The following is a 56,926-nucleotide window of genomic DNA, read 5'->3' as shown; positions in this document are numbered from 1 at the left end:
CACGAGCAGGCGGCCGTCGCGGCGATCGTCGACGCCTACCCGTTCGAGGAGCGCGACGGCCGGCACGCGTACGCGATGTTCGTCGCCGATCCCGCGGTTCTGGACGAACTGGCGGCGACGGCGGAGGGTCTCGACCCGGCGGTCGAGCGCGTCGCCCGGGGCAACGGGGTCCTCTACTGGGACGTCGAGCGCGGGCAGACGGTCAAGAGCGCCTTCGGCCGGAACACCGGCAAACCGCGCTACAAGGCGGTGACCACGACGCGGAACCTGCGCACGCTCCGAAGACTCCAGGTGTGAGCGGCCGGTCCGCTGCCGGCGGTGCGTCCTTCGGGCGGCGGGCGCGGCCCGAAGGGCACACCGGCGCCGACGGCGCCTACAGGTGCGACGTGTCGTTGACCAGCCGCACGGCCGCGCCGCCGTCGGGATAGAACTCGGCGATGCTCAGCGACGCGAGGTCCAGGTGCAGGCGGTACAGCAGCGCCGGCCCCGCGTCGAGCGCCATCTGCAGCAGCGTCTTGATCGGCGTGACGTGGGAGACGACGAGCACGTTCGCCCCGCCGTACTCCGCGACCAGGTCGTCGCGGACGGTGGCGAGACGGCCGCGGACCTCGTCGAAGCTCTCCCCACCCGGCGGCCGCACCGACGTGTCCCCCAGCCAGCGCCGGTGCAGGTCGGGATCGCGCTGCGCCGCCTCGAGAAAGGTCAGCCCCTCCCACTTGCCGAAGTCGGTCTCGATGAGGCCCTCGTGCACCGTCACGGGCAGACCGAGCGCCGACGCCGCGGCATCGGCGGTCTCCCGGGCCCGCCCGAGCGGCGACGACACCACCGCGGCGACGTTGCCGCGCTCGCCGAGGCGACGGGCGGCCGCGCGTGCCTGCGCACGGCCCAGTTCCGTCAGCGGCGGGTTGCCGCGGCCGGAGTAGCGGCGCTCCACCGAGAGCGGGGTCTGCCCGTGCCGCAGCAGCAGCATCCGGGTGGGCGTGCCGACGGCGCCGGTCCAGCCGGGCGATTTCGCCGGTGGGGCTGCCGATTCCGTTGCGGGAGAAGCGGATTCGGAACCCGAAGCGACCGACGCGGCGGCGTCCATCGCCTCGTTGGCGAGCCGGTCGGCGTAGGCGTTCTCCGCGCGTGGCACCCAGGTGAACTCGACCCGCGAGAATTCCCGGGCCAGCTCGCGGGCGCGGGCGGCGAGCGGAATCATGTCCGGGTGCTTGATCTTCCATCGGCCCGACATCTGCTCGACGACGAGCTTGGAATCCATCCGGACGTCGACCTCGTCGGCCCCGAGTTCGGCGGCGGCGGTCAATCCGGCGATCAGGCCCTGGTATTCGGCCACGTTGTTGGTGGCGCGGCCGATGCTCGCGCTGCGCTCGGCCAGCACCGTCTCGTGGTCGGCGCCGAAGACCACCGCACCGTAGCCGGCGGGGCCCGGATTGCCGCGCGAGCCGCCGTCGGCCTCGACAACTACCCGGCTCAAATCCCGGATTCCTTGGTACGCACCAGGATCGCGTTGCACTCGGGGCAGCGTACGAGGGTCTCGGGGGCGGCGGCGGCGATGCGAGAGATCTCGCCGCGGTCGAGCTCGAGGCGGCATGCGCCGCACTGGCGCGCCCGCAGCAGGGCCGCGCCGATGCCCGTCTTCGTCCGCTGCGCCTCGTACTGGTCGACCAGCTCGGCCGGGAACGCCTCCACGAGTGCCGCGCGGTCGCTCAGGCACCGCTGCTCGGCGACCTCGATGTCGGCGAGCGCCTCGTCGCGCAGGCGGGCGGCGTCGGCGAGTTCCTCGTCGACGCTCGACAGCCGCGCGCCGGCATGGTCGTGATCGGCCTTGGACGCCTCCCGGCGTTCCATGACCTCGAGCAGCTCGTCCTCGAGCAGGGCCTGCCGGCGTTCGAGGCTGGTCAGCTCGTGCTGGAGTTCGGACAGCTGCTTGGCGCCCACGCTGCCGGCGGCGAGGAGCGTGCGGTCGCGTTCCTCCCGCTGGCGGACCGCCTCGACCTCCCCCTCGAGCTTGCGGATGTCGCGGTCGAGGTCGTCGAGGATGATCTCGACGGCGACGGCGGCGTCCCGGCGCGCGGTGCGTTCCGCCTCGAGCCGCTCGACCTCCTGCTGTTCGGGCAGGGTGCGGCGCCGATGCGCCAGGCGGGTCACCTCGGCGTCCACAGCGGCGAGGGCCAGGAGCTTGGACTGCACGGCGGGTTCGACGTTCACTCGGCGGGTTCCTGCTTTCGGCGACGAGATCAAGGGGGGTGGTAGCTGCCTACCGTACCGCGCGGCCGGTCACGGGGAACCCGGACCTACCGGGCTGCGGTGGTCCAGGGATCGGTGCGCAGCGCGCTGACGCGGGTCGACCAGCCGTCGCGGTCGGCGAACACGTCGTCGAGCACACCCTTCGCCTGGGCGCACCACGGGTACTCGCTGGCCCAGTGCGCGACGTCGACAAGCGCGGGGCCGCCGGCGCGCAGGTGCTCGTCGGCGGGATGGTGCCGCAGGTCCGCGGTGACGTAGGCATCGACGCCGAGCCGGCCGACGGTGCCGAGGAAGGAGTCGCCGGACCCGCCGCACACCGCTACGGTGCGGATCATCCGGTCGGGGTCGCCGGCACCGCGCACCCCCCACTCGGTGGCCGGCAGCGCGGCCGCGACCCGCTCGGTGAACTCGCGCAGCGTCTGCGGCGCCGGGAGTTCACCGACCCGGCCGAGACCTCGGGAGCCGGGCAGATCGGCGAGTTCGAGCACGTCGAACGCGGGTTCCTCGTACGGGTGCGCCGCGCGCAGGGCAGCAAGCACCCGGCCGCGCACCGATCGCGGGGCCACGACCTCGATGCGGTCCTCGGCCACGCGTTCGAGTTCGCCGACGGTGCCGACCGCCGGATCCGCCCCGGCCTCGGGACGGAACTGTCCGGTCCCGGAGGTGGTCCAGGAGCACTCGCGGTAGTTCCCGAGCCGGCCCGCACCGGCGTCGAACAGGGCGGCGCGCACCGTCTCGGCCGAGTCGGCGGGCACGAGGACCACCCACTTGTCGACCGCCGGTTCGGGCTTGGGCTCGATCGGCCGCAGGCCGGTCAGGCCGAGCGCGTGTGCCAGCGCATCGGACACGCCCGGGTCGGCACGGTCGGCGTTGGTGTGGGCGGTGAACAGCGCACAGCCGCCTCGGATGAGCCGGTGGATCAGGGCGCCCTTCGGGGTGTGCGCGCCGACGGTGTCGACGCCGCGCAGCAGCAGCGGGTGGTGCACGAGGAGCAACTGCGCACCCCAGGCGAGGGCCTCGTCGACGACGGCAGCGGTCGCGTCGACCGCGAGCAGTACCCTGCTCACGGGCTCGGTGGGATCACCGGCGACCAGCCCGACGGAGTCCCACGACTCGGCCAGCGACGGCGGGTAGGCCGTCTCGAGTACGTCGATCACCTCGCGCAGGGTCACCGCCGTCACCGCTCCTCCTTCGTCGTCTCCCCGGGTGCTGCCCGAGACCCTACGCGGCGGGCGTCGCCGGGAGCCGGGACAATGGGGACGTGACGACTCTCGCCGACCTGCATCCACTGCTGCTGCCCGCGCCCGTCGTGCTGTTCGACCTGGACGGCACCCTCACGGACTCGGCGGCGGGCGTGCTCGACGGGTTCCGGCATGCGCTCGCCACCGTGGGCGTTCCCGCACCGGCGCACGACGAGCCCCAGCGGGTCCTCGGTCCGCCGATGATCGACACCCTGCGCGGGCTCGGTCTCGACGAACAGCAGGTGGATCGGGCGCTGACCGCGTACGTCGAGCGCTACGACGCGCGCGGCTGGGCGGAGAACTCCGTGTTCGACGGGGTGGCGGCGATGCTCGAGCGGGTGCGCGACGCCGGCAGCCGCCTCGCCGTCGCGACGTCGAAGAACCAGGGCTTCGCGGTACGCATCCTCGAGCACTTCGGGCTGGCCGGCCACTTCGAGTTCATCGGCGGCGCGAGCGACGACGGGAGTCGGCGGGCGAAGTCGGACGTGATCGCGCACAGTCTGGCCTCGCTCGGGGTGGACCCGGTCGCCGCCGAGGACGGCGGCACCGCGGGCGTGGTCATGGTCGGCGACCGCGAGCACGACGTGACGGGCGCGGCGCGGTGGGGTATTCCGACGGTGTTCGTCGAGTGGGGGTACGGCGCCGCCGACGAGGCGGCCGTCGCGCACCGGTCCACGGCGAGCGTCGACGAACTGACGAGGGTGCTGACCGGTGACCGCTGAGCGCCTGCACGTGACGTTCGTGTGCACCGGCAACATCTGCCGGTCGCCGATGGCCGAGAAGATCTTCGCCGAGCACCTCCGCCGGACCGGTCTCGCCGAGCGCGTACGGGTCACCAGCGCCGGCACCGGCGACTGGCACGCCGGCGAGGACGCGGATCCACGCACCACGGACCTGTTGCGGCGGCACGGCTACCCGACCGGGCACTGCGCCCGGCGCGTGACCGACGAGCAGCTCGCCGCCGATCTGGTGGTCGCACTGGACGCCGGCCACGACCGGGTGCTCGCGCAGCTCGGGGTGCCCGCCGAGCGCCGGGTGCTGCTGCGCAGCTTCGACCCGGACGCCGAGAGCGAGTCGGTACCGGATCCGTACTACGGCGACCGGCACGAGTTCGAACTGGTCCGGCGGCAGATCGAGGCGGCGATCCCGGGCCTGCTCGACTGGGTGCGACGGCAATGAGGCCCGCGCCACCGGCTACCGTGGATACGTGCGACGACTGACGTTCCTGCTCCGCCCGAGCTGGCTGGTGCTGGCCCTGGTGGTGGGCGGCTTCGCCTACGCGTGCTTCACCGTGCTCGCGCCGTGGCAGCTCGGCAAGAACACCACCACCGAGGAGCGCAACGACCGGATCACCGCCTCGCTGGCCACGGACCCCGTGCCGGTGGAGGAGCTGCTGACCGGCCCCGCGCCGGCACCGGAGGACGAGTGGCGGCGCGTCGTCGCGACCGGCTCCTACCTCCCGGACTCCGACCTGCTGGTGCGATTGCGCAGCGTCGAGTCCTCCCCCGCCTACGAGGTACTGACGCCGTTCCGGCTCGCCGACGGCCGCACCGTCCTGGTGAACCGTGGATACGTGCGCCCGGAGCGGGGCACCGAGATCCCCGCCTTCGCCCCGGCACCGGCCGGTACGGTGACCGTCGACGCCCGCCTGCGGATGTCCGAGGGGACCGCCGAGAGCAAGACCCCGTTCCGCGACGCCGGCCGCACCCAGGTCTACTCGATCGACCCTGCGCAGATCGCGGCGTTCACCGGCCTGGAGCTGACGGGCGGATACCTGCAGCTGTCCGAGAACCAGGCCGGGGGGCTGGGCACGATCCCGTTGCCGCAGCTCGACGCCGGCCCCTACCTGTCGTACGGGCTGCAGTGGGTGGCGTTCGGGATCATGGCGCCGCTGGGCCTGGGGTACTTCGTGTGGGCGGAGCTGCGCGAGCGCCGCAAGCGGAAGAACCCGGCGCCGGCCGCCGCACCCGAGGCCGAACCGGTGCCTGCTCCGGCGGAGCGCAGCACCGAAGACAAACTCGCCGACCGTTACGGCCGGTCCCGTTGAGCCACCCAGGCGAGGAGCCCGCGATGCACGCGACGATCGACGACTACCTGGCCGACAAGGACGCCGCCGCCGTCGACATGTTCTGCCGGCTCCGCACGCTCGTGCTGGGCCTCGGCGACGACGTCGAGGAGCAGGTCCGCCCCGCCGAGGTGCGGTGGGGGCGCGGTCGTGTGTTCGCGGCGGCGTTCGTCTATTCGTCGCGGCTCGAGATCGCGATCGACCTGCCGCGGCGGGTCCATCACCCACAGCTGCGGGAGGCCTTCCCGACCACCGGAAAGGTGACGACCCACCGGTTGAGCATCGCCACCCCGGACCAGCTCGACGACGGCGTCGTCGCGCTGCTGGCGGAGGCATACGAGACGGTCGGCGCAAGCACTCGGTAACGGGGTGAGGCCGGCGGTGATCCGCGACGGAGGTCAGACGTAGAGCTGCTCGATCCGGTCGGCGAAATTGTCGACCACCAGCTTGCGGCGCAGCTTCATGCTGGGCGTCAGATCCCCCGCCTCGATGGACAGCTCCCGGTCGAGGACGGTGAACTTCTTGATCTGCTCCCAGCGGTTGAGCCGGTCGTTGAGCCGGTCGATGCAGCCGGCGATCAGCTCGCGGGTCCGCTCGTCCCGGGCGATCTCGCCGAACTCCCTGCCGGCCATGCCGTTCTTGTCCGCCCACTCGGTGATCGCCTCGGCATCGAGACCGACGAGGGCGACGCAGTAGGGCCGGCTCTCTCCGTACACGACGATCTCGCTGGCATAGGGGCAGATGCCCTTGAAGGTGGCGGAGATCGCGGACGGCGCGACGTACTTGCCCTGACTGGTCTTGAACAGGTCCTTCTTGCGGTCCGTGATCCGCAGGAATCCGTCGGCGTCGAGTTCCCCGATGTCGCCGGTGTGGAACCAGCCGTCGGGTTCGAGGGCCTCTGCGGTGGCGTCGGGCCGCTCGTGGTAGCCGTCCATGACGCCCGGCCCGCGCAGCAGTACCTCCCCGTCGGCGGCGATCCGCACCTCCGTGCCCGGGAAGGGCCAGCCGACGGTGCCGAGCCGGTACGCGTACGGGCGGTTGATGAACGACGCGGCGGACGTCTCGGTCAGGCCGTACCCCTCGAGGATGATGATGCCGGCTGCGTCGAACCACTGCGCCACGGCACGGTCGAGCGGGGCCGCCGCCGAGACGAAGAACCGCAGGCGACCGCCGAAACGCTCCTTGATGGTGGAGAACACGAGACGGTCGGCGAGCCGGTACCGGAGCCTGTCGAGGCGAGACGGTGCGCGGTCCTCCTGCCGGGCCTGCGAGACACGCAGTCCGACGCCGAGGGCCCAGTCGAAGATCTTCTTCTTCGCCCCGCCCTCCTCGGCGATCATCGCCTCGATGCGGGCGTGTGCCTTCTCGAAAATGCGCGGCGCCGCGCCCATGAAGGTGGGGTGCACGACGGCGAGGTTCTCGACGATCTTCTCCACGCGGCCGTCGATCACGGTGGTGAAACCGATCTGCAGGGGCAGCGCCAGCATGACCTTGCCGAAGGCGTGCGACAGCGGCAGCCAGAGGAAGTTCAGATCCTCGGGACCGAGGATGTTCACCGCGTCGACGGCCGCAGCCGTATACGTCCACCCCGAGTGCGGCAGCAGCACGCCCTTCGGCTTCCCGGTGGTGCCGGAGGTGTACATGATGCTGGCGAGCTGTTCGGGCCGGATCGCGTCGACCCGGTCGGCGACGACGCGGGGCGACTCGGCGAGCAGTTTCCGGCCCCTGCCCTCCAGGTCGGCGAGGGTGATGACCCAGTCCCCGTCGCCCTCGCCGTCGATGACCACCACGGTCCGCACCTTCGGCAGGTCGGCGCGGTGGGCGGCGAGCTTGTCGACCTGGGTCCGGTCCTCCGCGACCACGACGCCGCTGCCCGAATTGGCGACGATGAAGGCGACGTCGGGGGCATTGGTCGTGGGGTAGATGGTGGTGGTCGCGGCGCCGGCGCACATCACTGCAAAGTCGGCGAGCACCCATTCGTACCGGGTCGACGACGCGACCGCGACCGGATCCTGGGGCTGGACCCCCAGGGCGATCAGGCCCGCGGCGAGCATGTCGACCCGGTCGCCGACCTGCCTCCAGGTCACGCTCTCCCAGCCGTCGCCCTCCGGATACCGGAAGGCCTCGGCCTCGGGAGTCGCCGCGACCCGGTCGACGAACAGCCGGGCCACCGACGGCGCCCGGTTGTCGAGCTTCGAATTGTCCACCGGTTCGTCCGCCACCCGCAGCGCAGCCATGCGCCGAGTGTAGGACCGTCCCGATCTCCGACGTGGGCAGTTGCGCAAACGAGGGCGCGGCCACCCGTCACCGACGCCGGGCAGGTACCCGCGGGAGTCGTAGCGCGACAACGTAGCCGACGGTCGACATGACCGCCATCGCGCCGACGGCGAAGGTCAGGGCCCGGTTCCTGGCGTCGGCGTTGATCCGCACGAGCTCGTGGGCAGCGGGACCCCCGACGCCCCGCGACACGAGGTTGGCACCGACCTGGTCGTCGCTCAGCGCGGTGACCTGGACCTGCTGGTCTACCGTCTGCTGGACGAGCTGTTTCTCCGCGGCGTTCAGCACGGCGCTGTCGGCCACCCCCGACTGGAACGAGGAGACCAGCGCCGTCGTCAGGAACGCACCGGCCAGTGCCACTCCGAGTGAGCTCCCGAGGTAGTTGATGCTCCGCGACAGCCCTGTCACGTCGCTCACCTCCTCCGCCGGCGGCGTCGACTGGATCAGGTCGGTCAGCGTCATCGTCATGCCCTGACCCACACCGAGGAGGAAGAGCCCCGGCGCGAGCGCCAGGCCCGTCGCGCCCTGCCCCGTCTCGCGCGGGTCGAACATGGCGGCCACCGCGATGCACCCCGCGATCATGAACAGGAACGACCACAGCTGGGCGGCCCGATGGGTCATTCGGCGGCCGGCGACGAGCCGGGCCGCCGCCGAGGCGGCGACGATCAGCCCCAGCGTCACGGGCAGCATGGCAAGGCCGCTCCACAGCGCGTCGAAACCCAGCGTCGTCTGCAGGAAGACCGGCACCAGGAACAGGACACCCGCGGTCACCAGCGCCTGCATCGCCAGAGTCTCCGAGCCGGCCCGCGTCGTCCGGTTTCGCAGCACCGCGATCCGCACCAGCGGATCTCGACCGTTCGTCACGAGGTGGTGCTCCCATGCGGCGAACGCGACCAGGACCATCAGCCCGGCACTGCCCAGTACGAGCACGGGCGACACCCCGCCCCGTTCGAGCACCGTGTACCCGAGCACCTCGAAGTCCTGCCGGGCCCGGACCAGGCCGTACCTGCCGGCCAGCAGGGTCCCGACGACGAGCAGTCCGAATCCGGTCGCGGACAGCACCGCTCCCAGGACGTCGAAGTGACGATCCCCCGCCGGAACGCCGCGCCGCCCCGGGTCGGCGACCCGGCGCATGAGGAGCAGCACGACAACCGTCACCACGGTTCCCATGAGGAACGACACCCGCCAGCTCAGGTAGCTGGTGATCACGCCACCGACGATGGGGCCTGCCGCCGCGGCGACCCCGCCGACCGTCCCGATCGTCGACAGCGCCCTCGTCCGCGTGGCGCCGGTCAGGGCGTCGGTGAGCAGGGCAAGCATGGCCGGGATCATGAGCGCCACACCGATCCCTTGGAGCAGGGACCAGCCGACCAACATGAAGACGATATTCGGGCCGACGGCAGTGATGAGCGTGCCGAGCCCGAAGATCTCCGCGCCCAGGACGAAGGTTCGTCGGTAGCCGAGGCGGCCTCCCAGCTTGCTGCTCGTGATCAGGAACGCGGCGATGACGAGGGAGTACAGCGAGATCGCCGACTGTACGGCGGTCAGAGTGGTCTGCAGATCCGCGACTATGGCCGACAGGGCCACGTTCATGGCGGTCGAGTTGTAGACCATCACGAAGTTCTGGACCGCGAGCGGGAGGAACAGGGCTCCGGCGACGCCCGGTCCCGGTGTGCCGGTCCTTCCGTCGCCGTTCACGTCGGCATGGGCGACGACCCGGATGCCGCCGCGCCCGCGCGGACACCGACTGCTGCCGCGGCCGCGGCGGACACAACGGAAAGGGCGACGCCCGGAAAAGCGGGTGCAACCCCGGCGGACGACGTTGCGGTACCACGAAGCAGCACGACGAGCCTCGATTCTGCCCGTGGCCGGTGGCATCACCACCGGCCCGTGAGTTCGACGGTACGACCTCCGGACGGCCCGACGGCGAGAACCGGCGACATGCCTGGTTCCGCCGTTCGACGACGATCTCGCGACTCCGTTCAGTCTGGGCCACAACAGGTCCGAAGGGTCGAACCGGGAGTGGCCGGTCAGGCGGTGTGCTGATCGGAGACACCCGGCCGGCGCTGCCGGCTCCCCGAGCGGCCATCGGCGGTACGAATCCGCGAAGGCGGAGGATAGAAGTCCTACAGACGCGTCACATCTCATCGATGCCCACTCCCGTCTGCGAAAGCGCAGACCTGTCTCAGGAAGATGGAACGTGATGGACGAGGTAAGCGGTGCGATCCGATTCCTGGCCGCGTTCACCGCGATCGAGAACCATTTCACATGGAAACTCCAGACCGGCGACAGCCGGGCCGGTTTCGTCCGGATGGCCGAGGAATACGCCCGGCGACACCACACCCGGGTCGATCTGCCGGCGTTGCGCGCGTTCGCCGATCTGCGTAACGCCCTGGTGCACCACGACTACCACGGCGGCAGACCCGTTGCCGACCCGGTGCCGGAGATCGTCGAGGCGATCGAGAGGCTGCGGGACAAGATCATCAGTCCGCCGACGGTGCTGCACGTGCTCCCGCAACGCCCACTCGCGTCTTTCGGACTCGACGATCCGCTCCGCTCGGTCCTCGAGGAGATCCGCCGGCACGACTACTCGCAGTTTCCCATCTACGACGACCGCACCTACCGCGGTCTGCTGACCACCAACTGCATCGCACGCTGGCTCGCACACCGCCTGGCCACCGACGAGATCGTCGAAGGCGAGACCGTGGGCGCGGCGCTGGAGTTCGTCGAGCCCCACGATCGAGCCGTCCATCTGTCCCGCAAGACGACCGTGCCGCAGGCCATCAAGAAACTCTCCCCACCCGCCGACGGCGGACTCCCGCCGACCGCCTTGATCATCACGCACAGCGGCAAGCCCCACGAGAGCCCACTGTCCCTCGTCGTCGCGGACGACCTGCCGGTCCTGGTCGCCGCGATGGGCGCGGGAACATAACTGGGCACATGGCCGATACTCCTGTCGACGGCGGCATCTCGATTCCGACCAGGAGGTCCCCGTGAGACCCGGCGAAGTGCGGCTCGGCCAAGGAGTCTGGTGGGCCGAGGAATATTGGCGGGTGATGGGCGTCTACGACGACGGCAGACTGCTGCGCCTGGCGAGACCGACCCACTTCGAGGACGGCAGCTTCTCGTTCACCGAAAACGTGGTCAACGACGTACCCGTCGAGTTCGTCTCGCCCCCCGACTCGCGTGGACCCGGCTCGACATAGCAGGCGACGACAGCGCCACTCCGGGTCACGAAGGCCTCGCGGAGGACGTTTGTCGATGCGATCGACCCCCTCACTCGCACGTCGAACAGTCGTCACACTCTGCAACCGGACCCGGCAGATCGGCCCCGTGCACCACCGGAGGAATCGTGAGAATCACTCTGCCCAACGGCATCGTCATCGAGGACGACGACCCATCCGCTGCCACGGCCGCGCCGCGGCCCTCGCGGGCCTCGCACCCGTCGTTGACGATGCCGGCCCCGCCCCGAATGACGTGCCGGACGAAGAATCCGCCGGTTGCTCGGAGGACGCGGCACTCGAAGCCCTGCACATCGTGCGTGCTCGACCGAAGCCGGTGACCGTCACGTACCTCGCCAGGAGATTGGGCATCACCCCGGAGGACGCCCTGGAACGACTCGCGATGCTTATCGTGATGGGCCGGGTCGAGCAACTGTCCGACGGCATCTACCGCCCGATCGACAACGTCAACGACGTCGACGAGGGCGGGCCTCAGGACACCGCGGCGATGAATGCCGGCACCCAGGCCGAGGAATCGGAGACGGTGCCCTCCGCGGAACCCGACCCCTTCGATGCGATCATGACTTTCAGGCGTGAGGTGCAAGCCCTGCTACCGACCCGCCGCGACCGCGAGACCTACGACCTGTTCGTCTCCCGACGCAAGCGTCTGTCGAGTGCACGTGCCGCTGCGCTGTTCGAGCTGTCCCCCGCCGCGACAGGGGTACGGCTGCGTCGACTCCTGACTCTCGGGGTGATCGAGCGAGCAGGCAGAGGCTCCTACCGGGCCGTGATCCCCGAAACGCGGGATGCGGAGGCGTTCCTGCACAGCGCGCTCCCGCCCGAGGCCGAAGCGGAAGCCGAAGAACCGGAAGAGTCCCAGCCCGCCGAGGCCCCACACCGCCTGTCCGTCGACCACCGTCGGGCGATACAGGCTCGGCTCGACGACGACTGCGACCGGCAAACCTTCGAGTTGTTCGTCGAGAACGACGCCTTCCAGTCGGAGGGCACGGTCGCCGGTTCGCTCTTCATCACCCGCCGTGAGGCCGAAGACCGGCTGCGAAGACTGGTCGAGCGCGGAGTCATCGGACGCAAACCAACTGGCTACGGGACCTACAACCGCTACTACGCCGTCGACTGACTTTCTCCGAGTAGGCGAACAGCGCTGGACTGCATCCTTCGGGCGCTCATAGACGGTCGGTAACAACGCCTCCAGCAGCTTCTGCGACATGCCCCGGTTGTTGAGGATCTGCGCCGACAGGTCCGCCGAGGAGTGGCTGAGAGGGCGGGGAAGACCACGCCGTAGACCGACGGAACGGCACCTCCGGGCGTCAGTCGCCGGTCCCTCCGAACTCGGGAGGGGTGTCGCGGTAGGTGAACGGTTCCAACGTCACCGTTGCGCCGGTGCCTTCGTCACCGTCGACGAGTTGGGCCGCCGTGGCTCGGAATTCCACGCCGACGGTCCTCACGTACCCGTCCGCCTCCCACTGCCCGACCCTCCACCGCAAGTAGTCCCGCAGATCGTCCAAGCTCGCGAAGAACGTCACCGACTTGGGTGCGAGAACCACGCCGTCCTGCCGCCACGACTCTTCCAGGCCGTAGTAGCCGCGGGTGTGGCCGGCCCAGACCTCGTCGAGGGGCACGAGCAATTCACTGGGATCGCGTATCGGAACAGGACGCCATCCGTCCTTCGCGGGCTTGCCCTCGAGCACACGATCGGGTGCGCCACTGAGCGTCACGAGGGCCTGCATCTCGGCATCCGGCAGTTCGCGGAACGCCGCGGGGCCGTTGACTGCATTCGAGCTCTCCAGGGGCGTCCCCGCTTTTCGCTCGTGCACCGGGAACGCCGGCGTCAGCCAGTGGATGGGCTGTAAGTAAATTCTGCGAACGCCGGGCTCCCCAGTCAGCTTGGTGACCGTGCAGAACCCGACCACGGACTTCGAATCGGTCTGATAGGCCGCCACCACGTCCCCGGCCGTCACTTCTTCGGCGAGATGCTTGGACACCTCACCCGACAACGTCGAATAGTCCCCGCCCCACTCGACAGGGGCACCTCGACTGAACACGCCCCGTAGCCAGTCACCGAAATATCCGGACGGCCCGCCTTCCGCGGCGTTGCACTTGTAGAGCCAGAACCCCATCTCTACCTCTCCCGGTGACCGCAACAGACCGAAGCTGGGCCTTCCAGTCCGGGGTAACCTCGCGAACTCCTCCTACCCGTTTCTGTGCATTTCAAAAGCGGCGGGCCCTCGATTGGGAGAATCGGCCGCCGGTGGCTGGTGCCGCCCGCACAATCGCAACCATGGAGCTGGACGGTAAGGACCTCGGAAGGCTGCGCCGAGTCGCGGACCCACTCAGTGCCCGGACATCAGAAGCAGGTGATTTCACGCCCTGGCTTGCCGAGAACATCGACCTTCCGGCTGAGTAGCTCGAGAGGCCGTTGACGGTCGTGTCCACACAGGTCGCTGTCGGCGAATTCTGCTTCGACATCCAGGCGGAGGACGACAACGGCCGCACCATCATCATCGAGAACCAACTCGAGCGAACCGATCACGGGCACCTGGGCAGAGCCTGATGTACGCAGCCGGCTTCGACGCCGCGGCCAACTGCGAAGAGCCCGTTTGGGTATCGACACGGTTCGGTGAAGATCACCGAAGCGCGCTCGACTGGCTCAACGAACGCACTGACAGCTCGGTCGGCTCTTCGACGACGACCTCGAGGCGGTCGCGAACGCCTCGAGTCCGTGACGGGGTGTACCACGCCGTCACGTGTTCCCTCGTCGATCCGGCAGACAGTGAGGGCAGAGACGGCGCATCCTGAGTGGGTGGCGCGAGCCGTCGGGTCGGCGGCGGAGAATCTCGGCAGGGGCTATCGACACAGGAGGACGCGATGACCTCACATGCGAACAGCACCCCGATTCCGCCCGGCATCGAGATGCCGGACGAGGTCCGCACCCGGTTGGGCACGCTGCGGTTCTTCGACGGAGTCCCGGACGACGAGACGTCCCGGACACTGTTCGACAACCTGGACTTCCAGCGGGCGGTGCAGGCGTACCTGCTGGCGCAGCATCCGGTGTCTTGGGCCGCGTGGCGCCGGGGGCTGCTGCGCTGGGGCCCGGCGAACACCACGATGGCGCTCTGGGAGGACCTGTGCCACCCGTGCACCGTCGGACCGGCGATGCACACGACCGTTGTGTACTTCTACATGTGGATCGACCTCCACGACGGACCCCTCGTCCTGCACGCCCCGCCCGACGTGTACGGCCTGATCGACGACTCGTGGGGGCGCTGGGTCGTCGACATCGGCGCGACCGGACCCGACAAGGGCCAGGGTGGCAAGTACCTGTTCCTGCCGCCTGCATACGACGGCGAGGTCCCGGACGGCTACTTCGTGTTGCGGTCCCGTAGCTACGGGATGGTCCTCGTCTCGCGCGGTTTCCGCGACGAGCATGGCGACCCGCATCCGGCCGCCGACATGATCAAGGCGAAGACCCGGGCTTACCCGCTGGCTCAGGCCGACGACCCGCCGCCGATGCGATTCGTGAACGTCTCCTTCGAGCCGTGGGTCACCATCCCGGCCGCCGACTACCAGTACTGGGAGCTGCTCAACGAGGTGGTGCAGTCCGAGCTGCCGGAGTCATCCGACCCGGTCACGCTGGGGATGTTCGCCGCCGTCGGCATCCAGCACGGCAAACCGTTCGACCCCGACGAGCGGATGCGCGCAATCCTGACCGAGGCAGCCGCGGTCGGCCACGCGACCGCCCGCGCGCTCCTCTACCGGGTCCGCCAGCCCGAGGCACGCTACTACCCGGACGGCGCCTGGCGGGTCTTCCTCTTCGCCGGTTACCAGTTCCAGGACAATGGCGCCGCGATGCTCGACACCGCCGCCGCGCTGGGCTTCATAGGGAGCGGATCAAGTCCGGCGTACCTGACGGAGATGGTCGGCGCCGGATCGCAGTATGTCACGGCGTTCGTCGACGCCACCGGCGCACCCTTCGACGGCGGCAGGACCTACCGGCTGCACGTCCCGCCGAACGTGCCGGTCAACAACTTCTGGTCGATCGTCGTCTACGACACCCAGACCCGGTCGATGCTGCAGACCGACCAGGAATGGCCCACCGTTGCCAGCGACCGCGACATGATCTCGAACGAGGACGGCTCAGTCGATGTCCACTTCGGTCCCGAACGGCCCGAGGGCAGCCGCAACTGGATCCAGACCCTGCCCGGCAAGAGCTGGTTCGCGATAGTCCGGCTCTACGGTCCGCTGGAACCGTGGTTCGACAAGACATGGAGACTGCCCGACATCGAACCGCTCGCGTAGCGACCGGGAATGGTCCGCCCTGACGGCCGGTGCCTTTCCACCGGCCGTCAGGGAGGTCACGCCGACTTCTGGTCGGTGTCCGGCGGGTGGTCGAGGTTGCGACGGGCCGCGGTGACGGCCGCGTCGACGGTCGGGTGTGCGTCTGTAATGACACTGGCGATGCCGGTCGCGCTGAGCAGGTCGCGCACCTGGCCGATCTCGCCGGCGAAGAGCAGCCGAATGTGGTGGTGCTCGAGGTCGGCATACAGCCGGTCCAGCATCTCGACGGCGGTGATGTCGATTCCCGGCACAGCTGCGGCGTCGAGGACGACGGCCCGCGTGTCGTCATGGACATGGCCGCGTACGGCCGCTGCCACGTTGTCGGCGTTGGCGTAGATCAGCCCGGACTCGGGCCGCAGCACCACGATCCCGGGCTCAGTGAGCGCGTCGGGATGGCGCTGCAGGTCGACCCAGCGGCTTCTGTCCGGTGTGCGGCCCAGCTCGGCGACGTGGGGCCGCGAGGCCCGGAACAGCAGGAGCAGGACCGACACCGCGACACCGAGGAAGAGCCCGGGAAGGATGTCGAAGACCAGCACACCCACCATGGCGCTCGCCGCGGCGAGGAAGTCCGCGTACGCCGCGACGCCGTAGATCCGCCGCAGGCTCGGGGTCGCCAGACGCGCGTACTTGCGCAGCGCCCGGAAGTCGACGAGCTTCGTGACGGCCGCGATCACCACGGCAGCGAGGGTGGCCTCCGGCAGGTTCGCGAACAGACCGGTCAGGAACAGCAACGTCATCACCGTCAGCGCCGCCACGACGATGCCAGAGATCTGCGACACCGCCCCAGCCGAGACGTTGACCGCGGTCTTCGACAGGGACCCGTTGACGATCATCCCGGAGGACAGCCCCGCGCCGATGTTCGCTGTGCCCACCCCGAGCAGCTCCTGGTTCGGATCGATCTCGTAGTGTTCCTTGGCGGCGTAGTTCTTGGCTGCTCCGACGCCCTCGGCGAACGCCACCAGCAGGATCCCTGCCGCCGACGCGAGCAGCGCGACGTAGTCGGATCCAGGGAGGCTGGGGAGCCCGAGCGGAGGTAGCCCGCCTTCGATCCGCCCGACGATCTCCACTCCCTTGGCGTCGAGGCCGAGGACCGAGACGGCGACGATTCCCAGGACGACCGCGACCAGCGGTGCGGGCAGCCGGGGCGACACCCTGTGCAGGACCAGTACGACCGCAAGGGAGCCGGCGCCGACGGCCAACGTCCAGCCGTTCGTCCCACCCAGCGACGTGACCAGGTGCCAGGCTTTTTCGAAGAAGTCCCCCTCTCCCCTCGGGACTCCGAAGAGCTTCGGGAGCTGGCCGACGATGATCGTCAGCGCCAAGCCGACGATGAACCCCTTCAGCACCGGCTCGGAGATGAAGGAAGCCAGAAACCCCAGACGCGCCAGCCCCGCGAGAATCCCGAGCGCACCGACCAGCAGCGCCAGACCGGCCGTCAGCGCTGCCGCATCGGCGTCACCCGAAATGCTGGCAACAGCAGCACCCGAAAGCGCCGCGGTGGCCGCCATCGGCCCCACCACCAGGTGCCGGGAGCTGCCGAACAGCGCGTAGAGGAGCAGCGCCGCGGGCGCGGCATACAGGCCGATCACCGGAGACACCCCGGCGATCGTGGCGTACGCGAGGGCCTCGGGCACCAGAACCGCCCACACCGTCAGACCAGCCAGCAGGTCACGTCCCATCTGGTTGGCCCGATAGCCCTCGAACGACGTGAGCAGCGGCACCTTCACAACACGAGCACAGCAAACCCTGCCCGGCCACGACAGAGCCCAAAGACCCCGGGTGAGGCCGCACGATCCCGGCACACCGCAGCCGGCCCGGCCGTGTCCGCGGGCGTAGACGTGAAGGCCCTGCAGTGGATGTTGGGTGGGCAGAAGCCCCCTCGCGCGGTGAGGGACCGGCCGCTGACCAGGTCTCTCACCGCCACTTTCCTGGTGGGCGCGGAGGGTTTCGAACCCCCGACCGCTGGTGTGTAAAACCAGAGCTCTACCACTGAGCTACACGCCCGCAAATCCGACGGCTCACGCCGCCGGACTTTGCCTCAGGACTTTAGCGCGGCCAGCGCTCGCACCCAAGCGCCCTGGTCACGGGGTTCGCCGGGCTGATTCTCCTCGGCGAACCGGATGATGCCGTCCTTGTCCACGACGAACGTGCCGCGGTTGGCGAAACCGAACTTCTCGTTGAACACGCCGTAGGCCTGGGCGACGGCGCCGTGGGGCCAGAAATCGGACAGCAGCGGGAACGTGTAGCCCTGCTCGGCGGCCCAGATCTTGTGCGTGGGCGAGGCCCCCACCGAGACGGCGATGATCGCGGTGTCGTCGTTCTCGTACGTCGGCAGGTCGTCCCGCACGGCGCACAGCTCGCCCTGGCAGACCCCGGTGAACGCCAGCGGGTAGAACACGAGCAGCACGTTCTTGTGCCCGCGGAAACTCGACAGGGTCACTTCCTGGTTGTTCTGGTCCTTGAGTGTGAAATCGGGCGCCTCGGCACCCACCTCGATCGCCATCGCGTCGGTTGTCCTTACTTCGGTGGAGGTGAACTGAGCGGTGCGCTCAGCGCTTGGTGCGGGCGGCCTTCGGCTGCACCAGCCGGCTGCCCACCCAGTCGCCGAGGTTGGCGGTCGAGGTCTGAGTCAGGCCGGCGGTCGTGGCCGATTCGGCGATCTCGCTGGGCTCGACGTGATCCGCGCGGCCGGTCTTCGGGGTCAGCACCCAGACGACGCCCTCGTCTGCGAGCGGGCCGATCGCATCCATGAGCGCGTCGACGAGGTCCCCGTCGCTGTCGCGCCACCAGAGGAGCACCACGTCGACGACCTCGTCGGAGTCCTCGTCGAGCAGGTCCGATCCGATGGTGTCCTCGACGGCGGCCCGCAGGTCGTCGTCCGTGTCCTCATCCCAACCGAGTTCCTGAACCACCTGGTCGTGGGTGATACCGAGCTTCTGAACGTAGTTCTGGGCGTCCGCCGCGGCGACCACGGTGGTGTCCTCCTTCGGTTGGGCCGCGGGCCTGCCGCGTACCGGATGTCACGAGCGATTTTTCAAAGCGAACATCCTCGGGGGGCTCAACGCAAGCCGAATCGCAAGGAAAGTCACAACATTCTTCCGGGGACGTTACCGCGAGGAGGGCCGCACCGCCGATCTGCCGCGCGGAGCCGAACGGTCCGGATACCCGCCTCGCGGCCGCTTCACACCCGGGGGGATGCCTCCCACCGCGCGATGGGGGAAGATGAGCAGTGCATCTCGTTCAGATGTCGATGAGTCGGCTCCCACAAGAGCCGGCCTACGGAGCGGGCGCCACACCTGCGCGCCCCACCACGATGAGGAGCAGACGTTGACAGACCTGATCCACGAGCCCGATTCCTCGACGAGCGCCGCCACACAAGGCGCCTCGGAAGCGGGATCCTCGCCGAACACCACCGGGGCCTCCGACGGCCGCGTGCGGGTCATCCGCGAGGGCGTGGCCTCCTACCTGCCGGACATAGACCCGGCCGAGACCACGGAGTGGCTCGAGTCCTTCGACGGGCTGCTCGAGTCCGCCGGTCCTGCGCGTGCCCGGTACCTGATGCTGCGCCTGCTCGAGCGCGCCGGTGAGCGGCACGTCTCGATCCCGGCACTGACCTCGACCGACTACGTGAACACCATCCCGACCGAGAACGAGCCGTGGTTCCCCGGCGACGAGGAGGTCGAGCGTCGCTACCGTGCCTTCATCCGGTGGAACGCCGCGATCATGGTGCACCGCGCGCAGCGCCCCGGCATCGGCGTCGGCGGCCACATCTCCACCTACGCTTCCTCCGCGGCGCTGTACGAGGTGGGCTTCAACCACTTCTTCCGCGGCAAGGACCATCCCGGCGGCGGCGACCAGATCTTCATCCAGGGCCACGCCTCCCCCGGCATCTATGCCCGCGCCTACCTCGAGGGCCGCATCCCGGCCGAGCAGCTCGACGGGTTCCGCCAGGAGGCCAGCCACGCCGACCAGGGCGGCGGCCTGCCGTCCTACCCGCATCCGCGGTTGCTGCCCGACTTCTGGGAGTTCCCGACGGTGTCGATGGGGCTGGGCCCGATGAACGCGATCTACCAGGCGCGGTTCAACCACTACCTGAACGACCGCGGCCTGAAGGACACCTCCGACCAGCACGTGTGGGCGTTCCTCGGCGACGGTGAGATGGACGAGCCGGAGTCGCGGGGTCTCGCGCACGTCGCGGCGACCGAGGGTCTGGACAACCTCACGTTCGTGGTCAACTGCAACCTGCAGCGCCTCGACGGTCCGGTCCGCGGCAACGGCAAGATCATCCAGGAACTGGAATCGTTCTTCCGCGGCGCCGGCTGGAACGTCATCAAGGTGGTCTGGGGTCGTGAGTGGGACGCCCTGCTGCACGCCGACAAGGACGGCGCGCTGGTCAACCTGATGAACGCGACGCCGGACGGCGACTACCAGACCTACAAGGCCAACGACGGCGCCTTCGTCCGCGAACACTTCTTCGGCCGCGACCCGCGTACCAAGGAACTGGTCAAGAACCTCAGCGACCAGGAGATCTGGAACCTCAAGCGCGGCGGCCACGACTACCGCAAGATCTACGCGGCGTATGCGGCGGCGATGGCGCACAAGGGCCAGCCGACGGTGATCCTTGCGCACACGATCAAGGGGTACACCCTCGGCAAGCACTTCGAGGGCCGCAACGCCACGCACCAGATGAAGAAGCTCACGCTCGAGGACCTCAAGTACTTCCGCGACCTGCAGCGCATCCCGATCTCGGACGCCGAGCTCGAGGCGAATCCGAAGATGCCGCCGTACTACCACCCGGGCAACGACTCCCCGGAGATCCAGTACATGCTCGAGCGGCGGCGCGCACTCGGCGGGTTCCTGCCCGAGCGCCGCACCGCCAAGGCCCCGCTGACGCTGCCCGACGACAAGGCCTACGAGGTGATCCGCAAGGGCTCCGGCAAGCAGCAGGTGGCCACCACCATGGCGCTGGTGCGCATCATGAAGGAGCTGCTGCGCGACAAGCAGATCGGTCCGCGCATCGTGCCGATCATCCCGGACGAGGCCCGCACCTTCGGTATGGACTCGTGGTTCCCGTCGCTGAAGATCTACAACCGCAACGGCCAGCTGTACACGTCGGTCGACGCGGAACTGATGCTCGCCTACAAGGAGAGCGTCGTCGGGCAGATCCTGCACGAGGGCATCAACGAGGCCGGTTCCACCGCGTCGTTCACCGCCGTCGGCACCTCGTACGCCACGCACGGGTTGCCGATGATCCCGCTGTACATCTTCTACTCGATGTTCGGCTTCCAGCGCACCGGCGACGGGCTGTGGGCAGCGGCCGACCAGATGGCCCGCGGTTTCGTGCTCGGCGCGACGGCCGGCCGCACCACCCTCACCGGTGAGGGCCTGCAACACGCCGACGGGCACTCGTTGCTGCTGGCGTCCACCAACCCGGCGGTGGTGTCGTACGATCCTGCGTTCTCCTACGAGCTCGCGCACATCGTCAAGGACGGTCTGCGCCGCATGTACGGCGGCACGGAGGGTGTCGACGGGTTCGGCGGCGAGAACATCTTCTACTACATCACCCTCTACAACGAGCCGTACGTGCAGCCGGCCGAGCCGGAGAACCTCGACGTCGAGGGCCTGCTCAAGGGCATCTACCTGTACCGGCGCGGCGAGGGCGCCGGGCCGAAGGCGCAGATCCTCACCTCCGGTGTGCTCATGCCCGAGGCGCTGCGGGCGCAGGAGATGCTCGCCGACGAATGGGGCGTGGCCGCGGACGTGTGGTCGGTGACCTCGTGGGGCGAGCTGCGCCGTGACGGCGTCGAGTGCGAGCGGCAGGCGCTGCTCGACCCGGGTGCCGACGCTCCGACGCCGTACGTGGCCAAGGTCCTCGCCGACGCCGCCGGTCCGTTCGTGGCGGTCTCGGACTGGATGCGCGCGGTACCGGACCAGATCCGGCAGTGGGTGCCGGGCGACTACACGACGCTCGGCGCCGACGGGTTCGGGTTCTCCGACACCCGCCCGGCCGCGCGCCGGTACTTCAACATCGACGCGGAGTCGACGGTGGTCGCGGTGCTGGCCGCCCTCGGCCGGGACGGCGCGATCGATCGCTCGCAGGCGGTCGAGGCGGCCCAGCGGTACCGCATCGACGACGTGGCGGCGGCTCCGGAGCAGACCTCGGATCCCGGCGTGGCCTGATCCGACCCGCTCCGCCGCGGGCGACGGGCGTAGTTTCGTCCCATGGTCGCAGAACCCGCAGAGCCGCGTCCGAGGCGGGCACCGGGCGTCCCTACCGGGCGTCCGGTGCCGCCGGCGCGGCCGGAGCGTGATCCCCTGCCCGATGCGCTCCTGCGCCGGGTCAAGCAGTTCTCCGGGCGGCTGTCCACCGAGGCCGTCCACGCCATGCAGGAGCAGTTGCCGTTCTTCGCGGATCTCGACGCGTCGCAGCGGTCCAACGTGCAGCTGATCATCCAGACGGCGGTCGTCGACTTCCTCGAATGGGTGCGCAACCCCGACAGTGATCTGCGGTTCAGCCTGGACGCGTTCCAGGTGATCCCGCAGGATCTGGCGCGGCGGCTGACGCTGCGCCAGACCGTGGACATGGTCCGCGCCGCCATGGAGTTCTTCGAGCAGTGGCTCCCCGCGCTGGCGCGCAACGAGCAGCAGCTCGTCGCGCTGACCGAGGCGACGCTGCGCTACGGCCGGGAACTGGGCTTCGCCGCAGCCTCGGTCTACGCCAGCGCGGCCGAGTCCCGCGGTGCCTGGGACACCCGCCTCGAGGCGCTGGTCGTCGACGCGGTGGTCCGCGGCGACACCGGTTCGGACATGCTCTCGCGCGCCGCGACGCTGAACTGGGATGCGACGGCGCCGGCCACCGTGATCATCGGCACTCCCCCGCCGAACGAGGGTGTGTCGGTCGTGACGACCGTGCACTCGATCGCGCAGCAGCACGGCCGCGCCGCGCTGGCGGTGGTGCAGGGCGAGCGGCTCGTGATGGTGGTCAGCGGGGAGCTGCACGGCAGCATCGAGGCGATGACGTTCCGCTCCGAGCTGATGCGCAGCTTCTCCGACGACCCGGTGGTGATCGGTCCCACCACGCCCACCCTCGCGTCGGCGCACGCGTCCGCGGTCGAGGCGATGGCCGGCATGGAGGCGGTGGCCGGGTGGCGGGGAGCGCCGCGGCCGGTGCACGCGGCGGAACTGCTGCCGGAGCGGGCGCTGCTCGGCGACGCGGGGGCGATCGCCGCGCTCGAGGACGACGTGGTGGCTCCGCTCACCGAGGCGGGTGCGGCGCTGGCCGACACCCTCGACGCATACCTCGACTGTGGGGGTGCTGTCGAGACCTGTGCCCGACAGCTGTTTGTTCATCCAAATACCGTCCGGTACCGGCTCAAGCGGATCACAGAAGTCACCGGCCGCGACCCCACGAATCCCCGTGATGCTTACGTGTTGCGGATTGCCGCCACCGTGGGAAGGCTGGCTCGAAGTCATAACGAATTACGAACTCCAGTCCCACCAGTCTCCCGTTTCACACTGCGCGAACCGGGCACGTAACGGGGGACGGCGTTCCGTCGATGGTGGACGCCGACGTGCTGTTTTGTTGGAACCCTACAAAACAGCAAGCGAGAGTTCATCCCTACCGACATCTCGCAAGGCCGTGTCCAGGGTGTTCTCTGATCATCGTGATTTCGCTGCTCGCCCCCGGTCAGGGGTCCCAGACACCCGGCATGCTCGCCTCCTGGTTGGAGCAGCCCGGAGCCCGCGATCGCATCCAGCTGTGGTCGAAGGCCTCGGGCCTCGACCTCGAACGCCTCGGCACCACCGCGACCGCCGAGGAGATCACCGACACGGCGGTGACCCAGCCGCTGGTCGTCGCGACGGCGCTGCTGGCCTACGAGGAACTCGAGTCCCGCAACCTCGTCCCGGACGACACGATCGTCGCCGGCCATTCGGTCGGCGAACTCGCGGCCGCAGCAATCGCCGGCGTCATCAGCGCGGACGAGGCGGTCATGCTCGCCGCCGTCCGCGGTGCCGAGATGGCCCGGGCGTGCGCGCTCGAGCCGACCGGGATGTCGGCCGTGCTCGGCGGCAACGAAGAGGACGTGCTCGCCCGGCTGGCCGAGCTCGACCTGACGCCGGCCAACATCAACGCGGCCGGCCAGATCGTCGCCGCCGGTCGCCTCACGGCACTCGAGGAACTCGCGGCGAACGCTCCGGAGAAGGCCCGGATCCGGCCCCTGCCGGTCGCCGGCGCATTCCACACCGTATTCATGGCCCCGGCCCAGGAAGCGGTCGCCGAGGCCGCGGCGAAGATCGTGCCCAGCGATCCGACCCGCACGCTGCTGTCCAACTCCGACGGGGCACCCGTCACGTCGGGAGCGGACGCACTGACCAAGCTTGCCGCGCAGGTCACCCGACCGGTGCGCTGGGACCTGTGCACCGCGACCCTGCGCGCGGCCGAGGTCTCGGCGGTCGTGGAGCTTCCCCCGGCCGGCACCCTGGTCGGCATCGCCAAGCGGGAGATGCGCGGCACGCCGACCACGGCACTCAAGACCCCTGAGGAGATCTCAGCGCTGGCCGAATCGCTCCGAGTCGGCTAGTTTGCTGCGCGCGCGTCGCGCAGTACGGGACCTGCCCTCGACGGGCACCCGGAATCCGGGCGGAATCCGCCACCCGGTCCGATCAGCAAGACGAAACGAAGAAGGGAGCCACAACGTGGCCGCCACCCAGGAAGAAATCATCGCCGGTCTCGCGGAGATCATCGAAGAGGTCACCGGCATCGAGCCCTCCGAGGTGACCGTCGAGAAGTCCTTCGTCGACGACCTCGACATCGACTCCCTGTCCATGGTCGAGATCGCCGTGCAGACCGAGGACAAGTACGGCGTGAAGATCCCCGACGAGGACCTCGCCGGCCTCCGCACCGTCGGTGACGCCGTCACCTACATCCAGAAGCTCGAGGCCGAGGGCGTCCAGGCCACGAACGACAACGAGTGAGCTCAACCGTGACTTCCGCCTCTCCCCGCACCGGGACATTCCCCAACGTCGTCGTCACCAGCCTCGCGGCCACGACATCGATCGCTGGTGACGTGGATGCCACGTGGAAGGGCCTGCTCGCCGGTGAGAGCGGCATCGACACGCTGACCGGCTTCGTCGACGAGTTCGACCTGCCGGTTCGCATCGGCGGCAAGCTCAAGACCAGCCCCGACGAAACCCTCTCGCGCGTCGAGATCCGCCGGATGAGCTTCGTCGAGCGGCTCGCGCTCAACCTCGGCCGCACCGTGTGGGAGAACGCGGGCAGCCCGGAGGTCGACCGCGAGCGCCTCGGTGTCGTCATCGGCACCGGTCTCGGTGGCGGCGAAGCGCTCATCGACGCCGTCGACAAGCTGCGGAACGACGGCTACCGCAAGGTGTCTCCGTTCGCCGTGCAGATGGTCATGCCGAACGGCCCGTCGGCGACGGTGGGCCTCGAGCTCGGCGCGAAGGCCGGCGTGCTGACGCCGGTGTCCGCCTGCTCGTCCGGCAACGAGGCCATCGCCCACGCCTACCGGATGATCGCGCTGGGCGATGCCGACATCGTCGTCGCCGGTGGCGTCGAGGGCCAGCTCGACGCGGTCGCCACCGCCAGCTTCGCCATGATGCGGGCGCTGAGCACCCGCAACGACGACCCGAGCAGGGCGTCGCGTCCGTTCGACAAGGACCGCGACGGCTTCGTCTTCGGCGAGGCCGGCGCGCTGATGGTGCTCGAGACCGAGGAGCACGCCAAGGCGCGCGGCGCCACCATCCACGCCCGCCTGCTCGGGGCGGGCATCACCTCGGACGGATTCCACATCGTGGCACCCGATCCCGAGGGGACGGGCGCGGCGCGTGCCATGACGAAGGCCATCAGTGGCGCCGGCCTGTCGCCGTCCGACATCGGCTTCGTCAACGCGCATGCCACGGCCACACCCATCGGCGACATCGCCGAGGCGAAGGCGATCAATGCCGCGGTCGGCAACCATGCCGCGGTGTACGCACCGAAGGGGGCCCTGGGGCATTCGATCGGTGCGGTCGGCGCGCTCGAAGCGGTCCTGACGGTCCTGAGCCTGCGGGACGGGGTCATCCCGCCCACGCTCAACGTGGACAACCAGGATCCAGAGATCGATCTCGACGTCGTGAAGGGCGAAGCCCGTTACGACCAGATCGATTTCGCGCTGAACAACTCGTTCGGTTTCGGTGGGCACAACGTTGCGCTCGCGTTCGGCCGGGCCTGACCCGACCGGACTTCGCTCGCCGTCGGGGTGGGGGTCTCGTCACGGGACCCCCACCCCCGGCGCCCATCCCCCGCTCTTGCCTTGCCCGAGGAGAACGCGATGACCGTCCTGGAACCTGCTCAGACGCGCGATGCCGCCGTCGACCCCCGCGATCCGCTCCGGCGGCTCGAGCGGTTGTTCGACGCGGGCACCCTGAGCTTGCTGCACCCCCGGGACAAGTCCGGCATGCTTGCCGCGATCGGTTCCATCGACGGCGTCCGGACCGTCGCGTACTGCTCGGACGCCACCGTGATGGGTGGCGCCATGGGCGTGGACGGCTGCAAGCACATCGTCGACGCCATCGATACGGCCCTCGAACAGGACGTCCCGATCGTCGGGCTGTGGCACTCGGGCGGCGCTCGGCTCGCGGAGGGGGTCGACTCCCTCCATGCCGTCGGCCTGATCTTCGAGGCCATGGTCCGCGCTTCCGGCCGGATCCCCCAGATCTCCGTCGTTCTCGGCTTCGCGGCGGGCGGCGCCGCCTACGGCCCGGCACTCACCGACATCGTCATCATGGCGCCCGAGGCCCGCATCTTCGTCACCGGCCCCGACGTGGTGCGCAGCGTCACCGGCGAGCAGGTCGACATGGAATCCCTCGGTGGTCCGGACACCCACACCAAGAAGTCCGGTGTTGCCCACATCGCCGCCCACGACGAGGACGATGCCCTGCACCGGGCCCGTCGCCTCGTGTCGATGCTCGCCGAGCAGGGCGAGTTCGACCTCGACGCCGCCCGTCGCGGCGACACCGACCTGCGGGCACTGCTGCCCGAATCCCCCCGCCGCGCCTACGATGTCCGCCCGATCGTGCACGAGCTGCTCGACAACGTCGAGGGCGAGTCCACTTTCGAGGAGCTGCAGGCCGGATGGGCCCGTAGCGTCGTCACCGGCTTCGGCCGGCTCGGCGGCCGCACGGTCGGCGTCATCGCGAACAATCCGCTGCGCCTCGGCGGCTGCCTGGACTCCGTCAGCGCCGAGAAGTCCGCGCGTTTCGTGCGCCTGTGCAACGCCTTCGGCGTTCCCCTCGTCGTCGTCGTCGACGTGCCCGGCTACCTGCCCGGCGTGAGCCAGGAGTGGGAGGGCGTGGTCCGTCGCGGAGCCAAGCTGCTGCACGCATTCGCCGAGTCCGAGGTGCCCCGCGTGACGCTGGTGACCCGGAAGATCTACGGCGGCGCCTACATCGCGATGAACTCGCGTGCACTGGGCGCGACCGCCGTGTTCGCCTGGCCGGACGCCGAGGTCGCCGTAATGGGAGCCAAGGCGGCAGTGGGAATCCTGCACAAGCGGGCCCTGGCCGCGGCGCCGGAGGAGGAGCGGGAGGCACTGCACGACCGTCTCGCCGCCGAGCACGAGGCCATCGCCGGCGGCGTGGGCCGGGCGATGTCGATCGGCGTCGTCGACGAACTGATCGATCCGGCGAGGACCCGCAGCACCCTCGCCCAGGCGCTGGCCGCGGCTCCGGCGCGCCGCGGCCGCCACAAGAACATCCCGCTGTAGGCGGCTGCGCCGCCGGTGCGTCCTTCGGGTTGTCCCAGCAGCCCAAAGGACGCACCGGCCGCGCAGCGGCCTACCCCACGTTCCGGCGCAACCAGGTCACCTCGGCACCCTCGCCGCCGCTGCGGTAGGGCTCGAGCGCCTCGTCCCAGGCCGTTCCCAGCACCCGGGTCAGTTCCTCCTCGATGTTGCCGCCGGCGAGCAGCGCCCGCAGCCGCATCTCTCCGACCACGACGTCCCCATTCGCGCTCGTGTTGCCGCGCCACAGCCCCAGTCCCGGCACGTGGCTGTAGCGCTCGCCGTCGACGCCGTCGCTGGGGTCCTCGGTGATCTCGAAGCGGATCATCGGCCACACCCGGAGGGCATCGACGAGGCGTGCGGCGGTCCCCACGGGACCCGCCCAGTTCACAGTCGTGCGCAGTTGTCCGACGTCGACCGGTTGACCGATCCAGGTGAGATCCGGACGGCAATCGAGGGTGGCGGCCAGTGCCCATTCGATATGCGGGCAGACCGCAGCAGGCGACGAGTGGATGTAGACCACCCCGGTCGTCGCATCCGCGAACTGGTTCGACGCGCGCACTACACACCTCCACTTCGACGAGGGACGTCTTCCCCAACGGCCTGACATCGAAGCGGTCGCGCGTGGCGACAGGGGACAGTCTGCCTGTGTTACTCCTGTTTCGCTAGGGAACGGATGAGGAATTTGAGAATTCGGTGAGTACGTCGTCCGCGAGGGCCGGCCACCGCGGCTTGGCCCAGTCGCCGAAAGCCCTGTCGGTCAGCGCGACACACGCGACCTCCGCGCGGGGATCGACCCACAGGAATGTACCGGATTGGCCGAAGTGCCCGTACGTTTCGGGCGAATTGGCCGAACCGGTCCAGTGCGGGTTCTTCCGGCCGCGGATCTCGAACCCGAGCCCCCAGTCGTTGGGCTTGTGCATGCCGTATCCGGGCACGATCCCGTCGAGCCCCGGGAACTGCACCCGGGTGGCCTCCGCGAGAGTCTGCGCGGACACCAGGCGGGGCGCGAGCAGTTCCGCGGCGAAGTGCGTCAGGTCGGCGAGCGACGACTGCCCCCCGTGCCCGGCTGGTCCCGGCAGCGACGACTCCCGCATCCCGAGCGGCTCGAAGACGGCCTGGGTGAGGTATTCGGGGAACGGGATGCCGGTCTCGCCCGCGACGAGCTCCGCGAGGATCTCGAAGCCCGCGCTCGAGTAGATCCGCTTGCGCCCGGGCTCGGCCTGCGCCCGGCGCTCGTCGAAGGCGAGTCCCGACGCGTGTGCCAGCAGATGGCGGACGGTGGACCCCTCCGGACCGGCGGGCTGATCGAGCTCGAGCGCGCCCTCCTCCACGGCCACGAGGACCGCGTAGGCGACGAGCGGCTTGGTGACCGACGCGAGACGGTAGAGCCGCAACTGGTCGCCGTGCCCGGCGACGACACCGCCGCCGCGGGTGAGTACCGCGGCGGCGGCGTGGTCGACGGGCCAGTCGGAGATCGCGTCGAGGCTGTTCACGTACCCAGCCTAGAAGACGGCGCAGGCTACCGCGCGATCACCGATCGGCGTCGGTGTACTTGATGACGCCGCGGATGTTCTTCCCGTCGAGCATGTCCTGGTAGCCGTCGTTGATCTGCTCGAGGGTGTAGGTGCGGGTGACCATGTCCGCGAGGTTGAGCTGGCCGGACTTGTACATCGCCAGCAGGTTGGGAATGTCGACCCGCGCATTGCAGCCGCCGAAGATGTTGCCCTGCAGATCCTTCTGCAGCATCGCGAACAGGAACGCGTTCAGCTTCACGTCCATGTCCGTCATGTGCCCCATCGCGGTGACCACGCAGCGGCCGTTCTTCGCCGTCAGCTGCAGGGCCTCCTCGACGTATTCGCCGCGCATCTCGCCCACGGTGATGATCGTCTTGTCCGCCATGCGGCCCCAGGTGGTCTCCATGATCGGCATGAGCGCCTCGGCCATCGACGCGTACGCGTGCGTCGCACCGAACTTCAGGGCCTGCTCCCGCTTCCACGGCACGGGGTCGATCGCGAAGATCTGCCGCGCCCCGGATGCGACGGCGCCCTGCAGCGCGCTCATCCCCACACCCCCGATGCCGATGACGGCGACAGCCTCACCGGGCTTCACGTCTGCGACGTGGGTGGCCGACCCCCAGCCGGTGGGCACGCCGCAGCCGACGAGGGCGGCCAGCTCGAACGGGATGTCCTTGTCGATCTTGACGACCTGCGTCTGGTTGACCGTCATGTAGGGCGCGAAGGTACCGAGCAGGCACATCGGGATCACGTTCTGGCCGCGCGCCTGGATCCGGTAGGTGCCGTCGGAGATGGCCATGCCGCTGAGCAGGCCGGCGCCGAGGTCGCACAGGTTCGAGTGACCGGTGGCGCACGACGGGCAGCGGCCACAGGCCGGAATGAAGGACAGGACGACGTGGTCGCCGACCTCGAGGCCCACAACTCCCTCGCCGACCTTGGTGATGACACCGGAACCCTCGTGGCCACCCATCGCCGGGAAGGACGGCATGGGCGTCGCTCCCGTGACGATGTGGTGGTCCGAGTGGCACATGCCCGCCGCCTCCATGCGGATCTGAACCTCACCCGCGACCGGGTCGCCGATCTCGATTTCCTCAACCGACCACGGCTCGTTGAGACCCCACAGGATCGCGCCCTTGGTCTTCATCTGCATCGCCCTCCGTCACAGTGCGTGTGTACGCATGTGACCATAGCCACAAGACGGCGAAATTGGAACAGGTTCTATGTATTGGCGCTGCCGGGCCCCGGCCGGTCCGGGGTGGGGACTCCTCATGGACACGGCGGCCGAAAGCCGGACCGCACCCCAGGGCTCCGCCCACCGTCACCGAGCCTTCCCCGCCGGGCCGGGACAAACCGGACCGACTGCGCGAACAGGACTCGGACCAGGGTGAATCGCAGGGTGAAGATCGGGAACCGCGTAACCCTCGGCCGTCCGGCAGCGGTGTAGACGGCATGAACGTGATCGCGTCGCTGCTCGTCGCGTGGGTGGCCGTTGCTGCGGTGGTTGCCACGATCGTCGGGGCAGCGATCGCCCTCAGAGCCGAGCACCGGTCGCCGCGGTCCACCCCGCGGCGGACGAACGGTCCACGACGGGCACCGCACCGCGCGGCACGCGGTGAGCGACTCCGCACCGGCGTGTGCGCGGATTCGCGAGACTGACACGACGAACGCCCCCGCCCCGTCTGCTCGAGGCGGGGGCGCCCGGTACGGGGTGACGCCGAGCGTCGGGGTGCTCGGCGCCACCACGATGTCCATCGACCGGCCGCCGGCGGGTGTAACGGCCGACGAGGGTGATTGCCGGGGTGATATTCACGGCGCGAGGTGACCCCGCGAGTGAAGGCCTTCAGCCGGGCCTGACCGGCGCCGCCGAGTCCGCGAGATTTCCAAGCAGGGCTGCCCGACCCGGATGTTCGGCTAGCTTGGCTGTCGTACCTGCAATTTCGGCAGGCGATTCCGTAGGAGCTGCGCGTGATGCAACATCCGACTCTCGTCTTCCACGGTGCCGCGAAGACGGTGACCGGCTCGTGCATGGAGGTCGCACTCGGCGACACGCGGATCCTCGTGGACTGTGGCTTGTTCCAGGGCTCACGCAGCCTCGAGGAGCTGAACCACGGCGACTTCGCGTTCGCGCCGGACGAGATCGACGCCGTCGTCCTCACCCATGCCCACATCGATCATTGCGGTCTGTTGCCCAAGCTGGTGGCGCAGGGTTTCGACGGGCCGATCTTCTGCACCGGCCAGAGCGCCGACCTGCTGGAATTCATGCTCGCCGATGCCGGGCGCATCCAGGAATTCGAGGCCGAGCGGCGAAACCGGCGGCGCGATCGCACGCGCGAGAAGCGGTTCGTCCCGCTCTACACCGAGGAGGATGCGCTCGCCGCCTGGGGGCAGACCCGGGCGGTCGCACTCGAGGAGTGGTTCGAGCCCGCCGCGGGCTTTCGTGCGCGACTGTGGAACGCGGGGCACATCCTGGGTGCCGCATCGGCGGAGATCGAGGCGGGGGGCGTGCGCCTGCTCTTTTCCGGCGACCTCGGCCCCGCGCAGAAGGCGTTCCACCCCGATCCCGAGGGCCCCTCCGGATCGGACCATGTCGTCTGTGAATCCACCTACGGCAATCGGACTCGAGTGCGGATGACGATCGACCAGCGACGCGACCTGCTCGAAGAGGAGATCCACCGGGCCGTCGGGCACGGCGGCAATCTCGTCATCCCCGCCTTTGCGCTGGAACGGACGCAGGAACTGCTGCTCGACATCGCACACCTCGCCGACGAGAACCGTATCCCCGCGGTGCCGGTGTTCGTCGACTCACCGCTCGCCAACCGCGCGACCTCGGTGTTCGCCGAACATGCGGGCGAGCTCGAGGACCTCGACGGGAAGGACATCTTCCGCCATCCCGCGATCCACTACGTCGACGACGCCTCCGTCTCCAAGCGGATCAACGACGTATCGGGCGCGATCATCATCGCCGCCTCGGGCATGTGCGAGGCGGGACGCATCCGTCATCACCTGAAGCACAATCTCCACCGCCGGGATTCGACGATCCTGTTCGTCGGCTTCCAGGCGCAGGGCTCGCTGGGCCGTGTGATCCTCGACGGCGCGAAGCGCGTCCGCATCTCGGGTCAGGACATCGACGTGCGAGCGCAGATCCGCCGGATCGACAGCTACTCCGCCCATGCCGATCAGACCGAATTGCTGGACTGGATCAAGGCGCGCAGCCCCGTGTCGGGCAGCCTGTTTCTCGCCCACGGCGAACCGGAGGCAGTGGCTGCGCTGGCCGAACTGGTGCGGGAGGTCGACCCTTCGCTGTCGATCATCACCCCGGAGATGGGGGAAGGCTACCTGTTGGCGCCGGGCACCCCGGCCACGCGAATACGCCCCGCCCGCGCGGATATGCCACGCCTGACCGGCCGCGATTGGCAGAACGACTACGCCGAACTTGCGGTGAGCCTCAAACAGCAGCTCGCGCGCATCGCGGATGCCGGCTCGCGCCGGAAGGCCATCGCCGAGATCCACGAGGTCCTGGACAGCTACGCGGACGTCCGCGACGCGGGGCGGCGGAGGAAACGGGGTTGAACCGAGTCCGAAGCGAGAGTCACACCGCCGACAGTGGCCCGAATTGCACCGATCGGGACCTTATGCCCTACCCGAATGGGCCGTTCTACTTCACATCGTCCCGCAGGCCGAATACGCTCGGATCCGGCCGCTATCCCCCCTGCACAGTGGCCCTGCCCCGCCGGTGACGACGCGCGAAGCCGGCGGGGCTTCGCTTTCTCCCTTCGGCACCCCTGCTGCTTCTCCCCTTCGGCACCCCTGCTGCTTCTCCCCTTCGGCACCACTGCCGCGGCCGCACGAGGTCGGCGTGGCGCTGCGGTGAACGCCCGCACCGACCGGGCCGGCTACCTCTTGCGGGCGGTGAGCAGCAGGTACTCGGCGTCGTACGCGGTCCGGCCGGGCTGCCCGGCCCGGTTCCAGTCGGTGAGGAACTGCAGGAACTTCCGGTCGAGATCTGCGGTCCGGTCGGGGTCGACGGCGTTGAACCGGTACACCGCGATCGTCGGACCGTAGTTGTGCTTCCAGTACTCGCGGAACTCGGTCGGATCCGCGCTGTGGTCCATCACCACGATTCGGCGATCCGTGCTCAGGTCGGTGATCCGATCGCCGAACAACTCCCGGACGTGCTGCTCGTCGCCCCACATCGGGGGCGGCGAAGCGCCGGGCGGGGGTGGCGGCGCATACGGGGCCATGAGCCGGAACAACTGACCGATGAAGCCCTCCGGCGTCCAGTTGATCATCGCGATCGTCCCACCGGGCCGGCACACGCGCAGCAGCTCGTCGGCGACGGCCCGGTGGTGTGGTGCGAACATCGCCCCCACGCTCGAGAGCACGACGTCGAAGCTGCCGTCGGGGAACGGCAGGGCCTCGGCGTCCGCTTCCACCCACTCGAGGTCCACGCCCCGCTCGGCCGCGGCTGTGCGGCCCGCGACGAACAACTCCGGCGTCAGGTCAGCGGCGGTGACGATCGCGCCCCGTTCGGCGGCCGGGATGGCAGCGTTGCCGGATCCGGCGCCCACGTCGAGCACCCGCCGTCACCCCGGCCGCGGCGACGAGCGTCGGGCCGAACGTCGGGATCAGGTCGGCCGCGACCGCCGGATAGTTCCCGGCCGCCCACAGCGCCCGGTGCTTGGCCTTCAGCGCCCGGTCGGCGTCACGTTCCACGGTGCCGGTCATGATCACTCCTTCGTCAGGTGTTGCGGGACCGTGCCCCGCACTTGCATCCACACAGACGTCACCGCCACCGCAGGGACGCACTCCCGACCCGGACGGGGCGTACCGACACAGACGACTTCAGCAGGGGACTGCGTCCTTTCACCGGTACCGTCGTCTGTGAAGGGACACCGCCCGTACAGCGCCCCTTTCCCCGGAGGACCAGACATGACCAGGGCATCGACCAGTTCCGCGGCCGGCGCGGACGCCATGACCACCGACGCCATGACCACCGAAGCCGTCTGGCGCGAGTTCGGTGCGCAGCTCCGCGCCTTCGTGCACCGGCGGATCGCGGATCCGGACCGCGCCGACGACGTGCTCGGCGAGATCCTGCTGCGCGTCCACAAGAACCTCGGCCGTGTCGAGGACCGCGAGCACCTGATCCGGTGGGTGTATCGGATCGCCCGCAGCGCGATCATCGACGACTACCGCCGGGCCGCCCGGGATCGGGACCGGCTCGCCCCGCTCACCGGCGATGCACCCGACCAGGCCGGGCAGGAGTGGGACGACGACGCGGCGACCACGCTGCGGGAGCTGGCCACCTGCCTGCGCCCGCTGCTCGAGGGGCTCTCCCCCGAGCAGCGCCGAGCCGTCGAGCTGACCGACCTCGAAGGACTGACCCAGGCCGGCGCCGCCGCCCTCGAAGGCGTATCCCTGTCCGGAATGAAGTCCCGCGTCCAGCGCGGCCGGCGGAAGCTGGCCGAGCTGCTCGGACGGTGCTGCACGCTGACCCTCGATGCCCACGGGATGCCGATGGACTACACCACCCCGACCGACTGCCGCTGCGCCGGCAACCCCCGCTGATCCGGCGCGCGCCCCGGTGTGCCGTCGCAGGACGGCACACCGGGGCGATTGCTGTCAGCCGCAGCAGGCACCCGCGACCGGGCTGTCCTCGCTCGCGCACGCAACCGCACACGCCGAGCCCGTCAGCCCGTCCGGGTTGGCGGGGTTGTCGTCGGTCACGGCGTAGTACTCCCACCATCCGTTGGGCACGTCCGGCGCGTCGACGAACACCTTGTCCTGCACGGCATGGCAGCACAGATCCTGCTCGGCCACCGTGGCGGTCAGACCGGCGGCCCGGAACCGGGCCAGCGCTCCGGACACCTCCTCGGAGCCGGCTGCCTCGATCCCCAGGTGGTTCAGGCGTTCGCGCGCACCGGGATGCTCGATCAGCACCAGCTTCAGCGGGGGATCCTCGATCGCGAAGTTGGCGTACCCGGGGCGCTGTTTGTGCGGGGACACCCCGAACAGCGCGGTGTAGAACTCGGTCGCCGCGGTGATGTCCTCGACGTTGAGAGCGAGCTGAACTCGGGTAGCAGGCATGGTGGTCACTCCTCGAAATCGGGACACCGGCCCGGGAATCCACCGCGGATTCTCGTCACCGTGTGTCCTCCCTACTGACGATTGCCGCCCCCGACGGACGCACCCACCGGCACCCGCGTCCCCGAGGATGCGTCCCTCGCGCCGCTGCAACGTCGGAAAGAGGACAACGTCGGAAAGAGGACACAGCCACTGTTACGAAAGGTGCCGTCATGAACACCACTTTGGCCACGCTGCCGGAGAACTGGAACCGCGCAATGGCCGTCGTCGCCCATCCCGACGATCTCGAATACGGCGCCGCCGGCGCCATCGCCCGCTGGACCCGGTCGGGCAAGTCGGTGGCCTACGTCATCGCCACCGACGGCGAGGCCGGCATCGACGGCCGCACTCCCGCCGAGGCGGCACCGCTGCGGCGCCGCGAGCAACTCGACGCCGCCGCCGTGGTCGGCGTCGAGGACGTGACGTTCCTCGGATACCGCGACGGTGTCGTCGAATACGGACTCGACCTGCGCCGCGCCATCGCCCGCGAGATCCGGCGGTTCCGTCCGGAGGTGCTGATCACCGCCACGTACGAGCCGACCTACGGACTGAACGGTGGTCGGATCATCAACCAGGCCGACCACCGCGCCGTGGGCGTTGCGGTGCTCGACGCCGCACGCGACGCCGGCAACCGCTGGATCTTCCCCGAGCTGCTCGACGAGAACCTGCCACCGTGGGATGAGGTCGGCCTCGTGTACCTGATGGGTGCGAACCAGCCTTCGCACGCCGTCGACGTCACCGAGAGCCTCGACACCGGTATCGAGTCACTGCGCGCCCACCGGTCCTACCTGGACGGACTGGGCCGGGACTTCGATCCCGCGGCATTCCTGCACGAGTTCACCGCGGCGGCCGGAGCGCGCATCGGCGTGCGGCACGCCGTCGCCTTCCAGCAGATCCGGCTCCAGGGAGTGTGACGGTCCACATCCCGGAGGACCCGCCGGCAGCTGCGCCGCCGACGTCCATGTTTCGTCCGGCCCGCGCGCCCGGTATCGACTGCCCGAACTGGGGGAATGGCGGGGCGGGCGGGGCTCGAACCCGCGACCACATCGATTATGAGGCACGCGACTTCAGCCGGTTCCCGGTGGGAACAGAACCGTCCAGGCAGGCCGGTGAGACTGGATGGGCGGCAGTGGCGAGAAACAGGCGTCGCCGCCACGGAGCACTGCTCCGCTATCACCGACGCTACCGGCACGATGGTGCGAGGGTCGGTGGTGCAGTGCTGCTATCGGCACGCGGGCGCACGAAACCGGACATGGGCATCGAGGCCCCCGCTCGGGGTGCGAGGTAGCAGCTCGGCGGTGGCTCCGCTGGCACGGGCAAGTTGCGCGACGATGGCCAGGCCCAGTCCGCTGCCTTCGGTGTCGGTGCGGGCACGCCAGAACCGATCGAAGGCCCGGAGGCAGTCCTGCGGGGACAGGCCGGGGCCCTGGTCCAGGACGTGCAAGTCGACGACATCGGCGGCGGCGACCGGGGCGACGGTGACCTCGATGGTGGAGCCGGGGTCGGACACTGCCAGGGCGTTGTCGAGGAGGTTGTCGATGATCTGCTCGGCGGCGCCGGGCACGGCGAGCGTGGGCGCGGCCGTGGGTGCTGTCACGGTGAGCCGGACGTCGGATTCGTCGGCGAGCGGTTCCCATTGTTCGACGCGTGTGCGCGCGATCTCGGCCAGGTCGATCTGCTGGGGTGCGGTGCCGGCGTCGTCGGCGCGGCTGAGCACCAGGAGTGCATCGATGATGTGCTGTAGCCGCAGGGCCTCGTCCTGGGCCGAGGCGAGGGTGTTGCGGGCAGCATCGGGATCGGACTCGACGAGGTCGGCTGCGCTGTCGAGGCGCAGGCGCAGGGCGGTCAACGGGGTGCGCAACTGGTGGGAGGCATCGCCGGCGAACGCGCGTTGCTGGCGCAGCAGGTACTCGAGCCGGTCGGCCATCCGGTTGAACGAGCGAGCCAGGCTGCGGATCTCCGGCGCCCCGGCGTGCTCGGGGGTGCGTGCCGCCAGGTCGCCTTCGGCGAGTTGTTCGGTGGTGCGGCGCAGCTGCTGCAAACGGCGGGTGACGGGGCCGGCGATGAGTACGGCCACGATTCCGGCCAGGAGCACGGTGATGCCGGCGACGAGCCAGAGCATGCGTAGTTGCCGGTGGACCTGGTCGGTCACCACCTGGGCTGGGTAGGTCAGCCGCACAGCGCCGACGACACTCTCGCCGCTGAGAACCGGGACCGTCACATACAGCAGGTCCGTGCCGAGACTGTCCGAACGGCGTTGGCCCGAGGTGATCTGTCCCGACAGTGCCGCACTGATCTCTGGGCGGGACAGATAGGAGGCGCCGGCGCCGGATTGGTCGTCGTCGGAGGTCAGCACGGCGGTGCCGTCGGCGTCGACGATCACCACCCGGGCGCCGCTGGCACGGTGATAGCGCCGGGTGTCGGCGGCCAGTGCCGGATCGATTCCGGTCCTGGCTTCGAGAGTGTCCTCGCTGCGGCCGGCGAGCAAGAACGCGTCCCGCTCGAGGGAGGTGGTGATGCGTTCGCGTTCGACCTGCATCAGGTAGTTGCCGAGCGGGACGTCCTGTACTACCACCACGACGAAGGTGACGGCCATGAACGCGGCCATCAACCGCCATCTCACGGACGATCCCCGAGCCGGAAGCCGACCCCGCGGACTGCTTCGATCCAGCAGGGGTCGCCGAGCTTCTTGCGGAGGGCGGCCACATGGGCATCGACGGTCTTGGTGGTGCCGTACCAGTTGGCACCCCACACCTGGTGCAGGATGTCCGAGCGCCGGTACACCGCACCGGGATCCTCGGACAGGTAGCTGAGCAGATCGAATTCCTTCGGCGTCAGGTGGATCTCTCGTTCCTTCAGGTGCACCCGTCGAGTACGGCGGTCGAGGGTCAGGCCCCCGATCGTGCGGATGCCGGTGTGCTCGTGGGCTGTCTCCCCGGGTGCGCCGACCCGCCGTCCGACGGCGCGGATACGGGCGATGAGTTCGCGCATGCCGAACGGTTTGACCACGTAGTCGTCGGCGCCCAATTCCAATGCCAGGACCCGGTCGATTTCCTCCCCGCGGGCGCTGAGCACGATGATCGGAATCGGCGACCGGGCGCGAATGGTTCGGCAGACGTCGGTGCCGTCCATGTCGGGTAGCCCCAGATCGAGCAGGACGAACTCCGGGCCCGACTCGGACACCGCCGCGACGGCATCGGCGCCGGTAGCCACCCACCGGGCGTCGAACCCCGCACGGGTCAACCCGTCGCACACCCCGGCGGCGACGGATTCGTCGTCTTCGACCACGAGCACCTGCATGCCCCGAATTATCGGCTCGCACCGAGCCGGGCGTCGATCCGACCACCGCCGGGGGACGAACCCTCGAGTGATCTTGGACGAATCTTGGATTTTTCCGGGACCATCCTTCGCCGATCCGTCCCTACGGTGAAAACATGAGATCGAAAGTGGCGGTGGTTGTTGCCGTGCTCTTTGTCCTGGCGATCGGAGCAGCCGCCCTGGCCGTCAACACCCGGATCCTGAGCACCTCCTCGAACAGTGACATCGGACATGCCGACGAGGTACTCGTCCCCAGCAGTCCCACTCCCGGGGCGCCGCCGAGCACCTCCGCCCCGACTCCGGCAACGACCCCCACGTCGACCCGCACGGCGGTACCGACGCGCGAACACGAACCGCCGTCGAGCGAGGATCACGAGGAGCCGGACAGGACCGAGCATGAACCCGACGACTGACCCGCGCCTGTCGCGGCGCTCGCCGGCGCATCGGTCCAAGATCACCGCCTCGATCCTGTCCGGCGGTGCCGTGCTCGCCATCGTGTCCGCCATGGCCGCCAATGCGCCCGATCGCTTCACCGGGGCCGGCGCCGACCCCGGCCAGGCCGGCGGGGCCGGCGCCGCTCCTTCGACCGCTGCCACCAGCGGCGTGTCCGATCGAGCGGACACCGCCGCAGTGCCCGCGCCGGCTCCCGGCCGCAGCGCGGTGACTGCTCCACACGGCGTCTCCCGCGGATCAGGCGGCTGAGATGGCTTCTCCTCCGCATGTCGGCGCGGCCGGTGCCCGAGCCGGCAGCGAGGCGGCGACGATGCCTGCCGTCCGGCAGGGCCGTCGCCCCGCTATGGGCGGCACCGCGGCGATCACGGTGGTCGGCGGGCCACCGGGTCTCGTCGACGACTGCTACGCGTTGCTGGACGAACTCGAACAGGCGTGGAGCCGTTTCCTCGACACCAGCGACATCTGGCGGCTGAACTGGGCGCAGGGGCGACCGGTGCAGGTCCGTTCCTGCACCGTCCGCCTGGTGCGCGAACTGATCCGCGCTTGGGCGCTGACCGACGGCGCCTTCGACCCGACCACGCTGCCGCAGCTGGTCGCCGCCGGCTACGCCACCAGCAGCACCGACCCGACCCGGACTACCATGCTGCCCGACACCGCCACCTGGCCGGGATCGATGACCGACATCGACATCGACGGTCTTCTCGTGCGGCTTTCTGTCGGTACCACCCTCGACCCCGGGGGGCTCGGCAAAGGACTGGCCGCCGACATGCTCACCGAGTTCGTCCTCGACCGCGGCGCCGACGGCGTCCTCGTCGAAGTCGGCGGAGACCTCGTCGTCGCCGGAGCCGCGCCCGACGGCGGCGCCTGGACCATCGGCATCGAGGACCCTTTCACCGGTGAGCTGCTGACCGTCGTGCGGTTGACGCGTGGGGCCGTGGCCACCTCGAGCCGCCTGGTGCGCATGTGGACCGGCGCCACCGGTCCTGCCCATCACCTGATCGACCCGGCCACCGGCGTCAGCGCCGTCACCTCGACGGTGACCGCCACCGTCGTCGCGGGCAGCGGCGCACGGGCCGAGGCCTTGACCAAGCTCGCCTTCGTCCGAGAACCCGAGGCCCTGCTGGGGCAGGTCCCGCGTCTCGGCGGTGCCGCCCTGGTGCTGTCCGCCGACCGGCGACAACGGCGTTCCGTGAACTGGAGCGATTTCGAATGAGCGATCTGCACCTGTGGTGGTACGTCACCCGCGCCAGCGCCCTCGTCGCCTGGGTCACCATGACCGTTGCGGTGCTGTGGGGAGTGCTGCTGTCGACACGAATCCCGCGGACGATTGCCAACCCGGCGTGGTTGCAGGATCTGCATCGCTGGCTCGGTGGCACCGCCCTGATCATGACCGGCCTGCACATGTTCTCACTCGTGCTGGACTCGTGGTCCCGGTTCTCCCTCACCGACCTGCTCGTCCCGCTCTCCGCCGGCTACCGGCCCTGGCCGGTAGCGCTGGGCGTCGTGGCGTTCTACCTCCTGCTCGCCGTCTACGGGTCCTCGCTACTCCGGGCACGCATGTCGCCGCGGTGGTGGAAGCGCCTGCACTACGGCAGCTATGCCGCAGTGGTGCTGGTGTCGTTCCACGCCGGATGGTCCGGCACCGACGCCGGCGCCTGGGGATACCGACTTGTCGCCCTGATCCTGGTGGTCTCGACGATGGTGGCGGTGCTGACGCGTGTTCTGACCGGTGTCGGTCGGCCCCCCGCTCCCCGGCGGACACCACGGCGGCCGCGGTCGGCACCACAGCCGATGACCGTAGGCGCTACGGACCTACTGGCCTCCGGCATCGTCGGCATCGACCTGACACCCCGCGACGGGGTCCAGCTACCCGTGTGGACACCCGGATCGCATGTGACCGTGCACCTGCCCAACGGCCTCCAGCGCCGCTACTCGCTGTGCGGCGACCCCGCCGACCGCACCCGATACCGGATCGCGGTGCACCGGGCGCCGCACTCCCGCGGTGGCAGTTCCTGGTTGCACGCCAGCGCCTGCCCCGGCACGGTCCTGCACGTCGGCCCGCCGGAGAACCACTTTCCGCTCGAACCCGCACACGAATATCTCTTCCTGGCCGGGGGTATCGGGATCACCCCGATCAAGGCAATGGTCGAATCGCTGCCGGCGCACCGCCGATGGCGGCTGATCTACCTCGGTCGCAGCCGAGCAACCATGGCGTTCTGCGAGGATCTCGAGCAGCGATGGCCGCAGAACGTGAGTATCCATGCCCACGACGAGACCGGCATCCGCCTCGACCTGGCCCCCATCCTCGCCGCCGCCACCGCTGGCGCGGTGTACTGCTGCGGCCCCGCGGCGATGACCGACGAGGTCGTCGCCCGGGTGTCGCCCGAACGCCTGCACATCGAACGGTTCACCGCGGCACCGGGCCAGTCCCCTGGTCCGCGTCGGCCGATCGATGTCACCTGCAGCCGCAGCAATCGTCACGTGCACGTGTCGGAGAGCCAGTCCGTGCTCGAAGCACTCGAGCACGCTCGTGTACCGGTCATGGCCTCGTGCCGGGAGGGCGTGTGTGGGGCGTGCGAGACTCGGGTCTTGGCCGGCGAGGTCGAGCATCTCGACGCGGTGCCGCACACCCCGGGCAAGGATCGGCTCGGGGTCATGTATCCGTGCATCTCCCGCGCCCACAGCCCCACTCTGGTCCTGGATTTGTGACGCGCCCGGCGGGCGTCACGGTTGCCACGGTCAGCCGTCGCCATTCCATCCCGGATCCGGTGGCAACGATCGGACTCACCGGCGCGGGGGTGGTTGCACGGAGAGTACCGAGCGTCACCAACCCGGCGATCATCGCCGGCGTGATCGTCGCCGGCATCGGCAACGCCGCCCTGGTCAAGCTCAACCGGTCGGCGCCGCCACCGAAACCGTTGAGGCGCTGCGCCTCTGCTGCGGCGCCGGATACGGGCCGTGATCTCGCACCGCTTCGGCGACACCGTCCCGAGGATCCGGCGGCCCACGCCGCCGAGCGGTGGTCATCTTTCGATGATCGGCTCGCCGGCGTGTACCGCCACCAGGTCGACCGACCTCGCCCGCCGGTTCTGTCGGGCTCTGCATACTGGACGGGCACAGCGCGCCGGGGACGGCTGCGCCGCGGCCACGGTCGGGCATCGTGCACACCGGCAGGGGCCGTGGGCCGGAACATCGGGAAGGTCGACGGGTGATGCAGCAGCGCATCGAGGACTACGCGTTGATCGGTGATCTGCACACCGCCGCGCTGGTGGGCCGGGACGGCTCGATCGACTGGTTGTGCCTGCCCCGGTTCGATTCCCCGGCGTGTTTCGCGGCGCTGCTCGGTGACGACGAGGCCGGACGATGGCTGCTCGCCCCCGCCGGTGCCGGTCTGTGCACCCGGCGGGCGTACCGCCGCGACACTCTCGTCCTGGACACCGAGTGGGTCACCCCTACCGGGACGGTACGGGTCACCGACTGCATGCCGGTGCGGGCCGAGGCCGCCGACGTCGTCCGTGTCGTCGAAGGCCTGGCCGGGTCGGTGCGGATGAACACCGAGCTGCGGCTGCGATTCGACTACGGTCACGTCGTCCCGTGGGTGCGCCGCGTACCCGGATCCCTGACCGCGGTCGCCGGGCCGGATGCGGCCTGGCTGCGCACCCCGGTGCCGTTGCACGGCCACGACATGAGAACCACCGCGCAGTTCGAGGTCCGCGCCGGCGAGCACGTCCCGTTCGTGCTGACCTATGCCTTGTCCTACGGGCACACCCCCCGCCCGCTCGACGCCCTGCAGGCGATCGCCGACACCCAGGCGTACTGGACGGAGTGGATCGAGCGGTGCGACTACACCGGTGAGTACCCCGAGGCCGTGCACCGTTCCCTGATCACACTCGAAGCCCTGACCTACCGGCCGACCGGGGGGATTCTGGCCGCGGCCACCACCTCGCTGCCCGAGCAGATCGGCGGCAGCCGCAACTGGGACTACCGCTACTGCTGGCTGCGGGACGCCACCTTCACCCTGCAGGCCCTTCTCGGCTGCGGATTCGTCGCCGAAGCCCGGGCCTGGCGGAACTGGCTGGTGCGGGCGGTGGCCGGGAATCCGGCGGACCTGCAGATGATGTACCAGCTCGACGGGGCCCGGCGGGTGCCGGAATACGAGGTGCCGTGGCTGTCCGGCTACGAGGACTCCGTGCCCGTGCGCATCGGCAACGCCGCCGCCGGGCAGTTTCAGCTCGACGTGTGGGGTGAGGTGCTCGACGGTCTGCACCTGGCCCGGCAGAGCGGCCTGCGCGGTGACCCGGCCTGGGACATCGAGGTGGCGTTGCTGGACTTTCTCGAAGGGCACTGGCAGGAACCCGACAACGGGCTGTGGGAGGTACGCGGGCCGGCGCGCCCGTTCGTCCATTCCAAGGTGATGGCGTGGGCCGGGGTCGACCGCGGTATCCGGGCGGTCGAACGGTTCGGTCTGCCCGGCCCGGTCGACCGGTGGCGCGTTCTGCGCGAACAGATCCGAACCGAGATCCTGGCGAAGGGATTCGATCCCCACCGCGGCACCTTCACGCAGTTCTACGGCAGCCGCGGCGTGGACGCGGCGTCGCTGCTGATTCCCCGCACCGGATTCCTGCCATGGGACGATCCCCGCGTGCTGGGCACCGTGGCCACTGTCGAACGTGAGCTCAGCCGGGACGGCTTCCTGCTGCGTTACCGGCCGGAGCTCGACCACGTCGACGGCATCGCCGAGCCGGAAGGAGCGTTCCTGGCCTGCAGCTTCTGGCTCGCGGACGCCCTGCACGGCGCCGGACGCACCCGCGACGCCCACGCCCTGTTCGAGCGGTTGCTGTCGGTGCGCAACGACGTCGGGCTGCTCGCCGAGGAGTACGACCCCCACGCCCGTCGGCAGCTCGGCAACGTGCCCCAGGCCTTCAGCCACGTGGCATTGGTCAACACCGCACGCCACCTCGCCGGCCATGCCGTCCATACCCACCGCCCCACCTCGCGGTGACCACCCGAGCAGCCGTCCGGTCCGGTTCGACCACCTGTTGCCCTCGACGCTCTGCGCGAGCGCCGTGTGTCCCCGATCGCCGAGCGGTCGCCGATCTGGGCCTTTCCCTCGTCGACCGGGATGCTGAGCGACTCCAACAGCTTCCGCAAGTCCGGGCGCCGTCTTTGCAGCTGCCGTCGGCGACGAAGGCGTCCGCACCCATAGGTTTCGGCTATCGAGGCCGGACGTAAACCCTCCTGAACAGGGACGATTGTGGGGCGGGCGGGGCTCGAACCCGCGACCAATGGATTATGAGTCCACGGCTCTAACCGACTGAGCTACCGCCCCGTCCGCGCGCATCCGGAGGTACGCGACGTGTGGCGAATGCTACCGGCTGCGGCGGCCGGCCCGCGTCGCGGGTCACCCCCGTGTCGCCCGGCGCGGGCAGTCGCCGACCCGTCGCGCCGGCACCACACGACGCCTGTAATTTCCGTCACACCCAGCGTCTTTCGTGTCGGTGCAGACGAGAAAACCCCTCCCACCCGAGATCGGGTGGGAGGGGTTTTCCGGGAGCTCCCCCGGCTGGACTCGAACCAGCAACCGTTCGATTAACAGTCGAATGCTCTGCCAATTGAGCTACAGGGGATTGTCCTGCGGTGCTCCGCCGTTTCCCGCGGTGCGTGAAGAACTGTAGCGCCCCACCCGACGCGGCACCAAATCGCCTGCCTGTGAGCCCGAGGGCGAGGATCGGGCAGGATGGGAGGGACGCTGACACGGCTGAATGGAGACGACGTTGATCGGACTGTTGGTGGGGGTTGCCGCGGGCTACGTCCTGGGGACACGGGCGGGCCGCGCCCGGTACGAACAGCTCAGCAGGACGGCGAAGGCGGTCGCGGGTAGTCCGGTGACGAAGAAGGCGATCGAGGTGAGCCGGCAGAAGCTGGCCGACTCTCTCAGCCCGGAGCCGAAGCTCGAGCCGATGAAGCCGCTCGACGAGCAGACCACCATCCTCGTCCCCCGCGACCAGTTGCGGCGGTGACGAGGGTGGCGTGAGTTCAGCCGGCCAGGCCGTCGCCGCTGGTGTCGCCGATGGCCTGGTCGAGCAGGCTGCGCCGGTACTGCTCGAGCGCGACGAGGTCCCCGAGCAGCGAGTGGAACTCGTCGGATTCGGTGGCCGGGGAGATGCGCTGCAGCTTGGACTTGAGTTCGGCGACCTGCTCCCCCACCCAGACCTCCTGCAGCCGGGCGAGGACCCCGCCGATGTAGCGGGGCATCCGGTCCTCCTCCGCGGGCAGCGGATCCACCGCGAGTTCCATGACCAGCGAGTGCACCATCGGGTCGGTGGCGGCGCGCCCGACGGCGTCCACCCATTCCGCGCCGCCGAGTCCCGCGCTCGTCCCGCCGACCGCGGCCACGGCCTCGCGCACCGCCGAGTAGGCCGGATCGGTGAACGTCTCGGCGGGCAGCGAATCGAACACGGTGCCGGCGATGCCGGGGTACTGCAGCGCCGCCTTGAGGGCGTCGCGCTGCGGCCACAGCGCCGGATCGTTGGGGCGGGGCCGGCGCAGGACCGAACCCGCCGCGGCCGTCTCCGCCCGCTGTTGCGGCGCGGCGGTGCGCGGCTTCTCGTCGCCGCCGCGGGCGACGCGCCGGGACTCGTCCTGCACGCGCCGGCGCACGGCCGGAATGTCGTCCCAGCCCACCCAGTGCGACAGCTGCACCGCGTAGCTGTCGCGCAGCGTGCGTTCCTTGATCCGGGCCACCACGGGAACCGTGCGGCGCAGCGCCTCCACCCGCCCTTCGGCGGTGTCGAGGTTGTGTTCGGCGAGGATCGACTTGACGACGAACTCGAACATCGGGGTGCGCCGGGCGACGAGGTCGCGCACCGCTCCGTCGCCGGACTTCTGCCGCAACTCGCACGGATCCATGCCCTGGGGCGCGATCGCGACGAACGTCTTGGCCGTGGTCTTCTGGTCGCCCTCGAACGCCTTCATCGCCGCGGCGCGGCCCGCAGCGTCGCCGTCGAAGGTGTAGATGATCTCACCGCGGAAGTAACTGTCGTCCATGAGCAGGCGCCGCAGCATCGCCAGGTGCTCGTCGCCGAATGCGGTACCGCACGCGGCGACAGCGGTTTTCACGCCCGACAGGTGCATCGCCATGACGTCGGTGTAGCCCTCGACGATCACGGCCTGGTGCGCCTTGGCGATTTCCCGCTTGGCCAGGTCGAGGCCGAACAGAACCTGAGACTTCTTGTAGAGCAACGTTTCCGGGGTGTTGACGTACTTCGCCGTGAGCGTGTCGTCGTCGAACAGCCGACGGGCACCGAAACCGATGACGTCACCGGCGAGATTGCGGATCGGCCACAGCAGCCGCCGGTGGAACCGGTCGATGGGTCCGCGGCGCCCCTGTTTGGACAGCCCGGCGGCCTCGAGTTCGGCGAACTCGAAGCCACGGGTGAGCAGGTGCTTGGTGAGGGCATCCCAGCCGTCGGGGGCGTACCCGCACCCGAACACCTCGGCCGCGGACTCGTCGAAGCTGCGCTCGGTCAGGTAGTCCCGCGCCGCCTGCGCGCCGGGCGTGCGCAGCTGCTCGGCGTAGAACTCCTGCGCGGCCGCGTTGGCGGCGACGAGCCGGGCGCGGGTGCCCCGGTCGCGCTGCACCGACGGGCCGCCGCCCTCGTAGTTGAGGGTGTAGCCGACCCGGTCGGCGAGCTGCTCGACGGCCTCGACGAAGCTGATGTGCTCGATCTTCTGCAGGAACGAGTACACGTCGCCGCCCTCGCCGCAGCCGAAGCAGTGGAAGTGACCGTGGTTGGGGCGGACGTGGAAGGACGGGGACTTCTCGTCGTGGAAGGGACACAGCCCCTTCATCGAGTCGGCGCCGCCGCGCCTGAGGGCGACGTACTCGCCGACGATGTCCTCGATCCGGACGCGGTCGCGGACGGCCGCGATGTCTCTGTCTGAAATACGCCCGGCCACGACGACGAGTCTAGGCGCTACCCCCAACTCGCCTGAGCGGCGAGGCTGTCGCGGTCGATCCGTTCGAGCCGGGCCTCGGTGCACGAGGCGATCTGGTCGACGATCACCCGCATGCGGGCGGCGTCGGCGGCGGCGGCGTCCCACAGCGGCACGAAGAACGGATCGAGGCCGACCGGCGCCGTGCGCATCAGCCATTCGGCGACGCGGTGGATCCGTTCACGCTGCCGTTCCTGACGCTGCCGGTGGGCGGCGTCGGACATCACGAACTGCAGGGCCATGGTCTTGAGCAGCGCCACCTCGGACGCGACGACGGGCGGAACGACGAGGTCGGCGTCGTAGCGGGTGACGGGCCGGTCGCCGGTGACGGCACGGGTGCCGATGATCGCTGCCGTCGCGAAGCGGCCGACGAGCTCGCTCGTGAGGCGCTTGAGTGCCACCGAGCACGCGAGGCTGCCGTCGTAGGTGTCGACGGCCTGGACGACCGGCATCTGCGACAGCCGCTTCGCCGCCTCCACCAGCTCGTTCGGGTCCAGGCCGGAGAACTCGCGCATGCCGAGATCGACGAGCGTGTTCACCGACGCCGGGTCGGTGAGCACGCGCAGGTCGATCCGTCCGTCGATGACGCCGTCCTCGACGTCGTGGACGGAGTAGGCGACATCGTCGGACCAGTCCATGATCTGGGCCTCGAGGCACTTGCGCCGGTCGGGCGCGCCGTCGCGCACCCAGGCGAGGACCTCGGCGTCGTCGTCGTAGGCCCCGAACTTCGCGCCGGGCGCCGGGCGGGTCCACGGGTACTTCAGCGTCGCGTCGAGCGTCGCGCGCGTGAGGTTCAGACCGGCGCTCGTGCCGTCGGGGTGGAGGATCTTCGGCTCGAGGCACGTGAGGATCCGCAGATTCTGCGCGTTGCCCTCGAACCCGCCGCAGCTCGCGGCCACCTCGTCGAGGGCGCGTTCCCCGTTGTGGCCGTACGGCGGGTGTCCGATGTCGTGCGCGAGGCCGGCGAGGTCCACCAGGTCGGGGTCGCAGCCGAGGCCCTCGGCGATGCTGCGGCCGATCTGGGCGACCTCGATCGAATGGGTGAGCCGGGTGCGCGGAGTGTCACCGTCGCGGGGGCCGACCACCTGGGTCTTGTCGGCGAGCCGTCGCAGCGCGGCGCTGTGCTGGACGCGGGCACGGTCCCGCGCGAACGGCGTACGGCTCGCGGTCGCCGGCTCGGCACCGGCGAGCGCCGACACCTTCGGGACCTCGGCGACGCGCCGCTCGAGTTCGTGTTCGCTGTAGCCCTGCATCACGTCCTCCTTCACTGCGCGGCCGTGTAGGGGAAGTCCGCCGAGTCGTGCGTGAGCTGGTACCAGATCAGCGCGCCCGTCTCGCGGGCGATCCCGTGCAGCTGCGACTCCCGGGTGTACACGGCAGGGCCGGTGCGGGTCGGCGCGGTCCACGCGTCGAGGCCGGCGTCGCGAGCCATGGTGCGAGTGCGCAGCGAATGCCACGGATCGCTCACCAGTACCGCGGAGTGCAGTCCCTGCCCGGCCATCTCCCGGCTGACCGCCTCGACACTGAGCAGCGTGTCCGACCCCTCTTCGACGGCGGTGATCGCCGACTCCGGCACTCCCTGCGCGATCAGGTAGGTCTTGCCGGACGCCGCCTCGGTGAACAGGTCGCCCTCCTGCTTGCCGCCGACGGTGACGATCCGCTCGGCCACCCCGTTCTCGTAGAGGGTGAGGGCCTGGTCGAGCCGGGCCTGGAACACCGACGACGGGGTGCCGGAGTACTGGGCGGCCCCGAGGACCACGATGGCGTCGGCGCGGCTCCAGTCGTCGATGCGCGCCACCTGCCACACGCGGACCGCGGTTCCGGCGAGGACGGCGATCGCCGCGAGCAGCACCCCGAGCACCAACCGGCGCGTCCAGCGCGCGACGCCCGCACCGAACCCGCGCGGGGGGTCGGGGAGGGACGGGGCCGGGCGTGGGCGGGCTGCGGTACTCACTCCCCGATTCTGCCAGTGTTCCGAGCGCGCCCACCCGGCGACGCGCCACGGGCGACGGTGCATGCGAGCCGATAGATTCGACGCATGTCACCGCATTCGGTCGCCGTCCGGCCACTTCCGGCCCGCCCGCTCCGCCGCCCGCTGTCGATGTCGGTGCCGATCCTGCTCGCGGCCCTGGCCTGGCTGTTGCTGCCCGGTTCGGCGACGGCCGAGCCGCCCTTCCGGCTCCCCCAGCCGATCACCGACACCGCCGGTGTACTGGATCCGGCGGGGACGGCGCAGATCCAGCAGGCAGCAGACGCGCTCTACGCCGAGCACGGGGTGCAGTTGTGGGTGGCGTACGTGCCGACGTTCTCCGGACTGTCGTCCGACGACTGGACCGAGCGGACCGCGCAGGCCAGCAACTTCGGGACGGACACGGCCCTGCTCGCCGTGGCCACGCAGGACCGCGAGTACGCGCTGTGGACGCCGAACGCCCTGTCCGGGGTCACCGCGTCCGAACGGGACGCCATCAGCGCGGACCGGATCGTGCCGCAGTTGCGCAGCCAGGACTGGGCCGGGGCCGCGGTGGCGGCGGCCGAGGGTCTCGACGCGGCGTTGTCGGCGTCGGGTTCCGGCTCCGGCACCACGCTGCTCGTCGGGGGCGGAGTGATCGCGGCCGGGGCCGGTGGGGTGTACCTGTACTCCCGGCGCACGAAGCGCAAGCGGGCCGAGGCGGGCGCCCAGGCGGCGGCGGCCACCGACCCGACCGACACCGACGCGCTGCGCGAGCTGCCGCTCGAGGGCCTCGAGCTGTACGCCCAGAAGATCCTGGTCGAGACGGACAACGCCGTTCGCTCGAGCGCCGAGGCGCTCGAGCTGGCGCGCGGAGAATTCGGCGATGCCGCGGTCCAGCCGTTCGACCGCGCCTATCGACAGGCGCAGTCGGCTCTGGCGTCCGCGTTCGAGATCCGGCAGCGGCTCGACGACGCCATCCCCGAGACGCCCCAGCAGCAGCGCGACATGCTCGTGCAGTTGATCTCGTCGTGCGGCCAGGCCGACCGCGAACTCGACGCGCAGGTCGAGGCGTTCGACCGGATGCGCGACCTCCTGCTCGACGCACCCGCCCGCCTCGACGCGCTCACGCAGCGCGCGATCGCGTTGCGCGCGCGACTACCCCAGGCCGAGGCGACGCTGACCGAGCTGCGAACGGAGTTCCCGGCCGGCGCGCTCGCCCCGATCACGGACAACGTGACGCTGGCCCGGGACGAGATCGAGTTCGCCGAGAAGTCCGTCGATCAGGGCCGCACCGCGGTGGCACGTCCCGTCGGCGAGCAGGGCGACGCCGTGCGCGCCATCCGCGAAGCGGAGGGCGCTCTCGGGCACGCTGCCACGATGCTCGACGCAGTCGACCACGCCGCCGACGACATCCGGCGGGCGATCGCGACGTTGCCGGCCGCGATGGCCGACGCCGCACAGGGCATCGCCGACGCCGAACAACTCGCCGCCGCGGGTGGTGCGGAACTCGCCGAGGCCCGCAAGGCCGCGCAGGCGGCACTCGACCACGCCCGGGCGGACATGAACACCGACCCGCTGGGCAGTTTCACCCGGGTCGTGGAGGCGGACGCACGACTCGACGCGCTGCGCGATCGGACCCGTCAGGCGCAGGAGGAGGCGCAGCGCACCCGCCGGCGCCTCGAACAGGATCTCGGGGCGGCTCGATCGCAGGTCACCGCCGCGGCGGACTTCATCGGGACGCGGCGCGGCGTGATCGGCGCCGAGGCCCGCACCCGGCTGTCCGAGGCGCAGCGCCACCTGGACGCCGCGCAGCAGCTCGCCGCGCACGAACCGGGGCAGGCGCTGCAGCACGCTCAGGCGGCCGCGGCCCTCGCGGCAAACGCGCTGCGCGCAGCGCAGAACGACGTGCAGCGCTGGGAGCGTCAGCAGCGTCCGCCCCGCGGCGGCGCCTCCGGCGGCAATATCGCGGGTGCGGTGCTCGGCGGAATCCTGATCAACAGCATCCTGACCGGTGGCCGCGGGGGCGGCTTCGGGGGCGGGGGCTTCGGCGGAGGCGGGGGCTTCGGAGGAGGCGGCGGCTTCGGAGGGTCGAGCGGGGGCCGGTTCTAGTCACGGCCGCGCAGCGTGAGAGGGTCGGTCGCGCGAGGCGGCCGACCCTCTCACGGCAAGCTCTGCGGTCAGGCGCCGATCAGCCGCTGGGCAAGGTAGCCCTCGACCTGGTCGAGGCCGACGCGCTCCTGCGCCATGGTGTCGCGCTCGCGGACGGTGACGGCCTGGTCCTCGAGGGTGTCGAAGTCGACCGTGATGCAGAACGGGGTGCCGATCTCGTCCTGGCGACGGTAGCGGCGGCCGATGGCGCCGGCGTCGTCGAACTCGATGTTCCAGTGCTGGCGCAGCTGCGCGGCGAGGTCCTTCGCCTTGGGGCTCAGGTCCGCGTTGCGCGACAGCGGCAGCACCGCCGCCTTGACCGGGGCGAGCCGGCGGTCGAGGCGCAGCACGGTGCGCTTGTCGACACCCCCCTTGGCGTTGGGCGCCTCGTCCTCGCTGTAGGCGTCGACGAGGAACGCCATGAGCGACCGGGTCAGGCCCGCTGCCGGCTCGATGACGTACGGGGTGTACCGCTCGTTGGTGGTCTGGTCGAAGAAGCTCAGGTCGGCGCCCGAGTGCTGCGCGTGCGTCGACAGGTCGAAGTCGGTGCGGTTGGCGACGCCCTCGAGCTCACCCCACTCGCTGCCCTGGAAGTGGAAGCGGTACTCGATGTCGACGGTGCGCTTCGAGTAGTGCGACAGCTTGTCCTGCGGGTGCTCGTACAGGCGCAGGTTGTCCTTGTTGATGCCGAGCCCGGTGTACCAGTCCATCCGGTAGTCGATCCAGTACTGGTGCCACTGCTCGTCCTCGCCCGGCTTGACGAAGAACTCCATCTCCATCTGCTCGAACTCGCGGGTCCGGAAGATGAAGTTGCCCGGGGTGATCTCGTTGCGGAAGCTCTTGCCGATCTGGCCGATTCCGAACGGCGGCTTCTTGCGCGACGTGGTGAGCACGTTCGCGAAGTTCACGAAGATGCCCTGTGCGGTCTCGGGGCGCAGGTAGTGCAGCCCCTCCTCGCTCTCGATCGGGCCGAGGTAGGTCTTGAGCATCATGTTGAAGTCGCGGGGCTCGGTCCACTGGCCCTTGGTACCGCAGTCCGGGCAGGAGATCTCCGACATGGGAACCGAGTCGGGATCGTCGAGCTTGTTCTTCTCGGCGTACGCCTCCTGCAGGTGGTCCTGGCGGTGGCGCTTGTGACAGCTCAGGCACTCGACGAGCGGATCGTTGAACACCCCGACATGGCCCGACGCCACCCACACCTGACGCGGCAGGATGACCGACGAGTCCAGGCCGACGACGTCCTCGCGGCTGGTGACCATGTTGCGCCACCACTGCTTCTTGATGTTCTCCTTGAGCTCCACGCCGAGCGGCCCGTAGTCCCAGGCCGACCTCGTACCGCCGTAGATCTCACCGCAGGGGTAGACCAGGCCCCGGCGCTTGGCCAGGTTGGCGACGGTATCGATCTTGGATTTCGGTGCCACTCGGATTCACTCCATCTTCGATGCGGGGTTTCGCAGCGTGCGTCGACCCGTAAGCCTATCGCTCCGCTCGGGGCGGTCGAACTGCACGCCGGTTGACATGCACATTCATGCATATCAAAATGGAATCGGTTTGCAATAACGCGGCCGTCAGTCCACGAAGGAGACCCGTTGAGCGTTGCCGACACCGGCCACGGCGGCGACGCCGCGGCCCCGGACCGTCCGCACGACGACTGCCGCCCGGGATCGGCGACGCCGTCCCCCGTACCCGCCCCGTCGCGGGAAACCCTCGCCGCCGCCGGCGAGCTCCTGCGCGCGCTGGCCGCACCGGTGCGCATCGCCATCGTGCTGCAACTGCGCGAATCCGAACGCTGTGTACACGAACTGGTCGGCGCGCTCGGCGTCACCCAGCCGCTGATCAGCCAGCACCTGCGCATCCTCAAGGCCGCGGGCGTGGTCCGCGGCGAACGCGCCGGCCGCGAGGTGCTCTACCGTCTGGTCGACGACCATCTCGCCCACATCGTCGTCGACGCCGTCGCCCACGTCGAGGAAGGTTGACCGCAGTCGTGTCGCCCGCCCACAAACCCGTAGTCGGAGTCCGCTCCACCAAGCAGCGCAGCGCCATCTCCGCGCTGCTCGACGAGATCGAGGAGTTCCGCTCCGCCCAGGACCTGCACGACGAACTGCGCAAGCGCGGCGAGGGCATCGGCCTGACCACCGTCTACCGCACGCTGCAGTCCCTCGCCGAAGCCGGCACCGTCGACGTGCTGCGCACCGACAGCGGCGAGTCCGTCTACCGGCGCTGCTCGTCCGGTCACCACCACCACCTCGTGTGCCGGGCGTGCGGTTACACGGTGGAGGTGGACGGGCCGGCGGTCGAGCGCTGGTCGCACGAGGTGGCCGAGGACAACGGTTTCGTCGACGTGAGCCACACCGTCGAGATCTTCGGCACCTGCCGCGACTGCGCGGACGCCGCGCCGGCGACGTCGCGCTGACCGGCGACGGTCAGCGGCACCCGCAGCCGTCGCAGCCGCACCCGCCCAGCAGGTCGACCACCTCGCCGGCCGCCTCGTCGCCCGGCTCGTCGAACACGCACGCCCGCCCGCCGAGCCGCGCCGCCAGTTCGGGCACATGCGGCACCAGCGCCGCGACCACCGCGACCGCGCGCGCCAGGTGCACCGGCACCAGCGGGCGCGCCGGGACGCGCTGCACCGCCGTCACCCGGTCCTGGTGCAACTCGAGCCTCGCGTCCGGCCATTGCGCCTGCAGGTCGACGAGGACCTCGGCCGCGCGGGTGCGACCGGCGATCCGCTCCACCAGGTACGTCGTCAGCTCCACCACCCCGGCCCGCGAATCGACGACGGCGTAGGTGAGCACATCGTCGACCCAGATCGGCACGTCGCCGTCCGTGTCGGGTTCGATCTCCTCGGCGAGGACCGCCGAGAAGACACGCAGCACGGCCGCACGCAGCGCGTCGTCGTTCCCGGTGGCGATCGGGGAGTCCCAGTCGAGTTCGCTCACTCGGATCCGCCCGTGCCCGTGACGGCCGAGCGCGCGTCGCCGGCGCCGCCGAGCACGAGCAGCAGCATCGTGGTCAGAGGCGAATCCCGAAGGCCGGTGGCGGGAAAGGAGTACCGCAGCACCACGTCCGCCTCGGCATCCCGCTCGACGAGGTGTATCGACCCGAACTGCAGCGCGTCGGCCGCCCCGGCGACCCGCGCGCGCAACGCGTCGTCGAGCGGCAGGTCCCACGCGAGGACGCCGGTCAGCGACACCACGTCGAGACCCTCGGTGAGGGTCACCACCCGCACCGCGCACGGCACGCCCGCATAGTCGAATCCCAGCGCATCGTCGCCGTTCGTCCTGGGCTCGTGCATGGCGACGAACTCCGCCAGCGCGGCCGCGACCCGGTCGCGCAGGCCGAGGCCGCTCGGGTCCACCCCGCCGGGGGCCGGCCTCCGCTCCTCCGGTCCCGTCCCGGCGCCCGTCACTTCACGCCCCCGAAGCGGCGGTCGCGCGAGGCGTACTCCACGCAGGCGGCCCACAGGTCCCGACGGTCGAAGTCGGGGAACATCTTGTCCTGGAAGACCATCTCGGCGTAGGCCGACTGCCAGAGCAGGAAGTTCGAGGTGCGCTGTTCCCCGGACGGCCGCAGGAACAGGTCCACGTCCGGCATGTCGGGCTCGTCGAGGTACCGCGCAACCGTGGCCTCGGTGACGCGTTCCGGGTCGAGCTCACCCGTGGCCACGCGACGCGCGATCTCCCTTGCGGCATCGGCGATCTCGGCGCGACCTCCGTAGTTCACGCACATGGTGAGGGTCATCACGTCGTTGTCGCGGGTCAGTTCCTCGGCGATCTCGAGTTCCTTGATGACGCTGCGCCACAGCTTCGGCCGGCGTCCGGCCCAGCGCACGCGCACCCCCATCTCGTGCATCTCGTCGCGGCGGCGGCGGATCACGTCCCGGTTGAAGCCCATGAGAAAGCGCACCTCGTCCGGGCTGCGCTTCCAGTTCTCGGTGGAGAACGCGTACGCCGAGAGCCACTTGACGCCCATCTCGATGCACCCGCACACGGTGTCCATCAGCACCGCCTCGCCGCGTTCGTGGCCGGCGGTGCGGGGCAGACCGCGTTCCTGGGCCCAGCGGCCGTTGCCGTCCATGACCAGGGCGACGTGCCGCGGGATCAGTTCGGGCTGCAGACCCGGCGGGCGGGCGCCGGACGGGTGCGGGTCGGGTGGCCGGATCTCGCGGTCACGCGATGGTTGCGGGGTGCGGCGTCGAATCACGCTCCCCATCCTGCCCGACCGTCTCCCCGCCCACAGCCACCGCATGGGGACGGCCGCGTTCGATCAGCGGCAGGGTCCGCAACTGCCGCTCCAGATGCCACTGCAGGTGGGCGGCGATCAGGCCGCTGGCCTGCCCGCGGGTCGCCTCGGACACCGTGTCGGTGCCCTGCCAGCGACCGTGGAACAGCGCGTCCATCAGATCGAGCACACCCGTGCCGGGGGTCGCGGCGCCCGGCGGCCGGCACCGCACGCATACCGCTCCCCCGGCCGCGACGTGGAACGCGCGATGCGGGCCGGGCTCGTCGCAGCGAGCGCAGCGGCTGATCGCCGGCGCCCAGCCGGCGTAGGCCATGGCCCGCAGCAGGTACGCGTCGAGAATCAGTTCCGGCGGCCGGACCTGGTCGGACAGGGCACGGAGCGCACCGACGGTGAGGCGGTGCAGCTGCGGGGCAGGGGCGCGCTCCTCGCCGGCGAGCCGTTCGGCGGTCTCGAGCACGGCGCACGCGGTGGTGTAGCGGCCGTAGTCGTCGACGAGGTCGGCGCCGAACGCATCGACGGTCTGGACCTGGGTGATGATGTCGAGGCTGCGGCCCGGATGCAACTGCACGTCGATGTGCGCGAACGGCTCGAGCCGTGCCCCGAACTTCGAGCGGGTGCGCCGCACCCCTTTCGCGACGGCCCGCACGAGCCCGTGGCGACGGGTGAGCAGCGTGACGATGCGGTCGGCCTCGCCCAGCTTGTGCTGGCGCAGCACCACCGCGTGATCCCGGTACAACCTCACCCTCCGAGTCTGTCACGCCGGGCCGACACCGAGGCGGCGGCGCGGATTTTTCGCGTTGTTCACGGGCCCGGCCGACCCGAAACGCGGTCGTCACCCTCCCTGCAACCTGCACAGCAGAACCCCCTGCGGTTCGGTCATTTTCGCCCTTGCCGAACCGGGCCGGACCCAGCACCATCGGACGACATCCGGTGCGGCGACGCCCGTAGCGCGGGGCCCAAGCGGGCCTGCACCCCGCGGCGGCGCCGATCCCCCGGCCCGATGCCTCAGCCCGCTGGAGGAGCCACCCGTGACCACAGCCCATATCGTCTTCCTGCTCGGCCTCGTGTCCCTCCTCGTGGCCATGGCACTGCGCAAGAACGTGATGATCCCGGCAGTGGTGGCGACGTTCGCCACCGCCCTCGCCTACGACGGCAACGTCGCGAACGCCGTGATGGCGGTGTTCCGGGCGACGCTCACCTCGGGCTCGGCGCTGTTCGAGATCTTCGTCGTCATCGCGGCGGTCACCTCGATGCTGGCCGCGATGCGGAGCATCGGTGCCGACGAGATGATGGTGCGGCCGATGAGCCGGTGGATGATCAACGGCCGCGTCGCCTACGTGGTGCTGTTCGTGTTCACCTATCTCCTGTCGCTGTTCTTCTGGCCGACGCCCGCCCTCGCGTTGATCGGGGCCGTGCTGCTGCCCGCCGCGATCAAGGCCGGGCTGCCACCCCTGGGTGCGGCGCTCGCCCTGGCGATCTCGGGTCAGGGGATGTCCATTGCCTCGGACTACGTGATCGGGCTGGCCCCGTCGATCTCCGCGAGCGGCGCCGGGGTGCCCGCCGACGACATCGCCGGTCGCGCGCTGGTGATCTCGCTGATCGTCGGCGTCGTCGCCGCGGTGCTGGCCTGGTTCCTCACCGTGCGCCGCCGGATGACGGGCGGCGCCGGCACGCCGGGGACGGGCGGCGGGGGCGGGCACCCCGGATCCGCGGCCGGCGGCGGCGCACGCAACCCCGTGCCGGCGAGCGCCACGCCGGCGGAGCCCACGCCCGAGCGTGCGGTCGACGTTCTCGAGGACGAACGTCCCGGACACGACGAGGGCACCCGCATCACCGGCCGCCCGCGCCTGGCCCGCCGGTGGGCAGTCGGTGTGCCGGCCGCGTTCGCCGCGGTGCTCGTCTACATGCTGCTCGGCCGGTTCACCGACCTCGTGCCGTGGTCGGACGGCGCCGGCGCGTCCCTGGTGGGCGGGACGGCGATGATCCTGATGG

Annotated in this window: 52 protein-coding genes, 3 tRNA genes and 1 pseudogene (2 of these 56 running past the window's edge); 29 read left to right on the top strand and 27 right to left on the bottom strand. The window is 70.1% G+C overall.

Annotated features, from left to right (window positions below; translation table 11 throughout):
- Positions 1-297: the 3' portion of a DUF1697 domain-containing protein gene (locus ACWPOB_RS05230; protein WP_455400128.1), read on the top strand. Its footprint begins 228 nt before the window's first position; 297 of the gene's 525 nt are visible here — the last part of the coding sequence; its start codon lies off the left edge, out of view; its stop codon occupies positions 295-297.
- 76 nt (positions 298-373) lie between these two features.
- On the opposite strand, the gene ACWPOB_RS05225 is transcribed toward ACWPOB_RS05230, so the two are convergent.
- The 3 genes from ACWPOB_RS05225 to ACWPOB_RS05215 all read right to left on the bottom strand — a co-directional run bounded on the left by ACWPOB_RS05225 (position 374) and on the right by ACWPOB_RS05215 (position 3,431).
- A complete protein-coding gene (locus ACWPOB_RS05225; protein ID WP_455400127.1) occupies positions 374-1,477 on the bottom strand; it encodes a bifunctional RNase H/acid phosphatase in 1,104 nt (367 codons plus the stop codon).
- Positions 1,474-2,211, bottom strand: a complete 738-nt coding sequence (locus ACWPOB_RS05220; RefSeq protein ID WP_165038669.1) for a CT398-like coiled coil hairpin domain-containing protein — start codon at positions 2,209-2,211, stop codon at positions 1,474-1,476. The genes ACWPOB_RS05225 and ACWPOB_RS05220 overlap by 4 nt, the downstream gene beginning before the upstream one ends.
- 86 nt (positions 2,212-2,297) lie before the next feature.
- Positions 2,298-3,431, bottom strand: coding sequence for a Nif3-like dinuclear metal center hexameric protein (locus ACWPOB_RS05215; protein WP_455400126.1), 1,134 nt, complete (start codon positions 3,429-3,431; stop codon positions 2,298-2,300).
- Positions 3,432-3,511: 80 nt separating this feature from the next.
- On the opposite strand from ACWPOB_RS05215, the gene ACWPOB_RS05210 reads away from it, so the two are divergent.
- From ACWPOB_RS05210 to ACWPOB_RS05195, 4 genes are read left to right on the top strand one after another with little or no spacing between them, the layout of a single operon-like run.
- Entirely contained in the window at positions 3,512-4,213 is a 702-nt protein-coding gene (locus ACWPOB_RS05210) for an HAD hydrolase-like protein (protein WP_100055373.1), read from the top strand.
- 49 nt (positions 4,214-4,262) lie between these two features.
- Positions 4,263-4,670 (top strand): low molecular weight protein-tyrosine-phosphatase, encoded by a 408-nt coding sequence (locus ACWPOB_RS05205; protein ID WP_455400200.1) that lies wholly within the window; start codon positions 4,263-4,265, stop codon positions 4,668-4,670.
- A 28-nt stretch (positions 4,671-4,698) separates the two neighbouring features.
- A complete protein-coding gene (locus ACWPOB_RS05200) occupies positions 4,699-5,538 on the top strand; it encodes an SURF1 family cytochrome oxidase biogenesis protein (protein ID WP_100055371.1) in 840 nt (279 codons plus the stop codon).
- A gap of 23 nt (positions 5,539-5,561) precedes the next feature.
- Positions 5,562-5,921, top strand: coding sequence for a DUF5655 domain-containing protein (locus ACWPOB_RS05195; protein WP_100055370.1), 360 nt, complete (start codon positions 5,562-5,564; stop codon positions 5,919-5,921).
- Between the two features lie 33 nt (positions 5,922-5,954).
- Here ACWPOB_RS05195 and ACWPOB_RS05190 read toward each other — a convergent pair whose 3' ends face one another.
- Positions 5,955-7,793 (bottom strand): AMP-dependent synthetase/ligase, encoded by a 1,839-nt coding sequence (locus ACWPOB_RS05190; protein ID WP_100055369.1) that lies wholly within the window; start codon positions 7,791-7,793, stop codon positions 5,955-5,957.
- Positions 7,794-7,860: 67 nt separating this feature from the next.
- Positions 7,861-9,531 carry an MFS transporter gene (locus tag ACWPOB_RS05185; RefSeq protein WP_455400125.1) on the bottom strand — a complete coding sequence of 557 codons (1,671 nt, stop codon included), beginning with the start codon at positions 9,529-9,531 and terminating at the stop codon, positions 7,861-7,863.
- Positions 9,532-10,036: 505 nt separating this feature from the next.
- Between ACWPOB_RS05185 and ACWPOB_RS05180 the strand changes: the two genes are divergently transcribed.
- From ACWPOB_RS05180 to ACWPOB_RS05170, 3 genes are all read left to right on the top strand, one after another.
- Positions 10,037-10,765 carry a CBS domain-containing protein gene (locus ACWPOB_RS05180; RefSeq protein WP_455400124.1) on the top strand — a complete coding sequence of 243 codons (729 nt, stop codon included), beginning with the start codon at positions 10,037-10,039 and terminating at the stop codon, positions 10,763-10,765.
- 61 nt (positions 10,766-10,826) lie between these two features.
- Entirely contained in the window at positions 10,827-11,039 is a 213-nt protein-coding gene (locus ACWPOB_RS05175) for a hypothetical protein (protein WP_455400123.1), read from the top strand.
- Positions 11,040-11,310: 271 nt separating this feature from the next.
- Positions 11,311-12,192 (top strand): hypothetical protein, encoded by an 882-nt coding sequence (locus ACWPOB_RS05170; protein ID WP_455400122.1) that lies wholly within the window; start codon positions 11,311-11,313, stop codon positions 12,190-12,192.
- Positions 12,193-12,382: 190 nt separating this feature from the next.
- Here ACWPOB_RS05170 and ACWPOB_RS05165 read toward each other — a convergent pair whose 3' ends face one another.
- Positions 12,383-13,192 carry a hypothetical protein gene (locus ACWPOB_RS05165; protein WP_455400121.1) on the bottom strand — a complete coding sequence of 270 codons (810 nt, stop codon included), beginning with the start codon at positions 13,190-13,192 and terminating at the stop codon, positions 12,383-12,385.
- Positions 13,193-13,500: 308 nt separating this feature from the next.
- On the opposite strand from ACWPOB_RS05165, the gene ACWPOB_RS05160 reads away from it, so the two are divergent.
- Complete coding sequence (locus ACWPOB_RS05160; protein WP_455400120.1) at positions 13,501-13,626, top strand: hypothetical protein; 126 nt, start codon at positions 13,501-13,503, stop codon at positions 13,624-13,626.
- Between the two features lie 314 nt (positions 13,627-13,940).
- The gene (locus ACWPOB_RS05155) at positions 13,941-15,371 is read left to right on the top strand and encodes a DUF1254 domain-containing protein (protein ID WP_100055361.1); all 1,431 of its coding nucleotides are present in this window, start codon (positions 13,941-13,943) and stop codon (positions 15,369-15,371) included.
- Positions 15,372-15,427: 56 nt separating this feature from the next.
- Here the strand turns inward: ACWPOB_RS05155 and ACWPOB_RS05150 are convergent, their stop codons facing one another.
- The 4 genes from ACWPOB_RS05150 to ACWPOB_RS05135 all read right to left on the bottom strand — a co-directional run bounded on the left by ACWPOB_RS05150 (position 15,428) and on the right by ACWPOB_RS05135 (position 18,382).
- On the bottom strand, positions 15,428-17,137 hold the full coding sequence (locus ACWPOB_RS05150; protein ID WP_100055360.1) for a SulP family inorganic anion transporter: 1,710 nt from the start codon (positions 17,135-17,137) through the stop codon (positions 15,428-15,430).
- A 202-nt stretch (positions 17,138-17,339) separates the two neighbouring features.
- Positions 17,340-17,414: transfer RNA gene (locus ACWPOB_RS05145), tRNA-Val, on the bottom strand.
- A gap of 34 nt (positions 17,415-17,448) precedes the next feature.
- The gene (locus ACWPOB_RS05140; protein ID WP_100055359.1) at positions 17,449-17,913 is read right to left on the bottom strand and encodes a peroxiredoxin; all 465 of its coding nucleotides are present in this window, start codon (positions 17,911-17,913) and stop codon (positions 17,449-17,451) included.
- Positions 17,914-17,959: 46 nt separating this feature from the next.
- Complete coding sequence (locus ACWPOB_RS05135) at positions 17,960-18,382, bottom strand: DUF3052 domain-containing protein (RefSeq protein ID WP_006947669.1); 423 nt, start codon at positions 18,380-18,382, stop codon at positions 17,960-17,962.
- 355 nt (positions 18,383-18,737) lie between these two features.
- Here ACWPOB_RS05135 and aceE point away from each other — a divergent pair, with 355 nt between their 5' ends.
- From aceE to ACWPOB_RS05105, 6 genes are all read left to right on the top strand, one after another.
- A complete protein-coding gene (gene aceE, locus ACWPOB_RS05130; protein ID WP_100055358.1) occupies positions 18,738-21,590 on the top strand; it encodes a pyruvate dehydrogenase (acetyl-transferring), homodimeric type in 2,853 nt (950 codons plus the stop codon).
- Positions 21,591-21,632: 42 nt separating this feature from the next.
- Positions 21,633-22,946, top strand: a complete 1,314-nt coding sequence (locus ACWPOB_RS05125) for a PucR family transcriptional regulator (RefSeq protein ID WP_455400119.1) — start codon at positions 21,633-21,635, stop codon at positions 22,944-22,946.
- A 128-nt stretch (positions 22,947-23,074) separates the two neighbouring features.
- Positions 23,075-23,992, top strand: a complete 918-nt coding sequence (locus ACWPOB_RS05120) for an ACP S-malonyltransferase (RefSeq protein WP_455400118.1) — start codon at positions 23,075-23,077, stop codon at positions 23,990-23,992.
- A 115-nt stretch (positions 23,993-24,107) separates the two neighbouring features.
- Entirely contained in the window at positions 24,108-24,386 is a 279-nt protein-coding gene (acpM, locus tag ACWPOB_RS05115; RefSeq protein WP_100055356.1) for a meromycolate extension acyl carrier protein AcpM, read from the top strand.
- An 8-nt stretch (positions 24,387-24,394) separates the two neighbouring features.
- Positions 24,395-25,642 carry a KasA/KasB family beta-ketoacyl-ACP synthase gene (locus tag ACWPOB_RS05110; RefSeq protein WP_455400117.1) on the top strand — a complete coding sequence of 416 codons (1,248 nt, stop codon included), beginning with the start codon at positions 24,395-24,397 and terminating at the stop codon, positions 25,640-25,642.
- A gap of 99 nt (positions 25,643-25,741) precedes the next feature.
- On the top strand, positions 25,742-27,175 hold the full coding sequence (locus ACWPOB_RS05105) for an acyl-CoA carboxylase subunit beta (protein ID WP_100055354.1): 1,434 nt from the start codon (positions 25,742-25,744) through the stop codon (positions 27,173-27,175).
- 70 nt (positions 27,176-27,245) lie between these two features.
- Here ACWPOB_RS05105 and ACWPOB_RS05100 read toward each other — a convergent pair whose 3' ends face one another.
- From ACWPOB_RS05100 to ACWPOB_RS05090, 3 genes are all read right to left on the bottom strand, one after another.
- A complete protein-coding gene (locus tag ACWPOB_RS05100) occupies positions 27,246-27,752 on the bottom strand; it encodes a DUF3145 domain-containing protein (RefSeq protein ID WP_006947655.1) in 507 nt (168 codons plus the stop codon).
- Positions 27,753-27,855: 103 nt separating this feature from the next.
- Positions 27,856-28,686, bottom strand: a complete 831-nt coding sequence (locus tag ACWPOB_RS05095) for a serine hydrolase domain-containing protein (protein ID WP_100055353.1) — start codon at positions 28,684-28,686, stop codon at positions 27,856-27,858.
- Positions 28,687-28,723: 37 nt separating this feature from the next.
- Entirely contained in the window at positions 28,724-29,851 is a 1,128-nt protein-coding gene (locus tag ACWPOB_RS05090) for an NDMA-dependent alcohol dehydrogenase (protein WP_029544303.1), read from the bottom strand.
- A gap of 824 nt (positions 29,852-30,675) precedes the next feature.
- Between ACWPOB_RS05090 and ACWPOB_RS05085 the strand changes: the two genes are divergently transcribed.
- The gene (locus ACWPOB_RS05085) at positions 30,676-32,277 is read left to right on the top strand and encodes an MBL fold metallo-hydrolase (protein WP_455400116.1); all 1,602 of its coding nucleotides are present in this window, start codon (positions 30,676-30,678) and stop codon (positions 32,275-32,277) included.
- Between the two features lie 323 nt (positions 32,278-32,600).
- Here ACWPOB_RS05085 and ACWPOB_RS05080 read toward each other — a convergent pair.
- Positions 32,601-33,432, bottom strand: a pseudogene (locus ACWPOB_RS05080) (class I SAM-dependent methyltransferase).
- A 204-nt stretch (positions 33,433-33,636) separates the two neighbouring features.
- Here ACWPOB_RS05080 and ACWPOB_RS05075 point away from each other — a divergent pair.
- Positions 33,637-34,272 carry a sigma-70 family RNA polymerase sigma factor gene (locus tag ACWPOB_RS05075; RefSeq protein WP_100055351.1) on the top strand — a complete coding sequence of 212 codons (636 nt, stop codon included), beginning with the start codon at positions 33,637-33,639 and terminating at the stop codon, positions 34,270-34,272.
- A gap of 54 nt (positions 34,273-34,326) precedes the next feature.
- Here the strand turns inward: ACWPOB_RS05075 and ACWPOB_RS05070 are convergent, their stop codons facing one another.
- A complete protein-coding gene (locus ACWPOB_RS05070; RefSeq protein ID WP_100055376.1) occupies positions 34,327-34,791 on the bottom strand; it encodes an ArsI/CadI family heavy metal resistance metalloenzyme in 465 nt (154 codons plus the stop codon).
- Positions 34,792-35,000: 209 nt separating this feature from the next.
- Between ACWPOB_RS05070 and ACWPOB_RS05065 the strand changes: the two genes are divergently transcribed.
- Positions 35,001-35,741 (top strand): PIG-L deacetylase family protein, encoded by a 741-nt coding sequence (locus ACWPOB_RS05065; protein WP_455400115.1) that lies wholly within the window; start codon positions 35,001-35,003, stop codon positions 35,739-35,741.
- A gap of 308 nt (positions 35,742-36,049) precedes the next feature.
- Here the strand turns inward: ACWPOB_RS05065 and ACWPOB_RS05060 are convergent, their stop codons facing one another.
- Together ACWPOB_RS05060 and ACWPOB_RS05055 are read right to left on the bottom strand one after the other, a co-directional pair.
- Entirely contained in the window at positions 36,050-37,450 is a 1,401-nt protein-coding gene (locus ACWPOB_RS05060) for an ATP-binding protein (RefSeq protein ID WP_455400114.1), read from the bottom strand.
- Positions 37,447-38,127, bottom strand: coding sequence for a response regulator transcription factor (locus ACWPOB_RS05055; protein ID WP_006947639.1), 681 nt, complete (start codon positions 38,125-38,127; stop codon positions 37,447-37,449). Before ACWPOB_RS05055 ends, ACWPOB_RS05060 begins: the two co-directional genes overlap by 4 nt.
- A gap of 134 nt (positions 38,128-38,261) precedes the next feature.
- Between ACWPOB_RS05055 and ACWPOB_RS05050 the strand changes: the two genes are divergently transcribed.
- The 5 genes from ACWPOB_RS05050 (at position 38,262) to ACWPOB_RS05030 (ending at position 43,600) form a co-directional block, all read left to right on the top strand.
- On the top strand, positions 38,262-38,558 hold the full coding sequence (locus tag ACWPOB_RS05050) for a hypothetical protein (protein ID WP_455400113.1): 297 nt from the start codon (positions 38,262-38,264) through the stop codon (positions 38,556-38,558).
- The gene (locus tag ACWPOB_RS05045) at positions 38,542-38,847 is read left to right on the top strand and encodes a hypothetical protein (protein ID WP_455400112.1); all 306 of its coding nucleotides are present in this window, start codon (positions 38,542-38,544) and stop codon (positions 38,845-38,847) included. Before ACWPOB_RS05050 ends, ACWPOB_RS05045 begins: the two co-directional genes overlap by 17 nt.
- Position 38,848: 1 nt before the next feature.
- Positions 38,849-39,811: an FAD:protein FMN transferase gene (locus ACWPOB_RS05040; RefSeq protein ID WP_455400111.1), complete on the top strand. Its 963-nt coding sequence runs from the start codon at positions 38,849-38,851 to the stop codon at positions 39,809-39,811.
- On the top strand, positions 39,808-41,307 hold the full coding sequence (locus ACWPOB_RS05035; protein WP_455400110.1) for a 2Fe-2S iron-sulfur cluster-binding protein: 1,500 nt from the start codon (positions 39,808-39,810) through the stop codon (positions 41,305-41,307). Before ACWPOB_RS05040 ends, ACWPOB_RS05035 begins: the two co-directional genes overlap by 4 nt.
- Before the next feature lie 502 nt (positions 41,308-41,809).
- Positions 41,810-43,600, top strand: coding sequence for a glycoside hydrolase family 15 protein (locus ACWPOB_RS05030; RefSeq protein WP_455400109.1), 1,791 nt, complete (start codon positions 41,810-41,812; stop codon positions 43,598-43,600).
- 253 nt (positions 43,601-43,853) lie between these two features.
- Here the strand turns inward: ACWPOB_RS05030 and ACWPOB_RS05025 are convergent.
- Both ACWPOB_RS05025 and ACWPOB_RS05020 read right to left on the bottom strand, forming a co-directional pair.
- Positions 43,854-43,927 (bottom strand) — tRNA-Ile (locus ACWPOB_RS05025).
- Between the two features lie 225 nt (positions 43,928-44,152).
- Positions 44,153-44,225: transfer RNA gene (locus tag ACWPOB_RS05020), tRNA-Asn, on the bottom strand.
- A gap of 147 nt (positions 44,226-44,372) precedes the next feature.
- Here ACWPOB_RS05020 and ACWPOB_RS05015 point away from each other — a divergent pair.
- A complete protein-coding gene (locus tag ACWPOB_RS05015; protein ID WP_010594277.1) occupies positions 44,373-44,618 on the top strand; it encodes a hypothetical protein in 246 nt (81 codons plus the stop codon).
- A gap of 16 nt (positions 44,619-44,634) precedes the next feature.
- On the opposite strand, the gene dnaG is transcribed toward ACWPOB_RS05015, so the two are convergent.
- The 3 genes from dnaG to ACWPOB_RS05000 are packed head-to-tail and all read right to left on the bottom strand — an operon-like array spanning position 44,635 to position 48,547.
- The gene (gene dnaG / locus ACWPOB_RS05010; RefSeq protein ID WP_455400108.1) at positions 44,635-46,557 is read right to left on the bottom strand and encodes a DNA primase; all 1,923 of its coding nucleotides are present in this window, start codon (positions 46,555-46,557) and stop codon (positions 44,635-44,637) included.
- 17 nt (positions 46,558-46,574) lie between these two features.
- The gene (locus ACWPOB_RS05005; protein WP_455400107.1) at positions 46,575-47,846 is read right to left on the bottom strand and encodes a deoxyguanosinetriphosphate triphosphohydrolase; all 1,272 of its coding nucleotides are present in this window, start codon (positions 47,844-47,846) and stop codon (positions 46,575-46,577) included.
- Positions 47,847-47,857: 11 nt separating this feature from the next.
- Entirely contained in the window at positions 47,858-48,547 is a 690-nt protein-coding gene (locus tag ACWPOB_RS05000; protein WP_455400106.1) for a YdcF family protein, read from the bottom strand.
- An 84-nt stretch (positions 48,548-48,631) separates the two neighbouring features.
- Between ACWPOB_RS05000 and ACWPOB_RS04995 the strand changes: the two genes are divergently transcribed.
- Positions 48,632-50,653, top strand: coding sequence for a TPM domain-containing protein (locus ACWPOB_RS04995; RefSeq protein ID WP_455400105.1), 2,022 nt, complete (start codon positions 48,632-48,634; stop codon positions 50,651-50,653).
- A 68-nt stretch (positions 50,654-50,721) separates the two neighbouring features.
- Here ACWPOB_RS04995 and ACWPOB_RS04990 read toward each other — a convergent pair whose 3' ends face one another.
- A complete protein-coding gene (locus ACWPOB_RS04990) occupies positions 50,722-52,113 on the bottom strand; it encodes a glycine--tRNA ligase (RefSeq protein WP_006943913.1) in 1,392 nt (463 codons plus the stop codon).
- 168 nt (positions 52,114-52,281) lie between these two features.
- Between ACWPOB_RS04990 and ACWPOB_RS04985 the strand changes: the two genes are divergently transcribed.
- Both ACWPOB_RS04985 and ACWPOB_RS04980 read left to right on the top strand, forming a co-directional pair.
- Positions 52,282-52,668 carry an ArsR/SmtB family transcription factor gene (locus ACWPOB_RS04985; RefSeq protein WP_100058795.1) on the top strand — a complete coding sequence of 129 codons (387 nt, stop codon included), beginning with the start codon at positions 52,282-52,284 and terminating at the stop codon, positions 52,666-52,668.
- Positions 52,669-52,676: 8 nt separating this feature from the next.
- The gene (locus tag ACWPOB_RS04980; RefSeq protein WP_006943911.1) at positions 52,677-53,105 is read left to right on the top strand and encodes a Fur family transcriptional regulator; all 429 of its coding nucleotides are present in this window, start codon (positions 52,677-52,679) and stop codon (positions 53,103-53,105) included.
- A 10-nt stretch (positions 53,106-53,115) separates the two neighbouring features.
- On the opposite strand, the gene ACWPOB_RS04975 is transcribed toward ACWPOB_RS04980, so the two are convergent.
- The 4 genes from ACWPOB_RS04975 to recO are packed head-to-tail and all read right to left on the bottom strand — an operon-like array spanning position 53,116 to position 55,676.
- A complete protein-coding gene (locus ACWPOB_RS04975) occupies positions 53,116-53,631 on the bottom strand; it encodes a T3SS (YopN, CesT) and YbjN peptide-binding chaperone 1 (RefSeq protein WP_455400104.1) in 516 nt (171 codons plus the stop codon).
- A complete protein-coding gene (locus ACWPOB_RS04970; protein ID WP_455400103.1) occupies positions 53,628-54,101 on the bottom strand; it encodes a hypothetical protein in 474 nt (157 codons plus the stop codon). Before ACWPOB_RS04970 ends, ACWPOB_RS04975 begins: the two co-directional genes overlap by 4 nt.
- A complete protein-coding gene (locus ACWPOB_RS04965) occupies positions 54,098-54,904 on the bottom strand; it encodes an isoprenyl transferase (protein WP_455400102.1) in 807 nt (268 codons plus the stop codon). Before ACWPOB_RS04965 ends, ACWPOB_RS04970 begins: the two co-directional genes overlap by 4 nt.
- Positions 54,861-55,676, bottom strand: a complete 816-nt coding sequence (gene recO / locus ACWPOB_RS04960; protein WP_455400101.1) for a DNA repair protein RecO — start codon at positions 55,674-55,676, stop codon at positions 54,861-54,863. Before recO ends, ACWPOB_RS04965 begins: the two co-directional genes overlap by 44 nt.
- Before the next feature lie 286 nt (positions 55,677-55,962).
- Here recO and ACWPOB_RS04955 point away from each other — a divergent pair, with 286 nt between their 5' ends.
- A protein-coding gene (locus ACWPOB_RS04955) for a permease (RefSeq protein WP_455400100.1) crosses the window boundary here: on the top strand, positions 55,963-56,926 show its 5' portion. The gene runs 551 nt beyond the window's last position; 964 of the gene's 1,515 nt are visible here — the first part of the coding sequence; it begins with the start codon at positions 55,963-55,965; the stop codon falls past the right edge of the window.

This window comes from Rhodococcus sp. 2H158 (assembly GCF_053764755.1).
The sequence above is the reverse complement of the archived record's forward strand: the minus strand, read 5'-3'. Positions and strand labels throughout refer to the sequence as shown.

Coding starts and splice junctions, on each gene's coding strand:
- ACWPOB_RS05205 (WP_455400200.1), top strand. CDS start 4,263: ATGGCCGAGAAGATCTTCGCCGAGCACCTCCGCCGGACCGGTCTCGCC.
- ACWPOB_RS05195 (WP_100055370.1), top strand. CDS start 5,562: ATGCACGCGACGATCGACGACTACCTGGCCGACAAGGACGCCGCCGCC.
- ACWPOB_RS05190 (WP_100055369.1), bottom strand. CDS start 7,793: ATGGCTGCGCTGCGGGTGGCGGACGAACCGGTGGACAATTCGAAGCTC.
- ACWPOB_RS05180 (WP_455400124.1), top strand. CDS start 10,037: ATGGACGAGGTAAGCGGTGCGATCCGATTCCTGGCCGCGTTCACCGCG.
- ACWPOB_RS05165 (WP_455400121.1), bottom strand. CDS start 13,192: ATGGGGTTCTGGCTCTACAAGTGCAACGCCGCGGAAGGCGGGCCGTCC.
- ACWPOB_RS05155 (WP_100055361.1), top strand. CDS start 13,941: ATGACCTCACATGCGAACAGCACCCCGATTCCGCCCGGCATCGAGATG.
- ACWPOB_RS05140 (WP_100055359.1), bottom strand. CDS start 17,913: ATGGCGATCGAGGTGGGTGCCGAGGCGCCCGATTTCACACTCAAGGAC.
- ACWPOB_RS05125 (WP_455400119.1), top strand. CDS start 21,633: ATGGTCGCAGAACCCGCAGAGCCGCGTCCGAGGCGGGCACCGGGCGTC.
- ACWPOB_RS05105 (WP_100055354.1), top strand. CDS start 25,742: ATGACCGTCCTGGAACCTGCTCAGACGCGCGATGCCGCCGTCGACCCC.
- ACWPOB_RS05090 (WP_029544303.1), bottom strand. CDS start 29,851: ATGAAGACCAAGGGCGCGATCCTGTGGGGTCTCAACGAGCCGTGGTCG.
- ACWPOB_RS05085 (WP_455400116.1), top strand. CDS start 30,676: ATGCAACATCCGACTCTCGTCTTCCACGGTGCCGCGAAGACGGTGACC.
- ACWPOB_RS05075 (WP_100055351.1), top strand. CDS start 33,637: ATGACCAGGGCATCGACCAGTTCCGCGGCCGGCGCGGACGCCATGACC.
- ACWPOB_RS05070 (WP_100055376.1), bottom strand. CDS start 34,791: ATGCCTGCTACCCGAGTTCAGCTCGCTCTCAACGTCGAGGACATCACC.
- ACWPOB_RS05065 (WP_455400115.1), top strand. CDS start 35,001: ATGAACACCACTTTGGCCACGCTGCCGGAGAACTGGAACCGCGCAATG.
- ACWPOB_RS05055 (WP_006947639.1), bottom strand. CDS start 38,127: ATGCAGGTGCTCGTGGTCGAAGACGACGAATCCGTCGCCGCCGGGGTG.
- ACWPOB_RS05050 (WP_455400113.1), top strand. CDS start 38,262: ATGAGATCGAAAGTGGCGGTGGTTGTTGCCGTGCTCTTTGTCCTGGCG.
- ACWPOB_RS05045 (WP_455400112.1), top strand. CDS start 38,542: ATGAACCCGACGACTGACCCGCGCCTGTCGCGGCGCTCGCCGGCGCAT.
- ACWPOB_RS05040 (WP_455400111.1), top strand. CDS start 38,849: ATGGCTTCTCCTCCGCATGTCGGCGCGGCCGGTGCCCGAGCCGGCAGC.
- ACWPOB_RS05035 (WP_455400110.1), top strand. CDS start 39,808: ATGAGCGATCTGCACCTGTGGTGGTACGTCACCCGCGCCAGCGCCCTC.
- ACWPOB_RS05030 (WP_455400109.1), top strand. CDS start 41,810: ATGCAGCAGCGCATCGAGGACTACGCGTTGATCGGTGATCTGCACACC.
- ACWPOB_RS05005 (WP_455400107.1), bottom strand. CDS start 47,846: ATGCAGGGCTACAGCGAACACGAACTCGAGCGGCGCGTCGCCGAGGTC.
- ACWPOB_RS04995 (WP_455400105.1), top strand. CDS start 48,632: ATGTCACCGCATTCGGTCGCCGTCCGGCCACTTCCGGCCCGCCCGCTC.
- ACWPOB_RS04965 (WP_455400102.1), bottom strand. CDS start 54,904: ATGGGGAGCGTGATTCGACGCCGCACCCCGCAACCATCGCGTGACCGC.